At 43.5% G+C, this 57671-nt stretch carries 51 protein-coding genes and 1 pseudogene (2 of these 52 cut by a window edge); 26 read left to right on the top strand and 26 right to left on the bottom strand.

The window, feature by feature from the left end; translation table 11 throughout:
* The 3 genes from UQW94_RS01435 to UQW94_RS01425 all read right to left on the bottom strand — a co-directional run.
* On the bottom strand, positions 1 to 510 hold the 5' end (the start) of the coding sequence (locus UQW94_RS01435; RefSeq protein WP_213968395.1) for an FAD-dependent oxidoreductase. It extends 930 nt beyond the left edge of the window; the window shows 510 of its 1440 coding nt (coding positions 1-510); the start codon lies at positions 508 to 510; the stop codon falls past the left edge of the window.
* A gap of 352 nt (positions 511 to 862) precedes the next feature.
* On the bottom strand, positions 863 to 3319 hold the full coding sequence (locus UQW94_RS01430; RefSeq protein WP_322141933.1) for an ABC transporter permease: 2457 nt from the start codon (positions 3317 to 3319) through the stop codon (positions 863 to 865).
* The gene (locus UQW94_RS01425; protein WP_005376323.1) at positions 3319 to 4011 is read right to left on the bottom strand and encodes an ABC transporter ATP-binding protein; all 693 of its coding nucleotides are present in this window, start codon (positions 4009 to 4011) and stop codon (positions 3319 to 3321) included. Before UQW94_RS01425 ends, UQW94_RS01430 begins: the two co-directional genes overlap by 1 nt.
* Between UQW94_RS01425 and tesA the strand changes: the two genes are divergently transcribed.
* From tesA to UQW94_RS01405, 4 genes are all read left to right on the top strand, one after another.
* A complete protein-coding gene (tesA, locus tag UQW94_RS01420) occupies positions 4010 to 4612 on the top strand; it encodes a multifunctional acyl-CoA thioesterase I/protease I/lysophospholipase L1 (RefSeq protein ID WP_005376324.1) in 603 nt (200 codons plus the stop codon). The two genes, UQW94_RS01425 and tesA, sit on opposite strands and share 2 nt — an antisense overlap.
* Before the next feature lie 82 nt (positions 4613 to 4694).
* Complete coding sequence (gene fabV, locus UQW94_RS01415) at positions 4695 to 5894, top strand: enoyl-ACP reductase FabV (protein WP_137282643.1); 1200 nt, start codon at positions 4695 to 4697, stop codon at positions 5892 to 5894.
* A 180-nt stretch (positions 5895 to 6074) separates the two neighbouring features.
* Entirely contained in the window at positions 6075 to 7985 is a 1911-nt protein-coding gene (locus UQW94_RS01410; protein WP_322141932.1) for an EAL domain-containing protein, read from the top strand.
* 71 nt (positions 7986 to 8056) lie between these two features.
* A complete protein-coding gene (locus tag UQW94_RS01405) occupies positions 8057 to 9712 on the top strand; it encodes an ABC-ATPase domain-containing protein (RefSeq protein WP_213962462.1) in 1656 nt (551 codons plus the stop codon).
* A 79-nt stretch (positions 9713 to 9791) separates the two neighbouring features.
* Here UQW94_RS01405 and UQW94_RS01400 read toward each other — a convergent pair whose 3' ends face one another.
* Together UQW94_RS01400 and UQW94_RS01395 are read right to left on the bottom strand one after the other, a co-directional pair.
* Complete coding sequence (locus UQW94_RS01400; RefSeq protein ID WP_322141931.1) at positions 9792 to 10412, bottom strand: DNA-J related domain-containing protein; 621 nt, start codon at positions 10410 to 10412, stop codon at positions 9792 to 9794.
* A gap of 128 nt (positions 10413 to 10540) precedes the next feature.
* Positions 10541 to 11380, bottom strand: coding sequence for an isopenicillin N synthase family dioxygenase (locus UQW94_RS01395; RefSeq protein WP_005386285.1), 840 nt, complete (start codon positions 11378 to 11380; stop codon positions 10541 to 10543).
* Positions 11381 to 11622: 242 nt separating this feature from the next.
* Between UQW94_RS01395 and UQW94_RS01390 the strand changes: the two genes are divergently transcribed.
* Entirely contained in the window at positions 11623 to 12219 is a 597-nt protein-coding gene (locus tag UQW94_RS01390) for a DUF2238 domain-containing protein (protein ID WP_005376330.1), read from the top strand.
* On the opposite strand, the gene cutA is transcribed toward UQW94_RS01390, so the two are convergent.
* From cutA to UQW94_RS01365, 5 genes are all read right to left on the bottom strand, one after another.
* Positions 12181 to 12513 (bottom strand): divalent-cation tolerance protein CutA, encoded by a 333-nt coding sequence (gene cutA / locus UQW94_RS01385; RefSeq protein ID WP_017634166.1) that lies wholly within the window; start codon positions 12511 to 12513, stop codon positions 12181 to 12183. The genes UQW94_RS01390 and cutA overlap by 39 nt on opposite strands.
* Before the next feature lie 14 nt (positions 12514 to 12527).
* Positions 12528 to 12779: a hypothetical protein gene (locus UQW94_RS01380; protein WP_005376334.1), complete on the bottom strand. Its 252-nt coding sequence runs from the start codon at positions 12777 to 12779 to the stop codon at positions 12528 to 12530.
* Positions 12763 to 14472, bottom strand: coding sequence for an SgrR family transcriptional regulator (locus UQW94_RS01375; RefSeq protein ID WP_005386283.1), 1710 nt, complete (start codon positions 14470 to 14472; stop codon positions 12763 to 12765). The genes UQW94_RS01380 and UQW94_RS01375 overlap by 17 nt, the downstream gene beginning before the upstream one ends.
* 79 nt (positions 14473 to 14551) lie before the next feature.
* Positions 14552 to 14785, bottom strand: a complete 234-nt coding sequence (locus tag UQW94_RS01370) for a DUF3389 domain-containing protein (protein WP_005386281.1) — start codon at positions 14783 to 14785, stop codon at positions 14552 to 14554.
* A gap of 6 nt (positions 14786 to 14791) precedes the next feature.
* Positions 14792 to 15226: a hotdog fold thioesterase gene (locus tag UQW94_RS01365; RefSeq protein ID WP_322141930.1), complete on the bottom strand. Its 435-nt coding sequence runs from the start codon at positions 15224 to 15226 to the stop codon at positions 14792 to 14794.
* A 201-nt stretch (positions 15227 to 15427) separates the two neighbouring features.
* On the opposite strand from UQW94_RS01365, the gene UQW94_RS01360 reads away from it, so the two are divergent.
* Positions 15428 to 16216, top strand: a complete 789-nt coding sequence (locus tag UQW94_RS01360; RefSeq protein ID WP_017634168.1) for a M48 family metallopeptidase — start codon at positions 15428 to 15430, stop codon at positions 16214 to 16216.
* Positions 16217 to 16293: 77 nt separating this feature from the next.
* Here UQW94_RS01360 and UQW94_RS01355 read toward each other — a convergent pair whose 3' ends face one another.
* Complete coding sequence (locus UQW94_RS01355; RefSeq protein WP_054575173.1) at positions 16294 to 17322, bottom strand: site-2 protease family protein; 1029 nt, start codon at positions 17320 to 17322, stop codon at positions 16294 to 16296.
* Between the two features lie 422 nt (positions 17323 to 17744).
* On the opposite strand from UQW94_RS01355, the gene UQW94_RS01350 reads away from it, so the two are divergent.
* The 4 genes and pseudogenes from UQW94_RS01350 (at position 17745) to UQW94_RS01335 (ending at position 22603) form a co-directional block, all read left to right on the top strand.
* A complete protein-coding gene (locus tag UQW94_RS01350; protein WP_005376347.1) occupies positions 17745 to 18980 on the top strand; it encodes an outer membrane protein transport protein in 1236 nt (411 codons plus the stop codon).
* A 20-nt stretch (positions 18981 to 19000) separates the two neighbouring features.
* Positions 19001 to 21409, top strand: a complete 2409-nt coding sequence (locus UQW94_RS01345) for a VolA/Pla-1 family phospholipase (protein WP_322141929.1) — start codon at positions 19001 to 19003, stop codon at positions 21407 to 21409.
* 136 nt (positions 21410 to 21545) lie between these two features.
* Positions 21546 to 21756 (top strand): annotated as a pseudogene (locus UQW94_RS01340) (YgdI/YgdR family lipoprotein).
* A 289-nt stretch (positions 21757 to 22045) separates the two neighbouring features.
* Positions 22046 to 22603, top strand: coding sequence for a PhnA domain-containing protein (locus tag UQW94_RS01335; protein ID WP_005376350.1), 558 nt, complete (start codon positions 22046 to 22048; stop codon positions 22601 to 22603).
* 185 nt (positions 22604 to 22788) lie between these two features.
* Here the strand turns inward: UQW94_RS01335 and UQW94_RS01330 are convergent, their stop codons facing one another.
* The 3 genes from UQW94_RS01330 to UQW94_RS01320 all read right to left on the bottom strand — a co-directional run bounded on the left by UQW94_RS01330 (position 22789) and on the right by UQW94_RS01320 (position 26644).
* Positions 22789 to 22980 carry a hypothetical protein gene (locus UQW94_RS01330; protein WP_005376351.1) on the bottom strand — a complete coding sequence of 64 codons (192 nt, stop codon included), beginning with the start codon at positions 22978 to 22980 and terminating at the stop codon, positions 22789 to 22791.
* A 279-nt stretch (positions 22981 to 23259) separates the two neighbouring features.
* Positions 23260 to 24279 (bottom strand): TerC family protein, encoded by a 1020-nt coding sequence (locus UQW94_RS01325; protein WP_322141928.1) that lies wholly within the window; start codon positions 24277 to 24279, stop codon positions 23260 to 23262.
* A gap of 622 nt (positions 24280 to 24901) precedes the next feature.
* Positions 24902 to 26644, bottom strand: a complete 1743-nt coding sequence (locus UQW94_RS01320; RefSeq protein ID WP_005376363.1) for a bifunctional metallophosphatase/5'-nucleotidase — start codon at positions 26642 to 26644, stop codon at positions 24902 to 24904.
* A gap of 268 nt (positions 26645 to 26912) precedes the next feature.
* On the opposite strand from UQW94_RS01320, the gene UQW94_RS01315 reads away from it, so the two are divergent.
* On the top strand, positions 26913 to 28547 hold the full coding sequence (locus UQW94_RS01315; RefSeq protein WP_042520844.1) for an ATP-dependent endonuclease: 1635 nt from the start codon (positions 26913 to 26915) through the stop codon (positions 28545 to 28547).
* A gap of 153 nt (positions 28548 to 28700) precedes the next feature.
* On the opposite strand, the gene UQW94_RS01310 is transcribed toward UQW94_RS01315, so the two are convergent.
* Positions 28701 to 29183, bottom strand: coding sequence for a DUF1097 domain-containing protein (locus UQW94_RS01310; RefSeq protein ID WP_238952665.1), 483 nt, complete (start codon positions 29181 to 29183; stop codon positions 28701 to 28703).
* Positions 29184 to 29410: 227 nt separating this feature from the next.
* On the bottom strand, positions 29411 to 30316 hold the full coding sequence (locus UQW94_RS01305) for a LysR substrate-binding domain-containing protein (RefSeq protein WP_005376369.1): 906 nt from the start codon (positions 30314 to 30316) through the stop codon (positions 29411 to 29413).
* 301 nt (positions 30317 to 30617) lie between these two features.
* Here UQW94_RS01305 and focA point away from each other — a divergent pair, with 301 nt between their 5' ends.
* Complete coding sequence (gene focA, locus UQW94_RS01300; protein WP_322141927.1) at positions 30618 to 32069, top strand: formate transporter FocA; 1452 nt, start codon at positions 30618 to 30620, stop codon at positions 32067 to 32069.
* Positions 32070 to 32206: 137 nt separating this feature from the next.
* Here focA and UQW94_RS01295 read toward each other — a convergent pair whose 3' ends face one another.
* The 3 genes from UQW94_RS01295 to UQW94_RS01285 all read right to left on the bottom strand — a co-directional run bounded on the left by UQW94_RS01295 (position 32207) and on the right by UQW94_RS01285 (position 33729).
* Positions 32207 to 32776: a YceI family protein gene (locus UQW94_RS01295; protein WP_017634178.1), complete on the bottom strand. Its 570-nt coding sequence runs from the start codon at positions 32774 to 32776 to the stop codon at positions 32207 to 32209.
* A complete protein-coding gene (locus UQW94_RS01290; protein WP_005390157.1) occupies positions 32773 to 33312 on the bottom strand; it encodes a cytochrome b in 540 nt (179 codons plus the stop codon). Before UQW94_RS01290 ends, UQW94_RS01295 begins: the two co-directional genes overlap by 4 nt.
* A gap of 174 nt (positions 33313 to 33486) precedes the next feature.
* Positions 33487 to 33729: a DUF2164 domain-containing protein gene (locus tag UQW94_RS01285; RefSeq protein WP_042520836.1), complete on the bottom strand. Its 243-nt coding sequence runs from the start codon at positions 33727 to 33729 to the stop codon at positions 33487 to 33489.
* Between the two features lie 183 nt (positions 33730 to 33912).
* Between UQW94_RS01285 and UQW94_RS01280 the strand changes: the two genes are divergently transcribed.
* Complete coding sequence (locus UQW94_RS01280) at positions 33913 to 34545, top strand: hypothetical protein (protein ID WP_005376385.1); 633 nt, start codon at positions 33913 to 33915, stop codon at positions 34543 to 34545.
* Between the two features lie 187 nt (positions 34546 to 34732).
* A complete protein-coding gene (locus UQW94_RS01275) occupies positions 34733 to 35521 on the top strand; it encodes an EAL domain-containing protein (protein ID WP_017634180.1) in 789 nt (262 codons plus the stop codon).
* A 27-nt stretch (positions 35522 to 35548) separates the two neighbouring features.
* On the opposite strand, the gene UQW94_RS01270 is transcribed toward UQW94_RS01275, so the two are convergent.
* From UQW94_RS01270 to UQW94_RS01260, 3 genes are all read right to left on the bottom strand, one after another.
* Positions 35549 to 36808 (bottom strand): DEAD/DEAH box helicase, encoded by a 1260-nt coding sequence (locus UQW94_RS01270; RefSeq protein ID WP_005376383.1) that lies wholly within the window; start codon positions 36806 to 36808, stop codon positions 35549 to 35551.
* 67 nt (positions 36809 to 36875) lie between these two features.
* The gene (locus UQW94_RS01265; RefSeq protein WP_017634181.1) at positions 36876 to 37478 is read right to left on the bottom strand and encodes an ACP phosphodiesterase; all 603 of its coding nucleotides are present in this window, start codon (positions 37476 to 37478) and stop codon (positions 36876 to 36878) included.
* Positions 37479 to 37559: 81 nt separating this feature from the next.
* Entirely contained in the window at positions 37560 to 37733 is a 174-nt protein-coding gene (locus UQW94_RS01260; protein ID WP_005376381.1) for a hypothetical protein, read from the bottom strand.
* 314 nt (positions 37734 to 38047) lie between these two features.
* Here UQW94_RS01260 and UQW94_RS01255 point away from each other — a divergent pair, with 314 nt between their 5' ends.
* Entirely contained in the window at positions 38048 to 39478 is a 1431-nt protein-coding gene (locus UQW94_RS01255; protein WP_005376380.1) for a methyl-accepting chemotaxis protein, read from the top strand.
* 430 nt (positions 39479 to 39908) lie between these two features.
* Here UQW94_RS01255 and UQW94_RS01250 read toward each other — a convergent pair whose 3' ends face one another.
* Together UQW94_RS01250 and UQW94_RS01245 are read right to left on the bottom strand one after the other, a co-directional pair.
* Complete coding sequence (locus tag UQW94_RS01250; RefSeq protein WP_017634183.1) at positions 39909 to 40577, bottom strand: HAD-IA family hydrolase; 669 nt, start codon at positions 40575 to 40577, stop codon at positions 39909 to 39911.
* 195 nt (positions 40578 to 40772) lie between these two features.
* On the bottom strand, positions 40773 to 41282 hold the full coding sequence (locus UQW94_RS01245) for a hypothetical protein (RefSeq protein WP_017634184.1): 510 nt from the start codon (positions 41280 to 41282) through the stop codon (positions 40773 to 40775).
* Positions 41283 to 41427: 145 nt separating this feature from the next.
* Here UQW94_RS01245 and UQW94_RS01240 point away from each other — a divergent pair, with 145 nt between their 5' ends.
* The 4 genes from UQW94_RS01240 (at position 41428) to glgC (ending at position 47176) form a co-directional block, all read left to right on the top strand.
* Positions 41428 to 41898 carry a CreA family protein gene (locus tag UQW94_RS01240; protein WP_005397614.1) on the top strand — a complete coding sequence of 157 codons (471 nt, stop codon included), beginning with the start codon at positions 41428 to 41430 and terminating at the stop codon, positions 41896 to 41898.
* A 233-nt stretch (positions 41899 to 42131) separates the two neighbouring features.
* On the top strand, positions 42132 to 43436 hold the full coding sequence (locus tag UQW94_RS01235) for an inosine/guanosine kinase (RefSeq protein ID WP_005376376.1): 1305 nt from the start codon (positions 42132 to 42134) through the stop codon (positions 43434 to 43436).
* Positions 43437 to 43672: 236 nt separating this feature from the next.
* The gene (locus UQW94_RS01230; RefSeq protein ID WP_042520819.1) at positions 43673 to 45421 is read left to right on the top strand and encodes a formate--tetrahydrofolate ligase; all 1749 of its coding nucleotides are present in this window, start codon (positions 43673 to 43675) and stop codon (positions 45419 to 45421) included.
* A 537-nt stretch (positions 45422 to 45958) separates the two neighbouring features.
* Positions 45959 to 47176 carry a glucose-1-phosphate adenylyltransferase gene (gene glgC / locus UQW94_RS01225; protein WP_033906540.1) on the top strand — a complete coding sequence of 406 codons (1218 nt, stop codon included), beginning with the start codon at positions 45959 to 45961 and terminating at the stop codon, positions 47174 to 47176.
* 97 nt (positions 47177 to 47273) lie between these two features.
* Here glgC and UQW94_RS01220 read toward each other — a convergent pair whose 3' ends face one another.
* Together UQW94_RS01220 and UQW94_RS01215 are read right to left on the bottom strand one after the other, a co-directional pair.
* On the bottom strand, positions 47274 to 50435 hold the full coding sequence (locus tag UQW94_RS01220; RefSeq protein WP_322141926.1) for a chitinase C-terminal domain-containing protein: 3162 nt from the start codon (positions 50433 to 50435) through the stop codon (positions 47274 to 47276).
* A gap of 277 nt (positions 50436 to 50712) precedes the next feature.
* Positions 50713 to 51594, bottom strand: a complete 882-nt coding sequence (locus UQW94_RS01215) for an AraC family transcriptional regulator (RefSeq protein WP_322141925.1) — start codon at positions 51592 to 51594, stop codon at positions 50713 to 50715.
* Between the two features lie 206 nt (positions 51595 to 51800).
* Here UQW94_RS01215 and UQW94_RS01210 point away from each other — a divergent pair, with 206 nt between their 5' ends.
* The 7 genes from UQW94_RS01210 to UQW94_RS01180 form a co-directional block, all read left to right on the top strand.
* Complete coding sequence (locus tag UQW94_RS01210) at positions 51801 to 52949, top strand: iron-containing alcohol dehydrogenase (RefSeq protein WP_005386076.1); 1149 nt, start codon at positions 51801 to 51803, stop codon at positions 52947 to 52949.
* A 294-nt stretch (positions 52950 to 53243) separates the two neighbouring features.
* On the top strand, positions 53244 to 53900 hold the full coding sequence (locus tag UQW94_RS01205; protein ID WP_005376394.1) for a lysoplasmalogenase: 657 nt from the start codon (positions 53244 to 53246) through the stop codon (positions 53898 to 53900).
* A 162-nt stretch (positions 53901 to 54062) separates the two neighbouring features.
* Positions 54063 to 54797: an amino acid ABC transporter ATP-binding protein gene (locus UQW94_RS01200; RefSeq protein ID WP_005386072.1), complete on the top strand. Its 735-nt coding sequence runs from the start codon at positions 54063 to 54065 to the stop codon at positions 54795 to 54797.
* Entirely contained in the window at positions 54797 to 55594 is a 798-nt protein-coding gene (locus UQW94_RS01195) for an amino acid ABC transporter permease (RefSeq protein WP_005376396.1), read from the top strand. Before UQW94_RS01200 ends, UQW94_RS01195 begins: the two co-directional genes overlap by 1 nt.
* A 9-nt stretch (positions 55595 to 55603) precedes the next feature.
* Positions 55604 to 56422 (top strand): transporter substrate-binding domain-containing protein, encoded by an 819-nt coding sequence (locus tag UQW94_RS01190; RefSeq protein ID WP_005386070.1) that lies wholly within the window; start codon positions 55604 to 55606, stop codon positions 56420 to 56422.
* Between the two features lie 81 nt (positions 56423 to 56503).
* A complete protein-coding gene (locus tag UQW94_RS01185; protein ID WP_005386069.1) occupies positions 56504 to 57424 on the top strand; it encodes an amino acid ABC transporter permease in 921 nt (306 codons plus the stop codon).
* Between the two features lie 92 nt (positions 57425 to 57516).
* Positions 57517 to 57671: the 5' portion of an EAL domain-containing protein gene (locus tag UQW94_RS01180; RefSeq protein WP_005386068.1), read on the top strand. The gene runs 664 nt beyond the window's last position; 155 of the gene's 819 nt are visible here — the first part of the coding sequence; the start codon lies at positions 57517 to 57519; its stop codon lies beyond the right edge, outside the window.

The following is a 57671-nucleotide window of genomic DNA, read 5'->3' as shown; positions in this document are numbered from 1 at the left end:
TTGAGCAAAAGGAATGCACCACTCATCGAAGTCTGTAGGATGACTTGGTTGAGTACGTTGCGCGAGAGCTTCTAGCTCCGCTTTTGAATACAGTTTGTAGTATTCGCTTGGCTCGCCGAGCACTTTATTACTCTCATCTTTATCAACGAGCGTCTGATAAGCACTTTTCACAACCTCTAATCGCGGAATTAGTGTGGATGGGTCTCCACCATCGGAATGAGGAACCGCGATGATTGTCGGACGAATATTCAGTGAAAGCGGATACAGGCGAACAGTATCAATAGATTGTGCTAACAAGTCTAAGCATTGTTGCTCGGAAATCTCTCGATATAAATTACCACCAGCATGCAAATGACAAATGGGTGGACCATTTACTAGTGATACGCCCTTCTCTATTACGGAAACTTTAAAACCCAGCTCCGCAAAATGAATTGCTGCTGTTGCACCTGCTACACCGCCACCAACAACAGCGATATGCTTATCTTTATAACTTGGAAACTCAGACTTCATTGCTTCACTAAAAATTTTATAAGGAAAATTCTTTACTAACGGTGGATTCTACTCGTGTTTGAACTTGATTAAAATCACAAAAAGTTCATGGGTTTGCGAAATATCCAACAGCGCCTGTAAAGTGCATTAAAGTAGAAAAAATTTGCGAAAAAGTACTTGACTACATGGTTAAGAAGACACTTTTTTGTGTCTATGTGAATAAGAATTTCACTGTAAGACCCATGGCGCAAAGCCTGCAGAAACACCCCACTTTTTACCCCATTTAGTTATCCCAAAAGTTATCCACTGTTTTTGTGGATAACTAAAATAAAAGTGTCATGGAGTGTTCCAAACTTGATAACACTCGCTGCGATTAAGTGTTTACTGGCGTTAACAATCTTTTCAACAAACTCATCACTACAAGTGCCAACGTAACAAATGTTGCAAGCGGTAAAGCTATCCACAATTCGGGGTGAATTTGTGCATTGAGATCGAATCCATATGTCATGACTGCGGCCACACAAACTTCCGCAGCGAATACCGCAACACCACTAGCAATCAACGCCATAATTCCGTACTCGGCCCACAGGGTTGTGTTGATCCGTTTCTTACTTGAACCTAATGTGCGATACAAACGAATCTCTTGTTGACGTTGGGACAAGCTTAACCTCAGTAAAGTAAAGATGAGCAGCAGACCAGCAACAACGCCTAAAAGAGCAAGGATGGTGATTGCTGATACGATTTGCTGAATCAAAGCCTGAATTTTCTCGCCCATAGTTCGGATATCTAAAACAGAGACCGTTGGGTGAGCACGTGACATTGATGTCAACAACGCTTCATTTCCTTCTTCAATCCTATAACTGATGAGGTAAGAACCAGGTAAATTAGCCATCACGTCAGATGAGAAAATAAAATAAAAGTTAGGCTTCATATCACGCCATTCGACATAACGGATGGTATCTACTACTGCATCGTAATTCTGACTGTTTATTACAAAGCGCAGCGTATCACCGAGTTTGATGCCTAAGTCATTTGCTACATCCGCTTCTACAGATACACTCCCTTTGTTTGTCCATTCACCCGAAAGCACATCATTATATTCTGGTAGGCTATCTCCCCATGTCAGGTTTAGCTCTCGACGTATCGCGTCAGAACCTTCTCCTTCGTAATCAATCTCTTTGACGTTTTGACCGTTGATCTCTGTTAGTCGTCCACGAATTATTGGATAAGCTTGTGACCGCGTAACTCCATTTTTATCTAGGGTTTCTAGGTAGCTATCGAGCTCATAATCACCAATGTTTAAAGCGAACACATTTGGCGCGTCTGCAGGTAAGGTTCTCTCCCAATCAGCGAGAATATCGCTGCGCACAAGCCAAATGATAGACAGCAACATCAAAGATAATGCCAAAGCACCAAACTGTAGACCGCTGGTTACTGGCGTCCGGTTGATACGACTCAACGCAAGCTTCATTGCAGGATGGGTTGACACACGTGCAAACAGCTTTGTGAGTGCGACGCTAACTGCTGCGAGTACCACAAACAGTACCGCTATACCAGTGAGCACGATCCAAACTAAGGTGTTATCTGCATACAGTAAAAGCAATGGAACAACGGGAACTAGAACAAGTAACATTCGCTTCCAAGAACGTTGCGCTTTGCCCTGCTGTAGCACTTCTAACGCGGGAGTTTTAATCAAGCCTAACAATGGTATACCGAGAGCGGGAACAGTAATCAAGACTGCAGAGATAAATGCCACCAAAAATGGTGTGACACCGTAACTAGGGAGTGGATCGGGTAATAAGTCTTTGAGTGGAATGCGTAATAAATACTCCAGCCCACTCCCTAGCAGTAGGCCGACGACACTGGCACTAATGAGAAGGATTGTGACTTGAATAAATAACCACTTTTCAATCCATCGGCGGCTCGCACCAAGACTTTTCAACATCGCAATAGTTTGTGTCCGGCTGTTCACGTAGTTTTGACAAGTAAGAACCAATGTTGTCGCCGCCATAATGATGACAATCGCTACGGTCAAAGACAGATACTGCGTCGTGCGTTCAAAAACCTCATTACTACGACTGGCAGTATCTTGCGTGCGCCAGCGATCGCTCGGAGAAAGCTGCGTATCATCTTGTAAGCTATTTAGTGTTTTATCATCGGCTTGTAAAAACAGACGGTATTGAACTCGGCTCCCAACTTGAATTGCTCCTGTTTTATCTACGTCACTTTGATGAATGTATGCAGAAGGCATTTGTTGAAATGGATTAAAGCTCAAGCCTGGTTCCATCAATACTGCGCCTGATACAGTAAACTCGGCATCGCCTATCGTGACACTGTCACCTGACTTTACGCTTAGTTGAGTCATAATCCGCTCATCAAGCCAGAGTTGGTTCTCTTTAACGCGACCGGCTGGATTATTTTCAAGAACGAGCTCTCCCATTAAAGGGTAATTATCATCCACCGCCCTTACAGAAATAAGCTGCATACCATTATCGCTAAATGCCATAGTGGCAAAGCGTGTCATCGTCGAACGGTCAAGGCTTTCAGTCGAGGCTAACAACGTGTCCGGAATGGGATTAGCAGACACAAACACCGCATCTGCCGTTAATGCGTCCTTCCCCTGCTTGACGATCACCTGCTCCATTCGTTCTGCTAATGCAGAAAGCGCAAAGATACTCGCAATCACGAGAATAAGAGCAACGCTAATAGGCCAAAGATTCCCCTGCCTTATTTCGCCGAAACTCCAGCGTATCAAACTTTTATTCGACGAGTGCTGTGTTGTACTGTTTTGCTCTGTGGATGTTGCTTCACTTGATGATACTGCAGACATTATATCTCCTCCTTAAGCTCACCCGCCTCCATACGATAGATACGGTCACATCGGCTTGCTAGATGACCATCGTGTGTTACTAAAATCAGAGTTGTCCCGTGCTGTTCATTAAGATCGAATAGCAGCTCAATCACTTTGTCTGCGGTTTGATGGTCAAGATTGCCGGTAGGCTCGTCTGCGAACAACAGCTCAGGCTGTGTCATAAATGCACGCGCTAGCGCAACTCGCTGTTGTTCACCACCAGATAACTGGCTTGGTAAATGGTCGACACGTTTTTCCAATCCAACAGCAGCTAATAATTCCGCTGCTCTTGCTTCATCTTCGGCTTCACCACGTAAAAGACAAGGAAGCGTGACATTACGTAATGCACTCAAACTCGGGATTAACAGGAAACTTTGGAAAACGAAACCTAAAGAGTCAGCCCGGATTTTCGCACGAGCTTCATCGTCCAGTTTTGATAATTCATGACCTAATAAAGTAATTTCGCCTGATGTCGGCGTATCAAGACCAGCTAGCAACGTCATCAATGTTGACTTACCTGCACCGGAAGTTCCGACGATGGCGATTTTTTCTCCTTTTCGGATGTCAACATTTACGTCTTTGAGGATTGTTAATTGTTCTTGATTAGTAGAGACTTGTTTAGAAACCAAATTGGCTTGAACAATAGGTGCATTAAGTACAGGTGTTTGCATGATTCGTATACTTTCCTTAGTTCTATTTTTTTGTTTTTCCGCTACTGCACATGCGAGCGAAAAGCTACTTGTCTTGGGTGATAGCTTGAGTGCAGGCTATCAGATGCCGATTGAAGAGAGTTGGCCTAGCTTACTCCCTGATGCGTTGTCAGAACATGGTCAAGATGTAACAGTTATTAATGCTAGCATTTCTGGCGATACCACTGGCAATGGCTTAGCACGGTTACCTCAGTTGCTAACTCAGCATAGCCCTGACATGGTACTTATTGAGTTAGGTGCCAACGATGGCCTAAGAGGTTTCCCTCCTAAACTTATTACGTCAAATCTTTCAAAAATGATTACCATGATAAAAGATTCTGGTGCGGACGTTGTCATGATGCAAATTCGGGTTCCGCCTAATTATGGTAAGCGCTATAGCGATATGTTTTACGATATCTACCCTAAGCTTGCACAGCATCAACAAGTTGCCTTGATGCCATTCTTCTTAGAGCATGTTGTCACCAAACCAGAATGGATGATGGATGATGGCCTTCACCCAAAACCAGATGCACAACCTTGGATCGCTGATTTCGTTGCTCAAGAATTAATTAAACATCTCTAATTTTAATGGTCTAGCTCAATAAGTTTTACGTAACTTTACGTTAATCTATTTTCAATTCCACTCATCGAGGATAGATAACAACATGCGAATAGAACCGTTAATTCAAGGTGTTGTTGCTCGCTCTGCGCACCCCAAAGGGTGTCATGCATCTATTAAAGAGCAAATTGAATACGTAAAGCACGCCCCACAGATCAAAAAAGGCCCAAAACGGGTTTTGATTATTGGTGCCTCCTCTGGTTTCGGCCTAGCGGCACGAATAGCCCTAACGTTCGGTGGCGCTAACGCCGATACCATTGGCGTCTCATTTGAGCGTGGCCCTTCAGAGAAAGGGGTTGGGAGTGCGGGTTGGTATAACAACGTCTTTTTTAAGCAAGAAGCAAATCAAGCCGGGCGTACCGCAATAAATATTGTTGGCGATGCATTCTCTGGTTCGGTGCGCAATCAAGTGATTGAAGCCATTGAAACGTACTTTGAGGGTGAAGTTGACTTAGTCATCTATAGCTTGGCAACCGGTGTTCGACCTAAACCTGAATCTGATGAGTTTTGGCGCAGTGTCATTAAACCTATTGGTGAACCTGTCACTGGCGCTTCTATCATGCTGGAGAACGATAAGTGGATAGAAACCACCTTAACGCCTGCAACAGAAGAGGAAGCCAATGCCACCATTAAAGTAATGGGCGGCGAAGACTGGGAAAGCTGGATTGACACACTCATCAATAACGACTCTATCGCAAACGGCTGCAAAACCATCGCCTTTTCTTACATGGGCCCTGACATTACGCACCCAATTTATCTCGATGGTACGTTAGGTCGAGCGAAAATCGATTTACACCAAACCAGTCATTCATTAAACCTCAAACTCGCCAACTTTGACGGCGGTGCTTACGCAACCGTGTGTAAGGCGTTGGTGACGAAAGCCAGTGTATTCATCCCTGCTCTAAGCCCTTACCTGTTAGCGCTTTATCGAGTGATGAAGGAAAAAGGTACTCACGAACGCTGTATTGAACAAATGCAGCGGCTGTTTACTACGAAGTTATACGATCAAGAGAAAGTGCCAGTTGACGGTGAACGCTTGATTCGAATAGATGACTTGGAACTTGAACCGCAAGTTCAACAAGAAGTCCACGCTCTTTTAGAACAAATGAATGCTGATAACTTTAAAGAGATTGGTGATTACCAAGGTTTTAAAGATGAGTTTATGAAGCTCAATGGCTTTAACTTTGAGGATGTCGACTATTCGCAAGACATTTCTATTGAATCGTTAATGTCGCTTAAGCCTTGATGCTTGTTATCTGTTTCAAGGATGAGATATGTGACAACTATTCCTAGTCCTGAACACTTTTCAGGACTTTTTTTTGTTTCGAGCCCTAGCCACCCTATACTTAATTAAAAAGCGAGAACAAAATAGAGCAGTCTGCATTTTTAATTCACAGGAAGTGAAACCACGTAAAGGATGACCTATATGGGGAGATTGCAAACATTAGACTACGAAATCCCTGAGTCTATGCGAAGAAGTTGGCAGGAAATCGTCAACTTACTGGCTCAAATAACGCACGTACCCACCACATTAATTATGCGTATCCATCCAGATCGCATAGAAGTAAATACATCCAGCGAAACTATAGGTAATCCTTATCGTACTGGCGATACTGAGTTGCTTGGCAACGGTTTGTATTGTGAGCATGTCATAAAACACAAAAGTGAACTTATTGTCCCAAACGCGCTTGAAGATGAAGAGTGGCAAAATAACCCTGATATCAAACTAGGTATGATCTCTTATTGCGGCTTACCGCTACTCTGGCCAAATGGAGAGACGTTTGGAACTATTTGCATGCTTGATTCTAAGGAGAATGAATACTGCGACACTTACCGGCAATTGCTTGGGACTTTTAAAGATTCAATCGAAGCGCAGCTTTCCATCGTGCATCAGCAACACAAACTTCAGCGTCTTAACAACGAACTCAAAAATAGAGTTGAGAATCGCACTACAGATTTGGCGCAGTTAAGTTATTCCCTAACGCAAGAGATTGATCGTCGCAGAGCCGCTGAAAAGCAGGTGAGCTACCAAAAAACACACGATCAAGGAACTGGATTCCTAAACCGAGCAGCACTCGAAAATATAGTCAGTGACACACTCAGAACGTTAGATCACAGTCAGCAATCATTAATCGTAATAAACATTGGTTTTAGCAATGCACGCAGTATCCAAACCCGTTATGGCTTTGAAGCTTTCGACGAAATATTGAAAGAGTTTCGGTATCGTCTTGGTAAGCGGGAGTCCAGACATTTTGTTACGGGGAGGCCTAGCTCCAATGATCTCGTATTGCTCGTTTGGGGCACAGACATCGATATAAAATTGCATCAGCTACTGAATGATATTACCGATATTGGTATGGGAAGTTTTTATGTAAAAGACACAGAGGTTCACCTAAACTCTTACATTGGTGTTGTACAAGCTCACCGAACCAGCAATGCTAAACAACTACTCCAGAACGCATGTTATGCCATGCTTTTGTGTAAAGAATCTGGCGAAGCGTATGGTTATTTCTGTGAAAGCCATTCAAATGAACTCAACAACCACAATCAACTGGAAAGCTACTTATTGCAAGCGGTAAGAAACGACGACCTAATGCTCTACTTTCAGCCCAAAGTACACCCTCAAACCCACAAATGGATTGGCGCAGAAGCATTACTACGCTGGAGGCATCCAATACTAGGCGACGTATCCAACGAAGCCTTAATACATATGGCTGAACAAAACGGGCTTATCTTTGAAGTTGGCTCTTTTGTTCTTCGAACCGCGATAGACAAAGCAAAACAATGGTCTGAGTTAATTGATAACTTCAAAATGGCCGTCAACGTTTCTCCCATTCAATTACAAAACGTAAATTTTGCGGAACAAGTGCAACACTTACTCGAGTCTTTTCACTTGCCAGCGCACTTTCTCGAGCTCGAGGTGACCGAGAGCGCTTTAATTGCCGATGAGGTCGTAGCACGCACTACATTAAATAAACTGCACAAACTAGGCGTGACACTGTCACTTGACGATTTTGGTACAGGATATGCCTCGTTCAGCTATTTAAAGAAATATCCATTTGATGCCATCAAAATTGATAAAAGCTTCGTCCAGCAAATGGAAAAGTCGGACGATGACCGCGCGATAATTTGTTCTATCATACACATTGCGAAAAAACTGGAACTCCAAGTCGTGATCGAAGGCATTGAATCTCCCCAACAAGAACAGTTTCTCATTGGTGAGGGCTGTGATATCGGACAAGGTTTTCTTTATGGTAAACCTATGCCTTGTAATGAATTTGAGCAAAGTTTGTTTAATCAGCGCCTTTCTGGCGGGCAATACGCCTACTCTTCCTAAGCATTCTCTTTACTATGAGGGCGGTGGTTTCTATAATCGCCGCCCGCTTCTATTAAAAGGCTAATATCTTCATGGATCAGTTGACTGCCACGCTTAAGAAAATTGAAAAGCAGAACTACCGAGCTTATCAGCAAATCAAAGGTCAATACGACTTCACTGATTTCACTTTGTTTATCGATCATGTACAGGGTGACCCTTATGCATCGGCGTCACGTTTTCGTGCGACTCGCTCATGGTCTTTGACTGGTCTTGAGTGGCTAAGAGACGAGTCTCCTGCATTTCAAAGAGCTGCACGTGATTTTATTGCGCGTAGTTTTGAGCAGTTTGCTAAACAAGAAAACTCAGTATCAATTTCACTGACAGGCCAAACAGTACTGGATAGCACCGCGGTGTTGTTTACTGAAGAAGGTATTGAACTGCGTTTTCGAGTTAACTTACCAGCCGAAGGTCGTTCAGTATTGGGGAAAAAAGCCAACAACATACTGACTTTCCACCTGCCTAAGTTTATCCGTCGAGCAACTTTAGAGCGTGAACTCGACAAAGCCGCTTTAATTAAGCACTGCCAAGTTGTTGAAGACCAAGATGCCCTGCGAGAACAGTTGGAGGCCAATAACTTAGTCGCGTTTGTCGCAAACGGCAGTATTCTTCCTCGAATTGCAGGTAATTGCGACCTTCCTATGAAAGAAGCCGTTGAGTTTAAAGCCCCTGAATCTCTACAAGTCACTTTACATGCGCCAAACAAGGGCCATGTCACAGGATTAGGAATTCCAAAAGGTATCACACTGATCGTAGGTGGCGGCTTCCACGGTAAATCTACCTTATTAAATGCAATAGAGCGTTCAATTTACGATCATATTCCAGGAGATGGTCGCGAATACATTGTTGCCGATAACAAGGCTATGAAGATTCGTGCCGAAGATGGCCGATGCGTACACCACTTGAACCTCTCGAACTACATCAACCATTTACCGATGGGTAAAGATACGGCGGACTTTTCTACTCAAGACGCATCAGGCTCAACGTCGCAAGCCGCTTGGCTTCAAGAGTCTATTGAAGCGGGTGCAAGCACATTATTGATTGATGAAGATACTTCTGCTACCAACTTCATGATTAGAGATGAGCGTATGCAGGCATTGGTGGCAAAAGGTGATGAGCCAATTACTCCTCTCGTCGACCGCATTGGTCAATTACGAGATGATCTTGATATCTCTACCATTATCGTTATGGGTGGGTCGGGCGACTACTTAGACGTTGCCGATACCGTCATTCAAATGCACGACTACCAAGCCGTTGATGTAACTGAAAAAGCGAAAGAAGTTATCGCTCAGCACCCTACTCAACGCCATAACGAGTCAGAAGAACGTTTACAGACCTTCCCACCTCGAGCACTGAACCGCGTTGCGTTGATGAATATTCTCACTGACGGCAAGTTCCGTGTGAATGCGAAAGGCAAAGAGTCACTTCGATTTGGTAAAGAGTTTACTGATCTCAGCGCTTTGGAACAGATAGAGTCAGCCGATGAAGTCAACACAATTGGCTGGTTATGGTTCCAAATTGCTCAACTTCCAGGTTGGTGTAATCATCCGGCGAAGGAGATTGAAGAAATGCTGTCTGGTGAGTGGCATGCCGTTCTTCCTAAGCAAGGCGACTTAGCCAAACCACGCACACTAGACGTTATGGCTGCCCTCAACCGCATGCGAAAATCTCAGTTTAAGTCATCATGCTAGTTTTGATACGCTGACAGAGACAGTTCAATCAAAAGGCAGCTATAGTTAGCTGCCTTCCTTTATCTTTATTCTTAGCGAATCATTCGTTTCTCAGTACATTCCACGCTTCACAAAGAACTCTAAATCTTTCTGCATCGCCATTTTCTCGATCAGGATGCCAACGAAGCGCGAGTTTTCGCCATTGTTTTCTAATTTCCGCAGGCGTAGCGTCAGTGTTAAGTTCAAATAGTGACAGTGCCTTTGTCTTATCTACGCTGGCTACTGACGAACCACCTATGAACTTTTGATAAGTTGTCCAAAATTCATTCAACAATCGACGCACTTCACCTTCGTCCGCTTCGTAATTGCGCCAATCTAAGTAATAATCACGCAAAGGATCATGAATATCGATCTTATGCCTCAAAGCTTCCATCGAAGACATGAGCTGAATATCCATGGCTTCGACTTGAAGCCAGCTATCCGGATACAGAGTGTCTTGCAGTTGATATAATGCATTCATGATCAGGAAATTTCTTTTGAATAAATCCTTATCGGGAGAGTCGTCCAGCTTTGAAATATAACCTTGTTCACCCAACCAGCTTGCCAAGGTGTGCACTTTCCAATTAGAGGGCTGTTTTCTCAGAATTTCTAGCATTGGCCAAAGCAGCGGATTTTCTATTGCATGAGGCTCAATACTACTGACAGTACGTTGTCCTTCCATTCATCCTCTCTGACACGAGTTTAGGGCCCCATTCACGGCACAAAAAACATAGTTTCCACTTTGTAGCATAAATGCAAAAAGGCCGATAGTCATTCACCATCGGCCTTTGTAAGGAGATCACGTAAAGGTTAAATAACCCCTAGCTCACGTAAACGTTCCATAAGGTAGCTATGTGCAGTATAGCGCTCAGATAACACCACTTCCGGCTTTGGATGCAGGAACAACGGTAATGAGATACGTGACTTTTCTTGACGGCCACCCGTAGGGTTGATTACACGGTGAGTCGTTGAAGGGAAATAACCACCTGACGCTTCTTGAAGCATATCACCAATGTTGATGATTAAGTTCCCGAAGTCACATGGTACATCGATCCAATCACCCTCTTTACTCTTTACTTGCAGTCCAGGTTCATTAGCAGCAGGCAAAACCGTTAACAGGTTAATGTCTTCATGCGCAGCAGCACGAATAGCGCCTGGCTCTTCTTCGCCTGTCATCGGTGGGTAGTGAAGCACGCGTAGTAATGTTTTGTCACTGTTATTGATCATTTCTGACAACGCGATAGAGAACTTCTCTTGAACGTCCTTAGGTGCGTACGCTTCAACCCAGCCTAATAGCTCTTGAGCAAATGCATTGGCACGCTCGTAGTACTCTAAGATTTCAGCTTTAAGCTGCTCTGGGATCTGACCCCAAGGGTAAACATGAAAGTACTCTTTGATGTCTTTCACTTTGTGCCCTTTTGCCACTTCAGACACAGAAGGTGGGAAGTAGCCATCTTGGGTGTCTACGTTAAAGTGAAAATCATTCTTTTGTTCTGAACAGAAAAACTCATGCCAGTTTTTGTAAATTGACTCTACAAGCTCTTGTGGAATCGGGTGGTTTTTCAACACACCGAACCCCGTTTCGCGTAAAGAGGTAACGAACTGTTGAGCAGCATCGTCAGCAAGATAATCGACAGTTTCCAGTTTCATGGCTTTACTTCTTTTTTATTAGACTGAATCATGGATTCTATGGATGGGCATGTTGTAAATCAAACTTTAATGAAAAGTGCACGCGCAAACGTTTTAATGTTGAGCAGTTTGCCAATAAATCAACATTTTCAGTGATCAAAAAACCCATTAAAATATCAATTGCACACCGTTCAATTAAGTGTAATCATTAACACAATCTATGGAGTCCCACTGTAAGATAAATTGAAGGATCAAATAACTCTATGAAAAGCACCTCGACACTCTTAGGATTAACGATTTTTTATGCCATCGTGTTTTTATTTTCTGCGTTGGAACCTAACTCACGTGCAGTTTGGTTTGCGGAGATTATCCCGGCGATTGGTATTCTTGTTGCTATTTGGGCGATTTCGATTCGCTATCAGTTCAGTAATACGGCTTACTTTTTAATGTTCATCTGGCTCTGTTTGCACACTATCGGTGCGAAATATACGTTCTCCGAAGTGCCGTTTGACTGGTTTAACGACATGATTGGTTCAGAGCGAAATAATTTTGATCGCGTTGCGCACTTTTCAATTGGCCTTTACGCATATCCGATCGCTGAATACTTGATAAACAAAAAACGGTTCAACAAAGCGTTCTCTTGCTGGTTTGCTTTGTTTGCTATCATGTCACTTGCTGCTGGCTATGAGATTATCGAATGGTGGTATGCGGAGTTGGCTGGTGGCGATGAGGGAATTGCCTTTCTGGGCTCGCAAGGTGACATATGGGACGCCCAGAAAGATATGTTGTGCGATACCGTTGGTGCAGTGTTGTCGTTATTCTTAATGTCGGCTCAACGTCGATTCTCTCAACCATTCTAAATAAGGGTTAAACCCATCAACAATTGGAACCTGTACGATTTGAGCGACCTCGTATTCGTGCAGGTTTTCTATTTTCTCTTCCACCAATTCATAAAGTTCTCGACGAGTTTTGATGACTAGCAACCATTCGTTGTCAGTACAAACCTCCCCTTTCCAAACGTAGTGGCTTTCAATAGGCATTGTTTGAATACACGCGGCTAATTGGGCATCTAGCAAACCTTTAATGATCTGATCTCGATTTTTTTCATTACTGGTTGTACTTAAAACCATGCAATAGTCATGTTTCATACTCATTTTCTAGCCCTTTATTATTTCATCGTCACTTTGCCGCCAATCATTTTGTAAGCGGGGGTTCCTCTTACTAGGGTATCTCTTGCAAACTCTTGTCCGCAAGCGGGGCAAATACATGGGGTTTGTGTGAAATCGTCAACAATGCGCTCTTTGAAGCATTTAACCAGTGCTCCTTTCCCGCCTTTACGGTACTTAAATAGTTGAGTTTTACATTTAGAGCAAAAGATATCGACGGTTTTCGTCGGTTGTTTTTTATTCGGTTTCGCCATGGTTACTTTCTATATCCGGTTTGACCCATACATTATTAAAATCAAACCAACCTAAGGCATTACACTTTGCATTTTGTAACGCACCGCTGTGGTCTTTATTCACGCCTAGCCAGCAGTGAAACATAGGAATCACCTGACAGCTTTTTACTAACTGTCGTCCTAGCTCACGCGCAGGAAAGTCTGTGTGCATGCCGGCACGCCATTGATCGACAAGTTTAGCCCATTCACTAAAATCGTAACCTGAACTGAACTTCTCAATATCACTGTAATCCAGGAGCCAGCCCGCCAACGCGTCATTTCGGTTCGTTGCAATGCCCATAGCTTTCACCCAGATATCCACTTCCTCCGGTGCGGGCGGTTGAGAATCATAACGAATAAACTCAACCTCTATACCGTGCGGTTTTAAGAGTGTCTTGATGGCCTTGGCAACTACTGGAAACATCGGATGCTTTTTCTGATACGCTACGGAAATTACCTTATTAGCCTGTGGTACGCTGCCCGCTTCCGCTGGCCTGAGATCAATCCAACCGGGCTTAAGGCCAAAGGCTTGCAATACTCCCAGTTCCATCACTTTATCTTGTGGAACATGCGCGTAAATCTGGTGACTGTTGAGGGTTTGCGAGAGGAACTCTGCCCAACGTGGATCTTTTGCAATCCCGGTGTTTTTGTTTAGTAATAGGAATGTACATCCAGGGTCCAGCTCTACTTCATCGGATGAACCTTGTTTATCCATCTTCGGCTTTGACAGGCTTGGATAAACCATTGAAGAATAGGCTTCATCGATTACCCACACCTCCACCTGGTCAAGTAAAGGGCGAAAACCAAAGTAGCCATCAAAAGCAGTCAAAATAAGACGCTTATCATCATTCATTTTAACTTGGAACGGCCCTGTCCCTATCGGTTGCCTATCGAAGCTTTCAGAACGCAAAGCACTCGGTAGCAAAATTTTTGCTTGCGACTCACTCAGAGCCAGAGGAAGGTAGCGATCAGGACGGACGAGCTCAATATCAACGGTCCACTCTTGTGGTGAAGACACCCGCTTTATGTGAGAAAACAAGTTCAAGCCATTTAACGCAAGCACACTCTCAAGAACACAACTGGTTGTTAACGGTTCACCATTATGAAAGCGTACTCCACGACGAAGATAAAAACGCCAATGTGTATCAGAAATTGCTTCCCACGTGTGGGCTAAATCTGGTTGAAGTTGTTCATTTTCATCAAGGCGAGTGAGTCCGCTAAAAATTTGTCTGGCGATGTGCTGTTCAGAACGCCGCATCGGTTTCTGCGGGTTTAACATCGACAATGGTCGATAATAAGGCAAACGCACGACCTGCTCGCCCTGTCGATGCTGAAGCCCTAAATAACCTTGGATAACCTGCGTCAATCGTGCCGCATCGTTATCAAGCGCATCTAGAGCCTGACCGATTTTCCCTTCATCGAGATAACGCCTGGCGAGGTTTTCGCTGACGTCGCTTCGATTACGTTTAAAAACGAGTTTCGAAAGTTTTCCTCGACCCGCTGCCGGATGCCACTCAATCCAGCCCTCTTCTTCAAGTTTATTTAGAACAATACGAGCATTACGACGTGTACAAAACAACGCTTCGGTGATGTCTTCGAGCTGAACGTCCGTATCGTGACCGGAAAATTTTTCAAACAGTGTTTCGAACTGAACACGTAAACGAGGGCTACTCATAAAGAGGAAATTCTTATCTTGTTGTCGATAAGCTAAGTTTCCTCATTTTTTCCAAAAAGTGCAAACATCACACTATAAATTATTGAATATCGATACCAATTTCTCGCGAAAGTTCAGCCAGTTGTACCTCGTTGTCCAGCTTGATAGACCATTTGCACTCTGCTCCATGAGATAAAACAACGTTCGCTCCTCTACCCAGCAACTGAATTGCATCGGTTTGCGCTTGCAAGGTTACCATTGCACTGCCGGAGAGCTTAATCACTATTTCACGCTGGGTTGCAATGATTTTTCCTAATGAAAACTCAATCACCATCTTAGTTTATACCGACTTTGTTTTGTGTTGTTTCACAGCGATGGTCAAGCGACTGGTACACACTAAACGGCCTCGCTCATCAGTGATATCGATTTGCCACACTTGCGTTGAAATACCCAGATGAAGCGGTGTTGCCGTACCAATCACATGACCACTTCGCACGGCTCGCACATGGTTCGCGTTAATATCTAAACCGACGCAGTAGCTGCCCTCATCGACAGAGAAGTTTGCAGCCAATGAGCCTAATGTTTCTGCGAGCACGACTGATGCACCACCGTGAAGCATTCCTAAAGGTTGATGAGTAAAGCTGCATACGGGCATGGTTGCTGTAAGGGAGTCGTCAGTGAAATCTGTATATTTAATTTGTAGGTGCTCGATCAGGGTATTTTTTGACGTGGCATTCAGAATCTCTATGCTTACGGGCTTTTTCCATATACTCATTGTTTTACTCTTAGTTTCACAAACTGGTTTGTTAGGTTGTAACGATGTGCTAGGAAGCTAGCATAGACGCTACTTGGGCATAACTTCAAGACGTAACATCTCACCTTCTTTATTAATCAGATGAATAACTTGATCCATGCATCATGTTACTATTTGGGTATATACTATTGCTTCAAAACAAAAAATTAAATGGAGCCTGTTATGAAGGTATGGATGAAAGCCTCTGCTCTTTTAACTATCGCGGGTTTAACAGCGTGTAGCGCATCACCGACGGGTCGCAACCAGATCCTGATGTTTTCAGATCAGGAAATGTCATCGCTTGGCGCTAAATCTTTCGAACAAATGAAGAAAGATATCCCAATCAGCAAAGATCGCAAAACGAATGCCTACGTTCAATGCGTTGCCAAACACATCACTGACACCATTCCCGCTCAATCTGGATTTAAAGACTGGGAAGTCGTTGTTTTTGATAGTGAACAAGTCAATGCGTTTGCTCTACCAGGTGGGAAGATCGGCGTGTATACCGGGCTTTTAGATGTCGCGAAAAACCAAGATCAGTTGGCAACAGTTATTGGTCACGAAGTCGCTCACGTCCTCGCTGACCACAGTAATGAACGTCTTTCACAAAGTCAGTTAGCAAATGCTGGGTTGTCTCTAGCAAACGTTGCCATTGGCGCTTCCGAGTACAAACAGTATCAACAAATGACGATGGCGGCACTTGGTGTCGGTGTTCAATACGGTGTTATCTTGCCATACGGTCGTACTCAGGAATCCGAGGCTGATATTGTCGGGCTGGAATTCATGGCAAAAGCAGGTTTCGACCCACGTCAAAGTGTCGATTTATGGAAAAATATGAGTGCTGCATCAGGTGGTTCTCAACCACCTGAATTCTTCTCAACCCACCCATCGCACAGTACGCGCATTAAAGATTTACAAGCAACCATAAATAAGCTGCCTGCGTATAACGCGAAAGCACCAAGATGTGGCTAATTCATTGCTACTATCGTCTACTACTTAAGCTTGCCAAATAAAAAAAAAGCTCCCTAGGGAGCTTTTAATGATTCTAATCAAGTGCCCAATATCTGTAGCGGCAAACTTAACAAACTATCTCCGAGAGTGGCAAAATACCAGATGATAGAAACAAAACCTCCGACAGAGACCAAGTACCAAGCCAGTGAAAATAGTTGCCCATAACGGGTTAATGGCAATAAATGGCTTTGATGTCGAGCTCTCCATTCCATCACCACTTCCAACATTCCCATTAACAATAAAAACCCTAGCAACGTCAGACCGAAATAGTAACTGATAAAAATGCCTAATAAAGCGGTCGCAATACTGCCAACTAACCCGACCCAAGTATTCATTGAGAAGGTAATACTTTTGAGCACATGGCCACCATCTAATGGTAAAATAGGCAGCAGATTAAATAGGTTTAGCAAGGCGTTAAACACAGCAAGCCCAGCGAAGATCACCTCACCAGTCATCCAATAAAGCAAAGTAAAAACAATACTAAGTACTAAACCGAAAAATGGTCCCATGATTGAGATAACCACATCCTGCCAGCGCGTGTTTATCTTTTCGTCACTTAGCGCCAAACCACCTAGGAATGGAATCAAATAGATTCCTTTGGTCTTCATTCCAAAATACTTCATCGCTCTAATGTGACCATATTCATGAAAAACCAAACAAGCGATCAACGCTAGCGCGAACTCGATGGAAAATAGCCAAGAATATGCAGCGAGACTTGCAGACGCTAACGCCACTTTAATAACTTTCGCACTTTTAAGTGCTTTCATCCCAAGAGATACGAGGCCTATTACACTTAAACGCTTTTCGGATGGTGGCGTAACTTCTGGCACTTGGCGCTCGATGTCTTTTTCATTTCGACAACCTTCATTGATGAGCTCACCGTTAATTGTGACCTTGTAACTCAATTCAAACGGTTGCCATGTTAAAGAACACTCTAAATGACAGTTCAGGATTTCCTCACCCGCAGAGAGCCTAAACTGGTGTAGACAAGTCTCTGCGGTATTGTCACTGGCATCGATTTGAGACACCAACGTATTATCCCAATATAACTGCTGCCACCCAGCCATCGATCCTTCGAGCCTTAGCGAACGACCTAAAAATTCAACATTCAGTAATTCCAATGCGGTTCCTATTGCGTCTATTGAATAACTACATAGCGAGCGCGAATTATGCCTGTGAAGTGAAGAAACAGCAAAGCGAGCTATCTCTTGATTTGATCGTTATTTAACTATAAAGCTCGCAAAACAATTCTGGTCGTACCATTCTCTTCAAAAATATAACGATAATACATGCCCTTACAAGCCATCGTTTGACCTATGCATCATATTTAAAACGCAAAATACGCTCAAACTTTGACAAGTTATTAAACATACAATTAACATTACATTTACATCACCGTTGTATTTCGCGTATTAACAATTGGTGTAAGTACCACACAACAATTACAAGGACTTCGGTCCAGCATTATGACACCCTAGGAGGGTCAAGGATGAACAAGAAGCACTGCTCTCTGCTTACAATTTCAATATTGTTTGCGTGTAATGCCCACTCAGCGGGCTTCCAGGTAGCTGAACATTCGGCATCTGGTCTTGGTCGAGCATTTTCAGGTGAAGGGGCTGTCGCAGATAATGCCAGCGTCCTTGCCCGTAACCCTGCAGCAATGACACTTTTCAAAGAAGCTCAATTTTCGGGCGCGTTATCTATCATCGACCCTGAAGTCGATGTGTACGACACTGTAAACAATGAACACGCGAAAGATGTCGCTCCTTTACAGATCGTGCCAGCAGGTTATTACATCAGCCCTATCAATGATAACTGGGCTTGGGGTATCGGTATGTTCACAACATACGGTGTTGCTACCGACTATCCAAATGATATTTCCGCAGGTGATATGGCGGGTGACACTTCCCTACTTTCAGTAAACATCAACCCTAATGTCGCTTACCGTATCAACGAGTCTTTCAGTGTCGGTGGTGGTATCAACCTCGTATACGCTGAAGCGGAGCTGACTCGTCACAAAGGCGCACTCGCCGGTATTTTAGGTGGTAATAAGTCCGATAACCTTGTCGGCATGGAAGGCGAAACTTTCGCTTGGGGTTGGAATGTCGGCGCTTTATTTGAGCTAAATGAAAACAACCGTTTTGGCTTTGGCTACCGCTCTAAGGTTGATCTAGATTTTGATGACGGTGAGTTTAGTAGTTACGACTCTGGTCGAGCTTCATCACCAAAAGTTGATGGCCGTTTAAAAATCTCTCTCCCTTCAATTATCGAATTATCGGCTTTCCATCAACTGAATGAACAATGGGCTGTACATTACGGCTGGCAACAAACCGACTGGAGCACATTTAAAGAACTAAAAGCGACCAGTAACGAATGTAATGACGGAGTATGTTTCTTTAAACCTGAGAAATATGAAGACAACAATCGCTACTCCATTGGTGCAACTTACATACTTAATACAGACTGGACATTCCGTGCAGGCTTTGCGTACGACGAACAAGCAGGTGAAGCGACATTGAGTATCCCTGACAGTGACCGTTTTTGGTACAGCGCGGGCCTAACTTACGCAATGAGTGAGAATTTAACTTTCGATGCAGGCTTTGCACTTGTTAAGAGTAAATCAGGCTCTTTCACTGAGACAAATGCTCTGGGTGAAGAGATTAAGTTTGACTCAGAAGGTACTGCTTACATCAGCGCGGTACAGATGAACTACACCTTCAAATAATGGGATTACGGAGTAAACCAATGAAACACACGTTTAAATTATCAATGCTTTGTTCTGCAATCCTTCTTGCTGGTTGTGGTGATGATACCTCCAGCTCTGGTACTTCCGACAAAGTTCAATTTGAAGATGAAGTCCAAGCATTGCTTGATCGCGAAACATCCATCAGTTTTACGCTTCAAGGAGCGAACGCAGATGTACCGGCACCGTCTTACTTATTAATGGACACAAGCGATGGTACGCTTGGTCTGCCAACTGATGGCGATGATGCTTTAACCAACCCTAGAGCCTCGATGAATACGATGGATGGATGGTCAACGTCTATGCCAATCGTTCTTAACTTCAACGGCGACGGTTTTGCAGCGGGCATGCTGTCGTCTGGTGTTAAAGTCATCAAGATTAACCAACGCTTAACCGAGTGGGACGGTAAATCTAACCCAATCGAAGAGGTACTCGTTCAGAATCAGGACTACGTAGTTCAAGCAAAAGGTAACTCTCTATACATCCAGTTCTTGGCTGCACTTGATGAGTCAAGCGAGTACATTTTTGCGGTCACACAAGATGTTACTGACGTAAATGGTGAGCCAATTGGTACATCTGCAAGCTATGCAACTGGTAAATCGAAAGAGATCGTTTATGAAACTGGCGACCTTGCTTCTGTTCAAGCAGTCACTCAGGCGGTTGAAGGAATTTTTGGTATTGCCAAAGTAAACCCTGCAGACATCGTTTATTCTTCATGGTTCAGCACCCAGTCAGTAGGTGATACGTTAGCGGCAGTCAAAGGAGTAACCGCTACTGGTTTTTCTACTGGCGCAAACACACTAAATACCGTTTACAAAAATGACTCAAACGAAGGTTCAGTTGACTTATCAACGGCCTACACAATAACGCTCGGTGAAACCCAAGACTTTAGCACTGCGCTAGACTCTGACGATGACTTTAGTAAATACATTAGCGATCTAGACGCAGCTAAAACGGCAATTAAAGGCCTTTACATGCAATCAGGTGCCGATGTAAGCGTGACACAAGGTGTGGTAAGACTGCCTCATTACCTGGAAAAAGGCGCAAGCTGGAACATGCAACCAATGGTATCTGCGATGCCAAGCCTAGCGAAGCTAATCGCAGCATTAGCGGATCCGAACGAGCAAGCAAACATGGTTCAGCAGCTATCAACAGGCGTTTTTGCAAATGATCCTGTTGATGTGACAAAGCTTGCTACAGATCCTACAGAGCAGCTAAAACTTGTTGGAGCTAAGCTTACTCTTACCGATGGTACCCAGCTTGATAGTGAGCGTATTATTACTCGCTACTCGCCTGTTCCCGTAGTGAAATCGGTTGAAGATGTCGAAGTACTGGTCTTCACACCTAAATCTGGCGTCGCGACAGACGTTGTGATTTATCAACACGGCATCACCTCAGCGAAAGAGAATGCGTACGCGTTCGCGTTCAATATGGTAAAAGCAGGTGTGGCAGTTATCGCTATTGACTTACCTATTCATGGTACGCGCAGCTTAGATGAACAACGTTCCGCAAATGCGAATGTACTGGCTTATCTAAATCTTTCCAACTTAGCCGTTGCGCGTGACAACCTACGTCAGAGTGTTCTGGATGTGTTAGGTTTGCGCGCTAGCTTGGTAGTATCTGCTCAAGGCGGTCTTTTAGCTGGAGGTCCTCTGCAAGGCTTCAACCCAATGACGGGTTCAAAAGTCAAAATGTTAGGTCATTCACTTGGCGGTATTGTAGCGACATCTGCCGTCGCAGCAGCAAACAATACATTGGGCAGCCCTACTGCGGATGCGCTGTACACCTTTAGTTCTGCATCAGTACAGAACTCTGGTGGACAAATTGGTAATTTGTTACTGGGTTCAGACAATTACGGCCCTCAGATCAAACATAACCTCGCTTATGCAGCATCAAAAGACTATGCGAATTACGCTGATGCATCATGTGCGGATCTAGAAGATAAAACATGTTACGAAGCATTTGAGGCTGCGGCAACGGAAGCTCAAGTAGCAGCGCTAGAAGCAGGTTTCTCACAATTTATCTATGCAGCACAGACTACACTAGACACTGTCGATCCGTTCACAAACGCTTCAGATTTAGTGGCATCTGGTTCGCTAACGACACCATTCTTTATGACAGAAGTGGATGGCGATAGCACGGTACCAAACAGCGTTCCAAATGCACCATTCGCGGGTACTGAACCGCTTGCTAATAAGCTAGGGTTGAAGACTGTGAACAGTACGGACACTACTGTGAATGCAACTGCGAGCTTTGTACAGTTTAATGCTACTGCATCGCACAGTACTTTTGCTTCGCCAAATGGCACTTTGTCTGATATTGATCATCATGTAGAGATGCAGATGGAAAACACTGACTTCTTAATGGATGACGCACTAACAGGTGTCACTAACACTTCTGTTTTGAAGTAATCGCAACACCCTTCCTACCAAAGCCCAGTTTCTACTGGGCTTTTTCATTTCAATTCTATTCAAACCCACTCATATTTCCTCTGCTATAGTTAAATCGATGTCTTTGCCTAACTCACTTGTTTAAAAGGAAAACTCTATGCGCGTATTGACTGTTATTGCCACTGTATTACTTCTTGCTGCATGCGGAAGTAGCCAATATCTGATGTCGACAAATGAAGGGAAAATTATTACCTCTTACGGTAAACCAGAATCTGAACGAGGAAACGGGTATGTACGAGTATGAAGACATGGATGGTAAAGAAATGAGTATTTCAAAAGAGCAAATTGTCCAGATTGTCGAACGTTAACGACAGGCCCTCTGTAAATTAGAGGGCTATGTTCTAGCCACCCTCTCTCTACATTTCCCTCTTTTAGGCTTGTAATCGTTGTAGAAATTGACACAACCAATTCATAATCCAAAACAATTAATAGTGTCTATTATACTTCCGTATTATTTATTTAGCGAATATTTTACATCTTCACCTTAATCAGGTTGGAGTATTGTAAAATCTATTCTTTAATTCGCTAACACCCTTTTATTTCTCAGGATAAAGTGGATAATACCGCCACAAAATAACATTACTAAGGTGAGTCCTTATGTCTATTGAAGCTACTCTGCTTGCGCGCTGCGAGTCAAAATGTGAACTGTGTTCTTCTGAATCTCAACTAACTGCATACGCTGTCCCACCTCACGGTAATGTGACGGTTGATACTGCCATCATGGTTTGTGATAAGTGTCTGGGTGAGATCGATGAGCCAAAAGACATTAACCACTGGCGTTGTCTAAACGAAAGCATGTGGAGCCAGGTTCCTGCTGTACAAGTGACTGCATGGCGCCAACTCACTCGCCTAAACACAGAAAGCTGGGCTCAAGATGCTCTTGACATGATGTACATGGAAGAAGAGCAAATGAACTGGGCAATGAAAGGGATGTCTGCTGACGATAAAACGGTTGACTGTAACGGCACTGAACTTAAGAAAGGTGACGATGTAACAGTAATTAAAGACCTACCAGTAAAAGGCACTAACCAAGTAATCAAACAAGGTACAGTGATTCGTGGTATTAGCCTTGGCGATGATCCAAAGCTAGTTTCGGGTAAGGCAAATGGTGGTCAGTCGATGTACGTGATCGCAGAATACTGCCGCAAGAAGTAATATCGCACTTCAGTCATGTCAAAACGGGGCACCAATGGTGCCCCGTTTTTCTATACAACACTTAATCTACTATCATGTCTACCCCCTCTAGAGTGTTTCTTTTCTAGGGCGTAGGTTGAGTAGGCATGTTTTACAAATAAAAAAATACCGGCTCATAGGCCGGTATTTCTTACACTATTTCAATATTAACGGTACATACCGATGTCTTTTTGAATATGTGCTGACAAGTCTTCTGCGTAGTAACTGCGTGGCGCAGTGTTATCTACAAATAGAATGTCCAGTAAGTGAGCAATCAGTCCTTTGAAGTTAACCGCGTAGGTTTTCTTATCCATAGAGGTTGGTAAAGCTACATTTGTCATTTGCATTGCTTGTGCCATGATTGCCTCTCTTTAAAAGCAGTAGTCTGTTTAGTTGGTTGTATATTAGTCAGTTTCTTATTGTTTAAGAAATGACAAATTTTACCCATTCAAATTAGAATTTCTAATAAAACAAACTCATTACAAAACTCAAAAATACAAATGAATAATAACGGCATAAATAATCACAATTGCTGTAATTACATTGAATAACTGAACATCACCTGCATAATCGCCCCTTAAGCAACAACATATATTTAACAATATTTTTCGTTATTTCTTTTGATTTTAGTGCTTACTTTATATTTTTTGATTAGTAATATTAACGCTAGTTTGACGCTTCGCTTTATTTTTTAGGAGTGATGCAACCACTGCCGATGTCATCACAACAACTAAAAATGTGAGAGACCATGCTGTCGGAATCTCATATTCTGTTCCAACCAATAGCATTTTTACCCCGATAAACATCATGATTACTGATAATGCTGGTTTTAAGTATACAAACTTGTCTAACATTGCTTGAAGAACAAAGTACAGCGATCGCAAACCCAATAATGCAAATACGTTCGCGGCTAAGACTAAAAATGGCTCTCGCGTTACCGCGAATATAGCTGGTATAGAATCCAACGCAAACATAACGTCCATTACTGCAATGACACCAACAACGATCAGCATCGGTGTTGCCACCCACTTACCAGCTTGCTTTAAGATTAAGTGATTTCCTTGGTAGTCATCTGTAACTGGCAATACCTTTCGAATCAACTGCTCCGGATATGGATTAACTTCTTCTGCTTCGTCTTTGTCACGAGCTAGCTTAACACCTGTCCAAATAAGGAAAGCAGCAAATAAGTACAATACCCAGTGATACTGTGCAAGTAACTGAGCACCAACCGCAATCATGACAGCGCGTAAAACTAGCGCACCTATCACCCCCCAAAGCAATGCTCTCGGACGCAAATGCTCCGGCACACTGTATTGTGCAAAGATGATGGCAAACACAAACAAGTTATCAACGCTTAACGACTTCTCTAGTAAGTAACCAGTTAAGAATGAAATCGTTGCTTTGTCGTTCGTATAAGCGCTATGTGGCGCGTAATAGTCCCAGAATAAATAAATAGAACCTGCAAAAACAAAGGCAAGCAAGAACCAAAAAACACTCCAAACGATGGCTTTTTTCATCGTGATAGCGCCACCACGTGTTTGATAGATATCAAGCGTAACAAGAACAAGGGTAAATAAACCAAAAGCACCATACATCGCTAATGATTCTTGAAGAGGCACCGATTGGCTCAATTGGGTGGTATTTTCGATAAGAGACATATTTCCTCCCATGGCGGAAGGACTTCGTTTGGTGACCTTCCGCATACAATAACAACCAACAGCCACATAACGATTATGTGCTGCTAGTCAATGAATGCGTTGGTCTCGTTGAAGTGTTGATGTGAATAAACCACGTAACACCTTTACTTACCGGATAAGCTGATGCTTAACGAGATGACGATAAGTAAACTTGCGCTAACTACTCCCCAAACGTCGACATAATAACGCCGAGCGTCAGGCTTTCCAACAAAAAAACCTTGTCTTATCGAAATAAAATTCTTATTAAAAATCAAGAAGCACTATAAAAAGAAAGAAATGGATTCAACCACCGCAACTATAGTAAACAGACAAAAAGCAGCAAATGGCTCAAGACAAACTCTTCATTGGTTAGAACCCTAACGGGGAAGATAGATACAAAAAAGGAGCATTACTGCTCCCTTTTGTAACATCCACATTCTTAGCAATTCAAAAGCCGCTTAGAGGCACAAAGTAGACCAGTGTTGACCAAATTGCGATCCAGGCAACCACGACTGCCGTATCTGCCCAATCTTTATTCCACATACTGCCATCCTCATCAACCCATGTAGTAAGTGGAGAGCAGCAAAATCAATACCAGTATCTATTATCGACGTCGCTTTGTGTAAAGTTTGTGACTTTGATTCAAACAGTTTGGCTCATCGGTCAGGAGTTCAATAAAACAATCAGCCATGGACAAACTGGTCACACGCCCTTCTCCTTTCATCTCCTGCAATGCGTCATATCCCTCTTTCCCTTTCATCGTATAGGCAGAAGAAGTCCCTCGATACCAAACATCATCTTGAACACCTACCCATTGTTTGCCATCAAAAATCACTAATGATTGAACTCTTTCACCTTTTGGGGCATCTGCGTGGTACTCGAAGTTTAAATTGTAAGTGTACGGATAACTGCCAGATCCAGTGCCTTCTACGCCATTGTTGAGTGCATTATTTATCGCGCCTTCAAGTGCACGGCGAATAGCGCTGCCTTTTACATCGTAAAAGCCGATAGGAACGGCAAAAGGCAACAGTCGTCCGGCAATGTCTGCCACTGTGATGTTGCCAGGGTTCAAAGAGGTTCGCACGCCACCCGCATTATGAATTGCAAATTGAACGTCATATCCACGTTTGTTTAAACAGTGCAGAAATGAGCGGGCAACGGAGGAAGCCAACTCACTCTCACCAAATTCATCGGGAATTCTCACATGACGCTTTTTGGTGTCAACACTAGCAATGACTTGTGACTGTAACTGCCTGACCTGAGGAATATACTTATCGCTCAGGATCGCTTGAGTTTCCGGGTGTTTCTTACAAACCACGACATTCGGTTGACCATGGATGAAGTCGCACGCGGTTTCGAATACACCTTGGTCGAGCTGTTGGTTTAGCGTCGAGTCCCAAAAAATACGTCGACCAAGCAACAGTTCATTTTGTCCACTCAACATCGTTGCTTTACCGTGTTCATCAAACTCAATGACGCAGTGCCCCATTGTCAAAGCATGGAAACCCGCTTGCACCACATAGGTATCATTAATTTTGATACCGTAGGGATCGTCTTGTCCTAACCCTATTGATGAAAAATCACCTTGCAACCGGTGGCTGTGTCCACCAACAATTATACCAATACCTGCGACTTGCTCAGCTAACTCTAAATCACCTTCATAACCTAAGTGGCTCAGAAGAATAATATTTTTTATACCTGATGAATGGATTTGTTTTACGGTCGCCTTGGCGGTTTCAATTGCTGAGTGAAAAGGCGTGTCTGCATCAGGGTTTGCGATGTCGCTCATTTTATCTATGGATAATCCGAAAATCGCGACCCGCTCACCATGGAATTCTTTAACAATGTATTGTGCGCTCTGTGTATCCGGTTGGTAACTATATACATCCTTGCAATCACTGATACGGTGAGGTTTTTTAAGTGATTCATTGGATAAATCCCAGTTGCCAGCAAGCAATGGGAACTGAGTACGTTGGCAAAACAATGCAACTGGCTCATTCCCCATATCTAATTCATGGTTACCTAACGCCATTGCATCAATCTTTAATGCGTTCAATAAGTCGGCATTGGCTTTGCCTTTAAATAGTGAGAAATACAGCGTGCCTTGGAAGCAATCTCCGGCGTGGAGGAACAACATCCCATGACCTTGGCGCTGAGCATCATCTCTTAACTGCTCGACTCTGGTTGCGATACGAGAAAAGCCGCCAGCACTGACATAGGGCTCTAGCGTGAGTTCATTGTTTATCTTAAGCTTTAACTGTAATGACGTTGGTTCAAAGTAGGAATGTGTGTCATTGATGTGTGCCAGTTTGATTCTCACTGGCTTATGATTGTTATTCATCTTCATCTTCTCTTTTTTCATTCCTTATAATAATAAGAAGTGAATCATGACAGAATCATGAATTTTATGAAACTGCGATTTAGGATTTCATGTTTAAGTGATCACGATGCTGTCCCCCGGCTTTGAAAGCAAGCTTCGCTTGTAACGGTCTCTATTCAGTAAGAGGCTCTCGTAATTTTGTGAACTGAGCTTAACTCAAAAATTCCGAATTCATATATGCTTAGGAGTAGCAAAATAACTCTCGATAATTCAAATAATTGCAAGGAGGATTGAGATGAGACTAGAACGCATCGAAATCTCCGGGTTTAGAGGCATCAAACGCCTTTCACTCTCTTTTGACGAACTCACCACGCTTATCGGTGAAAACACGTGGGGCAAATCATCATTACTCGATGCCCTTTCCATCGCATTACCTGCCAATGGCTCATTGTATCAATTCAAACTGAAAGATTTTCACGTTGACTACTCAATTTCTCATCCACAAACACAACACTTACAGATCATTGTTTGTTTTAAAGCACAGGATAAAAACGAAGTAAAAGCGGGACGCTACAGACGCATAAAGCCTACATGGTGCACCAACGAAGATGGTGAGCAAGTCATTTACTATCGTATTAGTGCGTCTCGCGATGAGCACGGCATTAATACAGAGTACGCGTTTTTGGGTCATAACGGCAAACCCAAAAAACTTCACCACTCAGAGAAACTCGCTATTGAGTTAATGACACTTCATCCTGTAATCCGACTACGTGACTCCCGACGCTTCCCAGATTTAAACCATGTCAACGGCGATGGTAAAAATGCTCGGATTGAAAAACGAATCAACAACACCTGTCGACGCTTATTGGCTATGCCTGGCCATGTGAATAAAGGTGAGATTCGTAGTAGCCTCGACTCAATGCAAACGCTTGTTGAACACTATTTCGCGTTCAGAAGTGTCAGTAAAGGCAACCCACGCAAACCTCGTGATGGTCTTTTCTATACAAGCCCTTCCTCTGATAAAGGCTTGAGTCAGTTCTTGAAAGAAACCAATGACAAACAAAGCCGCTTGCTTTTAATGGGGTTACTCAATGCCTATCTTCAAGCTAAGGGTCCCACCGATTTAAGGCGCTGTGCGAGACCAATACTGATCATTGAAGATCCAGAAGGACGACTGCATCCAACTCATCTAGCGAGAGCGTGGTCCTTATTGCAATTGTTGCCAATGCAAAAGATATTAACCACCAACAGTGGCACGTTACTCGGTTCTGTTCCACTGTATTCAATTCGACGTTTAATTCGGCTATCAGACAGAACCATCGCTAAGAGTTTAAACTCAACAAAGTTTGGTCGAGATGAGTTGCGCCGAATTGGTTTCCATATTCGTTTTCATCGTTCAGGAGCATTATTTGCACGGTGCTGGTTACTTGTTGAGGGCGAAACCGAAGTTTGGCTTTTTCATGAACTGGCTCGTCAATGCGGGTATGACTTGGCTGCCGAAGGGGTTCAAATCGTTGAGTTTGCTCAATCAGGTCTAAAATCACTCATCAAAGTAGCAAAAGAGTTTGGTATTGATTGGCATGTCGTTACCGATGGCGACCCAGCAGGGAAAAAGTACGCGCATGCAGTACGAGCACAGCTCGACCATGATCAGGAAAGGCATCGACTTACGGAGTTACCCGACCGAGACATCGAGCACTTTCTGTACAACAATGGTTTTGAACTTTTCTTTAAGGACATCATCAAAGTTCCTCATGACCACCCTATCCCTGCTAAAAAAGTCGTAAATCGTGTTTTGAAAAAACATGCAAAACCGGACTTAGCTTTGGCTATTGTTTCTCATTGTGAAGAGAAAGGCATGGAGTGTATTCCTGTTCTTCTGCGCTGGACACTTAAACGCGTTGTTACCATGGCCAACGGCAATACATGAGTTAGGCGTATTTTACACTCAGCGTATTGTCTTGTAATACAAAAAAAGCACACCAATTTGGTGTGCTTGTATCAAACATCATTAATTTTGATTAAGGGTATTGAGAGGGATAAAACTCAATACACAGTGGATACCAATAAGATCGGGGGTTCACTACTGTGCTTGCTCAGCAAGCGAAGAAGAAGTAGCGGTTGATTTCGTATGCAACCATAGCCCTGTCGCTTTCATTAGATAGCCAAACACACCACCTAGCAACAACGATGGAATGACAAGTTGCCAGTTTCCGTCAGCCGCAAATGTTGCGCATGAACCAATAAAAGTACCAGGGATGTACGCGAGCCAAGACTGTTTAGCTTGAATACACATGAAGAATGCCACAATAGCGGTAATCACATAGCCAATAATTTCCAACCCCACGTAAGTGGAACCGTGAATAATTACCATTGCCCAGAATACGCCTGTCATATTGGTGATTAAGCTGATGCCTAGTCCTTTCAATCCGCTCGTTGGCGCTGCAAAGTAGCTCGTGCAACCTAAAAAACCAGCCCAAGAAAGCAAACCTAAAGAGATGGCGATCCAACCCCATACGCCAGATAAAATTCCAGTAGTGATAGAAATAGCTAAAAGTGTCGTCATGGTAGTCATACCTACTCGGCTATTATCGTACCTATATGGTTCAATAACTGCCTTCATACATTGAAATCAAGGACACATGTTAGATACATCAGCTCAGCTTATCGGTGATATTGATCACAATAAGATATTATTATTTTCACAATTTACATTAAAAGTTTGACGCAACCGATAAATCAACAGATTTAGGGAATAAACCAACTCATCTCGTAGGCATATTTAATCAACCTTTAAAGAACTGAAGGCTTCCCTTTCATCATTCGCAGTCCCTCTCTTTTAATGCAGTCGACTAATGGGTTTTCTGCCATATCTGAACGCCATATAAATGAAAGTGTCCTTTCCATTTTTAACTCAGGTACATTTAATGCCACAAGGTGACCTGCTTCTATATATCGCTCTACATCTAAATACGGTAAGCAAGTAAGGTACTGGCCATTAGCAACTAAACTACGTAACACCGGAACGTGTTCGTACTCGCGCCACACATCCAAATCTTCAATAAGGTGGTGAATAGAACTATCAAATGTTTTTCGTGTGCCAGAGCCATGCTCTCTTAGTACCCACTTCGCTTGCTCTAACTGCGCAAGGCTAACAGACTGATTACGCGCAAAAGGATGATGAGAAGCTGCGACAACAGTAAGATGATCACGACACCATACTTCTTGGTGTAAACGGTTATCATCACAGCGCCCTTCAATAATCCCTAAGTCATACTTGTAATCTAATACCCCATCAATCACCCCTTTTGTACTTTGTACACCGAGGGAAATACGCATTTCTGGAAAGTCATTATCAATGATACTGATAAGGTCGGGAACTAAGTGCTCTGCTGGAGTTTGACTCGCTCCCATACGAATCTCACCACTCAATAAATGTTGCTCATAGAAGCCCATTTCAATCTGCAATGCATCTTGTAGCAAGCGTTTTGCTTTTGGTCGTAACCACATCCCCCAATGGGTTAACGCCATTTGCTTGCCTTGCCTCTCAAACAACGGCCTGCCAAGCATCTTCTCTAATTGCGCAAGCGACATGCTTGTCGCTGATTGTGTCAAAGCCAATTTTTCTGCGGCTTGGCTTACACTGCCGGTATCTGCAACTGCGTCGAAAACCGCTAATTGCTTAAGTGAGTAGCGCAAAGTGTCCTCCATTATTAGTGGGTATTTCCCAATCCCCACAATTGTTAAAGCATGCCCCAATAAGCAATAGAGTTCATTTTACCTGGCCCCGTAAAGTTATCAATTAATTTGATGAGGTTTCTAAATATTATCAATTTTACCTTACTAACCGTTCTCCCTATTCTGAGTACGCGGTTCGGGAACACCGCAAGCCTCAATGGTTTTGAAACCGAAGTCATTGAGGCTCTTAATAAAAACAACAATTTCATTTTTGAGTTAATAACTAAGGATTTTTTATGCGATTACAAATTAAGGAGTCAATATGGCGGTGACCAGTTCTCAAAATCACCAGTATTTTTCTCCAAAAGAGATGATGGTTGAAGCGGAAAAATTTGCGTTAAGTAAGGCAAACAAAACCAGCAGTATGACATTAAGCCTCGCCATTATGGCCGGCGCGTTCATCGGGTTAGCATTCTTGTTTTACATCACGGTGACCACCGGTAGTACGGGCGCTGGTTGGGGCTTGAGCCGCCTAGCTGGTGGACTCGCATTTAGCATGGGATTGATCCTCATAGTGATCTGCGGTGGTGAATTATTTACCAGCTCCGTCCTATCCAGTATTTCTTGGGCCAATAAGCAAATCTCGTTCGGTAAGATGCTTTCGATCTGGGGCAAAGTTTACGTTGGTAACTTTATTGGCGCGATGTTCCTACTTGCGCTGGTTACTGCTGCTGGTCTTTATCAGATGGATGGCGGTCAATGGGGATTAAATGCGCTTAACATCGCACAACACAAACTTCACCACACTCTCATTCAAGCGTTTGCACTCGGCATTCTCTGTAACCTATTGGTCTGCCTAGCGATTTGGCTAACATTTAGTTCTGCAAATGCAATGACAAAAGCAGCAATGACAATTTTGCCTGTGGCAATGTTTGTCAGCAGCGGTTTTGAGCACTGTGTTGCGAACATGTTTATGGTTCCACTTGGTATTGTTATCGCGAATTTTGCACCTGAATCTTTTTGGGCATCTGTCGGTGTGCCCGCGTCACAATACACAGACCTAAACATTAGCCACTTTATTACCGCTAACTTAATTCCTGTCACGCTTGGCAACATCGTCGGCGGAGCGGTATTAGTTGGCCTTTCAAACTGGTGTATTTTTCGCCGACCAGAACTAAAAGCAGCGAATATTTCTTCTATCACTACAACTACAACACTGTCGTCAGTTAAGGATTTCACCATGAAAAATGCCTCTTTTGTTAAAGACATTATGAACCAAAAACCAGTCACCATTCGTGCAGAAACGCCAATTGCAGCCGCGCTGGATGTGTTACTTGATAACAACGTAACTAGCGCACCTGTTGTAGACGTACAAAATCGATTAGTTGGCTTCTTCTCTGCTCACGATGTGATGGTAGAACTATGGTGTGAGGACTACATTCCGGTGAAAGACCAAAAAGTCGTCGACATCATGAGCCGAGATGTGGTCGCAATTGACGCTGATGATCGCCTCGTTGATGTTGTGGAATTCCTATGTATCGATAAAGAGCAGTTGTACCCAGCGAGCAGTATGGGTATTGCCACTCGCTTGACGTCTTTGTCTCTCGAAGAACGCGCTAAAAGTATCAAAGTAAGTAAGCCACAAGTGCTTCCTGTGCTTGAAAATGGGCAGATGGTCGGGGTGGTTACTCGTACTGAAGTATTAAAAGCACTACGCCCGATTTTTGGTGAGCGTTTAAACCTAGTGGAAAAAAGCGAGTTAGAAACAGCGTAATTCGCTAAACATTTACAACGTCTATTGGCTTTCAATCGCTATCACTGACTGGTTTATCGATGTTAGTGATGTGATTAAGATAATAAAAAAGCGCTCTTCAAGTGAAGAGCGCTTTTAGTGTATCTAAAAGGAACTAATTACTTCTTAATACCTTCGATATGAAGTTCCATATCGACGTAGCTTGAAGCACCCATTACTGGGATGTCAAAGTCAGCAAGCTCTAGGCGAGTGTTGCCAACAAAGCCAGCGCGCTCGCCGCCCCATGGGTCACTGCCAGCACCAACGAATTCAGCCTCAATAGTAATAGGCTTAGTAACACCGTGTAGCGTTAGATCACCAGTTACATCTAGTTTGCCATTGCCTTTATCAACCACTTTTGTGCTCGTAAAGGTTGCTTCACTGTATTTACCAGCATCGATGAAGTCACCACTACGAATGTGTTTGTCACGTTCAGCATGGTTTGAATCTAGGCTGGTTGTATCAACAACAACATTTACTTTTGAGTCAGCAATGTTGTTTTCATCAAAAGAAAAGTCACCAGAAAATGTATTGAAACGACCTTTGATGAAACTGTAACCCAAGTGGCTAACTTTAAAGTTGATTGAAGCGTGAGCACCTTTGGTATCGATGACATAATCTGCAGCTTGCGCACCAAATGGCAGTGCCATAGCGATAGCTAATCCTGTAGCGAAAAGTGACTTTTTCATTTTGAAGCTCCTAACATTTTTCTTAATGTGTTGTCTTTATCGATAAAGTGGTGTTTTAGTGCAGCAATAGCATGTAAGCCTGCAATCAGGATGACTGCCCAAGCTGCATAGAAGTGAATCTCACCTGCAATATCTGATTGGCCTGGGAATAACTCTCCCGCTCCTGGCACGGTGAACCAATTAAACACTTCGATGCCGCGTCCATCAGACGTTGAAATGAGGTAACCTGAAACAAAGATGGTGACCAATAGTAGGTACATGACACCATGCGCTGCTTTAGCAGCAAGCACTTCGTAACGTTTGCCTTCTACCTTTGGTGACGCCGTCACATGTTTCCATACGATGCGTGCCAAAGTTAAAATAGCGAGTAAAATACCGACAGAGCGATGGTAATGCGGCGCAGTTCGATACCATTCGCTGTAATAGCTAAGGTCGACCATCCACAAACCCACTGCAAATAGACCAATAATGCACAGCGCTGATAACCAATGCATCACGCGTGCAGTAAGGTTGTAATTCTTTACCAGTGTATCCATCTCAAGTTCCTAGATATATTCCTAAGTTAATGCTGAGCAAGAAACACTACATTAACCTATTTACGTCATATGAAACAGATTATTTACCATCATTTACATCCAGCCAATGGTACCGTATCTATCAAGTTGTTCGAATTTTTTGAAGGAACTTTAAATCGTTTGTAAAACTGAAACTTACAGCTTAATTTCTTGTTCTATCTCATACAGCTCTTCGGAAACTTCTAACATTCTGCGTTCAACCAGTAACTTAGCATCTTCAACACCCTTGTTATAATAAATCGGTCCTAGTTTTTCTGTAATAAAATCAATTAGAAACTCACTATCGAACTGGCCAATTTCAACATCTAGCTCGTCTTGCATGTAATCTTGAATGGCGGTGGCCAACGCCTCTTTTTGTGCGCGTTCTAGCTTTATCATTTTTTCCCTTTCAAATTTTTGTTCAACTTCTGCTTCTTTCGTGTTGCTCTATTAAAGATTAGACACGGTCATTTGTGAGAAATTTGGTGTTTAGATCAAGAAGTTGCCGAAGTAAATTAGTCTATTCTCAAAAGACTATGCTAACCTTTTGCAGTTCGTTTTGTAATTATTAAGGGATATTCTTTGCTACTCGACCTAGTTATTCAAAGTGTTAATGATTTTCAAGACGACTGTCTTAAGCTGTGTGAAAAGCATTACCCTGCGGTGCATAACCAAGGCATGAGTGAGCATCATCTTGGTCTCGCGTTTTCAAGAAGGATGGAACATACTTTTCGTCACTTTGGATACAACTGCGTGATAAAGCCAATCGAAGTGTTGGATTCTCCAGACCTTCCCCATCACTATCGAATTTCATCCGACATTGGCACTGTCTGGGTTCTGAGTCACCATATGGTCAGTGCCGGAAAATCTTGCCGGGAAAACTTACTCTCATCAATTACGGAATGGCAGAGTGAATATGGCTATGCCTTACAGCCTAATGACCTACTCTTTTTGGTTTGCGATCATTGGATAAGTCGCAGCAAAACGAGCCGAGAATTGCTTCATTGGTGGATGGGTGAACTACCCGATCAGATCAACGAATACACAGAACAAGGAATCACACTGTACACCAGCGAGTCGCAACTCACGCAATCTTTGGACACTCGATTCGGTATTAGCCCTTGTTACATTAAGTTTGGGCATCCTTTACGGCGTTCGAACAAACAGCAGTTAGTCAGAAAATATTTGCAGTTGTATGCCGTACTGCAATGGTAGCATCAAATTGAAGTGCTGAGATTATCAATTATTTCATCAATTTGTTTGATATCACTCGACAAACCTACCCATCCATTACCATCGTTCTTGCTTGAGTTAATGAGCACACTTAGATTCATTGCCAATGAAATAGAAAAATTAGCGCGATAACGCTGATGTTGAGACATTGATTTAGGTTGTGGTAACAATGATGAGCATCTCGCAACTACTTAGTTGCATCCGGAAACAAGCCGACGGGCAGTATATTGCGAAATACGCGAACTTCACTCTCCGCAGTGTCTTTCAACCCATATATAAGAACGATATTTCCATCGTTGGCCTTGAAGCACTGGTAAGAATTAGCAATGCCAATGGCAACATGGTTAGGCCAGATCAGTTTTTCCAATCCAAAGCGACTCCCACTCAAGATTTGCTCAATGTTGAACGCTTAAGTCGCCTAATCCATATCAAAAATTTCTCTCAGTCTCGTTTTCACACAAAACAATTGTTTCTCAATGTATTACCGGTAGCGGCAGAGATACTAGTCAAAGACATCACGTATAACCGACTGCTAAAACAAACCATTTATGAATCGCATTTGATGAATGAACAAATCGTCATGGAGTTACTTGAATTGAAGGTGGAGGATGAACTCTCTTTGTCTCAAGCTGCTCGGGAGTTAAGTCTTGAAGGATTTAAATTAGCGATTGACGATTATGGCGTCAATGCATCGACAACTGAGCGAGTGAGAAGCGTTTGCCCAGATATAATCAAGATGGATCGCTCTTTATTGCTAAGGTATGAAAACGGTGATTTTAAAGCGCTTAACGATGCATTATCACTCGCAAAAGCGTTATGCTCTAAAACCGTTATCGAAGGAATTGAAACCGAGCATCAACTTCGCTTAATGAAAAAGCTCGGTTTCGATATGTATCAAGGGTACCTACTTGCTATCCCCCAAACGTTAGACGCCTATGAAGAGGCAAAAACAGCCTGACTATGTAAGAGCAAAAGTTTGCGCGGTTTAGCGAGAGCTACGTGATTTACCACGATTCTTATGAATCGCCAATTTTGCTTTTAGCTTACGCTTCTCAGATGAACGACTACGACGACGCCCACCCCCATTTTGTTCAGGCTCAACTTCTTCTACAAGACTTGGTTCGAAACCTGCCAGCCATTCTTGGGGTAAGCGTTGATCAAGCAGATTCTCGATAGCTTGCAACAAGTACTCCTCATCTCTACTCATCAGAGAAACCGCCAAACCTGACTTTCCTGCTCTTCCAGTGCGGCCAATTCGATGGACATAATCTTCTGCTTTGAATGGCATATCAAAGTTCACGACTTGTTCTAGCTCTTGAATATCTAACCCTCGTGCTGCCACATCGGTTGCAATCAAAGCACGTACCTTACCTTGTTTAAATTCATCCAAAGCTCTTTGGCGGGCACCTTGTGATTTATCGCCGTTGATAGAAACCGCTTTGATGCCATCTAACTTGAGCTCTTTCGCTAACTCATCACTGCCTTGCTTCGTTTTTGTAAATACCAGCACTTGCTGCCAATTCCGCGAGCCAATTAAGTACGCTAGCAATTCACGTTTCCGTTTTTTATCCACTGGATAAACCATTTGTGTTACCGTTTCAGCAGTCGTATTTGCTGGTGAAACTTCGACTTCAACTGGCGATTCCATGAGTTTATACGCAATAGTTTTGATTCGCTTCTCAAATGTCGCAGAGAACAATAGGATCTGTTTCTCTGCAGGTAAACGTCGGAAGATGCGCTGCAAGTCAGGCCAAAATCCCATATCTAACATACGGTCGGCTTCGTCTAACACGAGCATACCGGTTTTAGAGATGTTTACGTTACCATTAAACAGGTGATCCAAAAGGCGGCCTGGCGTGGCAATCAAAATATCAGCGCCCTCTTCTAACTTTCTCTTTTGTACGCCAATGCTTGTACCACCATAAACACACACAATGCGAAGTTCTGTTTCTGCCGAGTACTGATTCAAATTATCAAATACCTGCTGTGCAAGCTCGCGTGTTGGAACCAAAATCAATGCTTGAGGTGTGCCGTTAAGTTTCTTTTGCTGAACGGTTTGTATGATAGGTAAACCAAACGCAGCCGTTTTTCCCGTACCAGTTTGTGCAGCAGCAAGTAAGTTTTTTCCTGCAAGGACGTGTGGAATTGACTTTTCTTGCACTGGTGTTGGCGTCACGATATTTAGATTGCCTAGCGTCTCGATTAGCTTTTGTTCGATGCCTAAATCAGCAAAATTAACAGACATGTGTAACCTCATTATTTTTGGAGCGCAGAGTTTACCAGAGCCCCTAAAGCCATACTACTTTTCTATCTCATTGAGTTGAGTCATTAAGCTGTTGCTGAAAATCATACGACTGGCGCAAAACATCTCGATAAAGTGACGAGAACTTCTCCTCTAATTCGGTGTAATCACTTTCAATCACTTTAAATGTTGTGGTTAAGTCTGCCATTCTAGGGCTTCTTTGCGAAATCCGATGTAGTGCAAATTCTATATTGTCTAGATCTTGATAGGATTGAAGCCATCGGCCATGCCACATTCTGCTGTGGAGCACCAAAAAACGTGGCGGCAAATGTTCATGAACCTCTCGGTTTACTCTCTCGTATGCCGTTTTTACAAAGTGTTCGAGAGACACGGAGTGAAAGTCGTTCCAGTGTTTTGCGAGGCAATGATCCCAAAACATATCTAAAGCGATAGGCGCAAAACGTCTCGCAACACCAGTGAAATGAGGCTTACATTCGTTGACGATTGGATGATGGTCAGTAATACGGTCAACAAATCTATGTAATCTGATGCCATTTGAGATATCGCGATCATACAGCTTGCTTGGATCTCCTTTTACGAAGTCTCCAAGCAAGTTTCCCAATAAATGGCTGTTACTGTGTTCTGCGATATGCAGGTGGGCTAGAAAGTTCATTCGACGCCAGTTTTGGCCTCTAGGGCTTGGTGTGACATGAACCTAGTATAACGTCAATTACGACGAGATGAGAGTGTTCCGCTATTCGGCTTCGTTGTCTGAGCCAACGTATTCCGACAAGATAATGCCAATTTCAAGCGCATCTAGCAGCTCTAGGCTCTCATCGTTTTGGTATTGGTCGCTCATTGTGACCTCCTTTATTTTAAGCTCTCTTGCTTTTACTTGCTGACGGCCTGACTCTTGCCATATCCACATCAGCAACTCCTTTTTATAGTCTTTATATGACACATTCATGACAGCGAGAAGTAAAGATTTAAAAACCTATGAGCATAATCAAAAGTAAACGATTGCAATTAGGTTTCATATCCGCTTAACACTTTAGAAAAATGACTCTTTTATCAACATTCATGTCAATTTAAAGATATAACATACTGTTATAGGCGTCCTTAGATCTCATTTCTTAAACTAAATTTAGTCTTCGTTACATATTTTGCTGATTAACTTCGCATATTTTGTTTCGATATAGCAATAGATTTGGTCAATATCTTTTATCTCTAATGGAGCTTTAAATGAGAGAAGTTGAGTTTAGAACGATAGACAGGCTGTTTATCAAGATGTCTATCAACGACAAAATGTGGGTTATATTCCTACTGTTTTTAGTAGCCCTCACTTCAGTGGCTGGAAGCCGCTACTTCAATGAAATACAACAATTTGAGCAGCAAGCCATCTCGGCGAGCGAAGCGAAGCTTTCTGGTATCGTTGATGCTCAATCAAACCGCGCTACAGAAATTGACGGCGTATCGAAATCGAACCGCGTAAGCGAGAGTTCTTTTGTCGATGGGTCTGTCACCGCTTATGCCAAGTTGCATTCTGGAGAAGTGATTAAGCTGACTCAAAATGTGTCCACACAATACGAATCGTTAAAATCATCAGCTCTATCGTCACTATTACTCAGCTTCTTATGGGTTATTCCTTTTGCCCTATTCTCTTACTGGGTGGCAACGTTTATCGGAGGAGCTCTGTGGGTTTTATATACAACAACCGAAAAAATTGGTGACGGTGACTTAACCTCTCGTCTTGGTTTCCATCCTGGTCGAGATGAATTCGGTACCATCGGCTGTGCGCTAGACAAGTCTATGGATACCTTAAGTGAACTGGTTAATAGTGTTAAAAATAATGCAACGATGTTGAGTGAGACATCTTCTGCATTCGAAAAAGATATGCAGTTGAGTGAAACCCAGATATCTCATCAATATCAAACGCTTGATTCAGTCGCGACGGCAATGGAAGAAATGACAGCCTCTGCAAAGGAGGTATCAAGTATTTCTCAACAAGCAACGACGCAGTCAGACCAAGATGCCCAGAAGATCGAACTAAGCAGAAGCCGTGTACAAAACGTGATTGGCGAGATAGAGACGTTATCTAGCTATATTGAACAAGCCTCTACGTCAGTAACCAATTTAAACGAGAATACGACGCAGATTAATGACGTGATCACAACGATTAACGCCATTTCAGAACAAACTAATCTGTTGGCGCTAAACGCAGCAATCGAAGCAGCCCGTGCTGGTGAACAAGGTCGTGGATTTGCAGTGGTTGCCGATGAAGTACGTACATTAGCAAGCAGAACTCAACAGGCAACAGTAGAGATCCAAGCCATGATTGAGAAGCTTCAAATTGAGAGCCAGAACATTGCTTCAATCACCAACCGAACCGTTCAGCAAGCTCAAACCAGCAGCCAGCTTATTGATGAAATCGGCCATGATGTTACCTCTATTGCCGAGTCAGCACGCTCATTAATGGACATGAGCATTCAGATTTCCACATCTGCTGAAGAACAAAGCGCAGTTGCTAACGATATTGCATCGGAACTTTCAGAAATTCGTAGTCAATCAAGCACAATCAGAGAAGTGGCGGAGCAATCTACCGCTGGCGTCGCTAATCTCACGCAAGCCTCCGTTTCTCTTGGTGAGATATTACAACGCTACCGCACCGCATAACGTTGTGGAACTTATGATCAACAAGGGCTCCTTAAGGAGCCCTTTTCTTTAAGCCGTGTTCAACTATTACCTTCGATATTTTCTACGACATCCAAGTGGATATTTGAAGTGAATCTCAAGTTCTCGCTGTACCGGATGAAATAATGTTCTTAAACAAAGCGTTCCGCTATGCTTGATCTTGCCAATTCCAATTTGCTGCTGGAAAACAATATGAATAATTACAAAGACACAAAAGACATAGAGAACCTGAATTGCCCACTCTGCCAAGGAGATGAATATCTCATTTCATCGGATGGCGAGAAATTCACATGCGCTGCTTGCGGATTTCATACAAAAAACTTCTCATCTATCCAATGTCTACATCAAACGCCTTACCTACAGTCTAAACTTAAGCACATCCACAGCTTAAGTCCGGTTTGCCATTAATAGGTCAAACAGAGCAGCCACACAGCTGCTCTTTTAATTCATCTAAATGATGGATGCGAATTACACGCTCGTCATCAACACGATTGATAGCTTCACCATTAAATAACTGCACCGTTTTGATACCGGCGTTTAGTCCCGCCTCAACTCCTTTAGGAGTGTCATCAATATAAAGACAGTCACTTGGTAAAAAGCCCATGCTCATAGCACTGTACATGATTAAATCGGGCTCAGGCTTCCAACTATTCGCATCGAATGCCGAGAACACTTTCCCTCGGAAAGCATCGAGTAAACCGGTTAACTCCAAAGCGTATTCAATTTTATCTTTAGGTCCATTAGACGCCACACAATATTCGATATTATGCGAATCCAAAAACTGAATTAATCGTTTTGCGCCATCCATCGGCTGTAAGTGACGCACAAAAAGAGACTGGACTTCTTCTCGGTATTGCGGCTCTAAAACATCAATTGGGACTTTGATATCTTTCAATTCTTTAGTATCTAAAAGGATGTCAGCGAGCTTTCCTCCTTTAAAGTGAGAAACGCACTCTTCCATCGTTAACGCAGCCCCATGCTGGTTAAATACATTGACGAGCGCTTGGCAACACAGTCTTTCGCTGTCGACCAACGTACCATCACAGTCAAATATCACGCACTTAATATTGGTAATTGCCATAGCCATCTCCAGACGTCTTAAAGGCTCAAGCCCAAGCTGATTTTAAGAATGTTTGGATTAATCTTATTTGAGTTTGGGATTGTTGAAACGACGAGCTTGGCATTTCATGGAAATAGAAGGGAGCAATTACAGTTTTTCTAAGCAAGATCACCCAACGTCATCTTGCTTTACTTTTTATGCACATTGATGTGTAAGTTAGTCTTCGATAACCACTGAGTCTAACAGTTTTTGCTCGGTGCTTAGTCTTTTAGCCAGATCAGCCACAAACGAGCTTTTGTATTTTGATTCAGAAACAGCAACATCAGAGATGAGTGTATTTCCTTCGAGATGGCTAACAATAGCAGCACCAATTGGGACTCCTGATTTAAAACCAACATATAATTCAAAATCTGGCGTGAGGATAATCTGTGTCAGATATTCAATGATCATATCTTTATCATGCTGCTGTTCCCAGCGCTGAGATTGCAAGATAGAGAACATAATGGTCAGTCGATGAAAATCGACCAGAAAAATGTCGTCGGGGTTAAATTCAGAGTCACTTTCCAGTAGTGTGTCTTTGTCGACTACTTGATACGTTGCTTTTTCTAGCGTTTTGAAATAGACATCGCGCCCTTTCAAACTCTCTGGTGTCGGAAATTCAACTTCGACCAGATCATACAGCCATGTATTTTTACGCTCGATACTGGCTAACTGTTGTTCATTCATCTTGATACCTTCGTTTAGAGCAGTACATTAGCATGAAGCCCGCAACAAACCTAGCGCACATAGACCTTTCCGTGGCTAAATTTTGTTTTAGGTGCAAACCTCTGATAGATTTCATCAATATCTTTCCTAGTTAAGGACAAAAATAATGAAAAAGATGCTGTTAAGTGCATTGCTTGCTACTACTCTAGTTGGTTGTTCAGATAACGATGTTGCTGACGTGGGGCTCGGTTGGTTTACTTTGAAAGACATCAAAGTCGGTGAGTTGAAAGACGAGGTGGTAACAGGTGTCACATGTCACATCGCCTCTATCGAAGCGGATTTCAGCTTAGCAGATCCAAGTGATAGCTCAATATCATGTCGTCAGACTGGCGAAATCACACCGGAAATGATTGCAAAAATAGATAAGAGTAAGTCCGGTGAAATTGTATTTAAGAAGTCAAAAAGCATTTTCTTCAAAACAATGAAGGTTCGCCGTATTTATGATGCCGATAACCAAACCTTACTCTACTTGTCTTATACAACAAAAGAGACCGATGGTAGTTTTAAACATAGCCTTTCGACAGTCCCACTTTGGGGTACCAAGGCTTACGTTGAGCCAACTGAAGTGAAAAAGTAACGCGGGTAAATTTAGTTAGCGCGGAGCAGGCTCTTTCCGGGCGCTGCTGAGCAACAAGTTTAAAAAACAACCCATTGCAATACGACAAGCGTCATAAATTGCAGCTGCTTTGGTTGCTATTTACTCAGCTCGCTGATTTTTTCAGCGAGCAGACTTCTTTGTAATAAATCGCCACGATTTTCATTTTTTTGTGATACAATCCCGCCTCTTTTTTTTCTCACTCAAGAACAAGCATGAAGTTTCCTGGTCAGCGTAAATCTAAACACTACTTCCCAACTCACGCTCGAGATCCATTAGTAAACCAAATCCGACAGGCACCTAAGCTATATCGCCCAACTATTGTTGGTGTCGGTCAAACCATTGTAGATATCGAAGCACGTGTAGATGACGCGTTTTTAGAGAAATACAACCTGAGTAAAGGACATTCGCTCGTTCTTGAAGAAAGCAAAGCAGATGCTCTTTACGAAGAACTGGTTGAGCAAGGCCTGATCACACACCAATACCCAGGTGACACGATTGGCAATACTCTTCACAACTACTCAGTTTTAGCCGATAGCAAATCCGTTTTGCTCGGTGTGATGTCTAAGAACATTCAAGTCGGTTCTTTTGCTTACCGCTACCTTTGCCGTACGTCTTCACGCATGAACCTTAACCATTTACAAACGGTAGATGGCCCTATTGGTCGCTGCTACACCCTAATTTCTCAAGACGGTGAGCGTACATTTGCTATCAACGAAGGTCATATGAATCAACTACTTCCGGAAAGCATTCCTGAAGAGATCTTTGAGAAAGCATCAGCCCTGGTTGTTTCTTCTTACCTAATGCGTGGTAAAGAAGAAGATCCAATGCCTAAAGCGGTACAAAGAGCGATCGACTTTGCTAAGAAGCACGATGTCCCTGTTGTACTTACGTTAGGGACGAAGTACGTTATCGAAGGCAACGCACAGTGGTGGCAAGAATACATTCGCGAAAACATTTCTGTTGTCGCTATGAATGAAGAAGAAGGTGCGGCGCTAACAGGTGAAACAGAGCCGCTAGCTGCTGCTGATAAAGCACTTGAATGGGTTGATCTCGTACTGTGTACGGCAGGACCAAATGGTCTGTACATGGCTGGTTACACCGACGAGAAAGTAAAACGAGAAACCACACACGACATCCTTGAAAGCTCCCTCGAAGCCTTTAACCAGTACGAGTTTAGTCGTGCGATGCGTAAAGAAGACTGTCAAAACCCAATGAAGGTCTACTCTCACATCGGCCCTTACCTTGGTGGACCATTAGAGATTAAGAACACTAATGGTGCAGGTGATGCAGCCCTTTCAGCCTTACTGCATGACATGGCAGCAAACTCTTTCCACCAAAAAGAAGTGCCTAACTCAGAAAAGCACGAAGTACGATGCTTAACCTACTCCTCGCTTTCTCAGATCTGTAAATACGCAAACCGAGTAAGCTATGAAGTGTTGACGCAGCACTCTCCTCGCCTATCGCGAGCGCTTCCTGAACGAGAAGATAGCTTAGAAGAGACTTATTGGGATCGTTAAAACGACAGCTTTAAAGCTGAAAATATATCAAGGCCACCATTTGGTGGCCTTTTTGTTTTTATCTAGCACTGTAACGAGTAGATTTTGTTAGTATGTCGCACAATACGAAGCAGTAAACTCTTTACAAGCCTAACCGAAACAGTACCATCACCAAGCAGACCTTTGCCTCACAATAATACTCGTTATAACTCAGGTAGTTTTTCAACGCTACCTGTGTGCCACTTTGGGGATTCTCCATGCAGTCAGATATCGAAATTTGCCGAAACACACCACTTTCTTCTATTGATGTTATCGCGGAAAAAGTAGGACTATTGCCCGAAGAGTATGACACTCACGGGAAGCACAAAGCCAAAGTCCACCCAAAATGTTTGGAACGACTCAAAGCAAATGATGACGGTAAACTTGTACTCGTCACTGCGATCACGCCGACTCCTCTTGGCGAAGGAAAAACCGTTACGACGATAGGATTGGCGCAAGGTTTAGCAAAGCTTAATCAATCTGTTATTGCATGTATAAGGCAACCTTCGATGGGACCCGTCTTCGGTATTAAAGGTGGCGCAGCGGGCGGTGGTTATTCTCAAGTAGCTCCAATGGAAGAGTTAAACTTACACCTTACTGGTGACATTCACGCAGTGACAGCGGCGCACAACCTTGCTTCAGCCGCTCTTGACGCTCGCTTGTTCCATGAGCAACGCGAAGGTTATGATGCCTTTGAAGCACGTACCGGGTTAAGAGCACTTAAAATCGACACGGCCAGTATTACTTGGAAACGAGTGATGGACCATAATGATCGTGCACTACGTAAAGTCAAAATTGGCCTCAATGATGCAGGAAAAACCATCAATGGTTTCGAGCGTGACGAAGGGTTCGATATTTCAGCCGCTTCCGAGTTAATGGCTATCATTGCACTAGCCAAAGATTTAAAAGATTTACGTCAACGTATCGGGAAAATTGTCGTAGCGTACGATTTGAACGGAAACCCCGTCACTACGGAAGATCTACAAGTTGCAGGAGCAATGGCAGTAACACTAAAAGAGGCGATTGCACCAACACTGATGCAAACTCTAGAAGGTGTTCCTACGTTGATCCATGCAGGTCCATTTGCAAACATCGCCCATGGAAATTCATCCATTATCGCGGACGATATTGCGCTAAAACTATCAGGTTACACGGTAACTGAAGCCGGTTTTGGTTCGGATATGGGATTCGAGAAAGCGTGTAACATTAAAGCTGCTGCCGCCAACAAAGCCCCGGACTGTGTAGTGATCGTAGCAACATTACGCGGCCTCAAAGCGAATTCTGGACACTACGATTTACGACCAGGTATGGCTATTCCAGATTCCATTTTTAATCCGGACCAAGCAGCATTGGAGGCTGGGTTTGAAAATTTAAAATGGCACATAAATAACGTTCATAAATACGGTTTACCTGCTGTCGTTGCCATTAATCAGTTTCCACAAGATTGTGTGAAAGAGCTTAAAGCTCTTGAAGATCTGATTCACCAATTTAATCCCGAAGTTAAAGTAGCCATCAGCACCGCTTTTTCGCAAGGCGGACAAGGCGCAACGGAACTAGCTCAACATGTTATTGATGCGTGTACCACGCCTGTAGAGTTTTGTCCGTTATACAACAAAGAGCAATCATTACTCGAAAAGCTCATGGCAGTATGTGAAGGGGGCTATGGCGCAACCAATATAGAAATGACTCCTATCGCGACTGAACAGCTCAACCATTTTGAAAATCTAGGTTTTAACAACTTAGCGGTTTGCATCGCGAAGACACCATTATCGATAACCACAGACTCCGCAGTCAAAGGCGCACCAACTGGTTTTACCGTCCCAATCCGCGAGCTGCGCTTGTGTGCGGGCGCAGGATTCGTTTATGCATTATCTGGTACCGTGATGACGATGCCAGGCTTACCTGATAAACCCGCATTTATGAACTTAGATCTTGATGATGGAGGAAATATCGTCGGTCTCTCTTAGTGCAGTGATAACGTATCGCTATCAGTGAAGTGAGCATATTCATTGAGTGAGTGGTCTACTTACCTATCCACTCACTCTCAACAACTGTGAAAAGAGTTGTCTCAGGCCTTCTACTCTTGAATCGTTGATACAAAGCTCTCCTGCCTTACATCAACGCGCCTGTTTTAGACCTTTAGAGTTAAGACGCTAACCCTAAGCCTTGTTTGGCCATAGTTATTAAGCTAGAAAACCCTATTTATCTTCTTGTTTTGTCGCCACTTTACATTGTAAATCCATACTTGTTGACTTCTCCTTTCTACAATTTTGCGCCAATTTGATGCACGGGCTATTTAGCGTTTCACTAATATGGTGCAGTTGTCTTACAGTGAAATTTTAACCTCCTTGATTTTTAAGGAGATATTCTATGGCTCGATTCTTGTAGTAGACTTTTCACTAATAAGCACATTAGCACATGCTTTTCAAAACCTCTGCGTTGCATACCACCTCCTTCAGGTTAGCACCGTTTTGATGCATGTCAGAAAAGGGAAAGGGAATACTATGGAAGACGCACTCGCCGTAATTTTAGCAGGAGGGATGGGGTCTAGACTCAGCCCACTCACCGATGACAGAACCAAGCCAGCCGTACCTTTTGGCGGAAAATATAGAATTATAGATTTCACACTAACCAATTGTTTACATTCGGGTTTACGCAAGATCCTTGTTTTAACCCAATATAAATCTCATTCACTTCAAAAACACTTACGAGACGGCTGGTCGATATTCAATCCAGAGCTAGGCGAGTACATTACTGCTGTTCCACCACAAATGCGCAAAGGTGGTGCATGGTATGAAGGAACCGCCGATGCGATTTATCACAACATGTGGTTGCTATCGCGAAATGATGCAAAGTATGTGGTTGTGTTATCCGGCGATCATATCTATCGAATGGACTACGCTGCAATGCTTGAAGAGCATAAAGAGAAAGGTGCTAAGCTCACCGTTGCCTGTATGGATGTTCCCGTAGAGGATGCTTCAGCATTCGGTGTAATGGGCACCGCAGAAAACGGGCTCGTTACTTCGTTTATAGAGAAACCTGAAACCCCACCTACCCTTCCTGGAAGCGCGACCAGAAGCCTTGTTTCTATGGGAATATATATCTTTGATATGGATGTTTTGAAAGAAGCGCTTGAAGAAGACTCAAAACTCGATTCATCAAGCCATGACTTCGGAAAAGACATCATACCTAAGCTGATTGATACGGAATCCGTTTACGCTTATCAATTCTGTGGTAGTAAAGGGCGCGTCGATAAAGATTGCTATTGGCGCGACGTAGGTACCATTGATTCCTTCTATGAAGCGAATATGGATCTACTAGAACCTGTGCCGCCAATGAACCTTTATCAGTCTAATTGGGCGATTCGTACTTACGAGCCGCAGTTTCCACCAGCTCGTACTGTATCGTCGGCTACGGGTAATGAAGGTATTTTTATTAACTCCATCATTGCTACCGGTGTCATCAATTCCGGCGGCTCAGTACAGCACTCCATTATTTCTTCTAATGTACGTATCCAAGACAGTGCAACGGTAGTCGATTCTATCATTTTTGATGACGTGGAAGTCGGTGAAGGAAGTCAGTTGGTCAACTGCATAGTTGATAAACATGTTCGTATTCCGCCACATACTCAAATTGGCATCAACAAACTTGAAGATGCGAAGCGATTTAAAATCTCAGACAAAGGTATTGTCGTCATACCTGAAAGTTACCAATTCGATTAAACGACAAACTATCACAACAAAAAAGCGCACGATAATCATCGTGCGCTTTTGTTTAAGTACCTGTAAACATTAGGCTATAACAAATAATCCATAATAATTAGATGTTACATACCGTTGACCAGCTACCATCTGTACCCGGTTCAGCCGCTGTCCACCAGTTCGCTTGGTAAACCACACCGTTGTGGATGATCTTATCACCTTGGTTAGCGTGGCTTGGATTACCTGCCCAATCCGTTTGTGGCAGAGCTGGGTATGTCACTAAACCTGTCGTATCACACGTACCTGGTTCAGTGGTACCACCACCCGTGCCCGCATTGAGATCACCAATTGGTAGAGCTGGCTGTTCAAACTTAAACGCAAACTCTTTACCACCAGAAATCACTGAGTAGTTAGCCGGACCAGAGATTGGTAGGTAGTAAACCATATCAAGCTCGTAAGTGCCGCCCGCCGGCAAGTCTTTCCATGCTGGTAGAGAGAACGACACACGGTGCATTACGCCATCTAAGCCACCAATGTTGTTTGCTCGAGTATGTCCAGAAGCAATTACTTTCAAACCACCACCTGATTGGTCTTTCGCGTTGTCCGGCGCAGATACTGGGATATCGAATTGGAATTCAGTACCGCCAGGGATCGCTTGACCAGTGTTGTTCGTAAACGTGATTTTCGGGTTAATTGGGTAGTTTTGATCGCCAACTTTGAAGCCGCCAACACTAACAGTAATGTCTACTGCTTCAGTTGGTGTTGGACCAGTCGCTACTTTATTACCGTAAGGCGTCGCAGACTTAAACTTGTCGTAGATAGCTTTGGTCATAGTGTTACCCATGTGGTATTCACCATTACCTGCCGCACAAGCTTGTTCAGTGGCATCTACTGCCGTACGATTACCATTTGCATCCAGTACGTAACAGTTGTAATCACCGGCTAGTTCCCAGAACATGATACCGCCGATCTCTTTATCGATAACGTAATCGGCTTTCACCTCGATAGAAGCTTTATCTTCCGTAGATAGGAATACGCTCTTCTCTGCGTTCCACAACCAAGGTGCCACAGCAACGCTATCGTAATGACGGGTATAAGTACCAACAAACTTATCTGAAGGATCGTTGACAGGGTCGAGACCGTAAGCAGCTGCGTAAGAGCCCCAAATACCGTTTTCTAGGTTCTTAGCATGCCACATTGGGTTAGAACCAGCGCCCATTTCGTTTCCTTTAGGGTCGGTATCATGCCACATGTTGTCGATACCAATAGCGCCGTGACCACAGTTGTTCTTCTCACCTTCACCTGTGCCCGGTTGGCACTCTGCTTGGTTTGGTAGTGCCGCTCGGCCCCAAAGGCCATTGTCGCCACCAGTAACACCTTGCCAACCACGGGTGTAGTAAGGAACACCAATGTTGATACGACCTGCTGGCATAGAGCCACGGAAGTAATGGTAAGCCCAGTCTGTGTTCAAGTAACCGATACCACCGTATGCAGCAGTGCCGTATACGTTCCACTGCGCTAGCTCAGAGTCTTTACCTGTATCGAATAAAGCCGCGTTATGACCAACGTGATCATTCCAAGCCCCATGCAAGTCGTAAGACATGATGTTTACGTAGTCTAGGTACTTAGTTACATCGAAGGTTTCCATCCCACGTAGCAAGTAGCCTGAAGATGGTGCTGCGATAGTCAGCATATAATGAATACCATCTTGCGCGGATGCCGCATCAAGTTTCTCACGCAATACTTTCATCAGCTCTTGGTAAGACGCCCATAAATACTGACGACGTGGTTCCATGAAGTCTTTGTCGTAAGGGTTACCAGCACCAGCCATTGACGTCGGGTATTCATAGTCAATATCCAGGCCATCGAACTTGTACTGACGCATCATTTCAACGGCAGAAGTTGCGAACTTCTCAATACCAGCATGATTAATAGAACCGTCCGCATTCGTCGTCATGGTGTAGAAGCCACCATCAGCTACACGATCGCCGTTCGTATCGAAGTGACCGCCCGTTTCAGCCCAACCACCAATCGAGATTAGCGTTTTAACATCATGTTTTTGCTTGTAAGTTGCTAGTGCACCAAAATGACCTTTAAAACCAAGAGCAGGATCTACCTCAACGCCTGGCCAAGTTTTACCTGTAGCAGGGTTGTTAGGATCATTAACGTCGCCAACGTTTACTTTGCCGTCAGAACCAATGCTCACAAACGCGTAGTTAATGTGAGTAAGTTGTTCCCAAGGAATGTCTTTAACAAGGTAAGTCGCTTGTGGGTCGTCACCTGATCGCCAACTGGTGAAGTAGCCGATTACACGACGTGGGTGATCAGCCCCCATTTTCTCACGACCTTCTTCATCATAAATAGAACAGTAAGGAACATCTACACCCGTTGTTTGATAAAGACCATCAGGACGACAATTAGATGTCACTGCGCCGCCGTTTACTGTTAACGTCGCAAGTGCAGAATCTGCTGTTGCTCCAGCGTCATCGGTTGCTCTCGCATAAACACTTAATGAGCCAGCTTGTGAAGGGGTTACATCCAGCGTGTATGGCGCTGTTGTAGCAGTGCCAGCAAGCACACCTGCAACATAAAAATCAACTTTAGCAACGGTACCATCCGCATCCGTAGCATTTGCAGTCAGTGTTACGGAACCACCCAGGTCAATAGAGCTCGCAGAAAGCGCGACATCCACTGTCGGCGCTTCGTTACCAGGTTGCGCTGATGCCACAGTTAACGTCACAACACTTGCCGTACTAACGGCACCTGCATCGTCATAGGCCTTGGTAGAGAACTCGTGCTGTCCTTCAGTTGCTGTCCACGATGCAGCATACGGCGCAGACGTTGCCTGACCAACTAATACACCATCAACAAAGAACTCTACTTTGCTAACAGTCCCATCAGTATCTGCCGCATCTGCAGCTAGGTTAACAACATCACCCGCAGTCACAGAAGCCGACGCAGAAGGCGATGTCAGAGTAACCGTCGGGACTTCATTCTGAGGTGGATCAACCGGTCCAGTGCCATCACAAGCGCCAAGTGTTTCCCACTCGCCCCACTCACCAGATTGCGCTGGATTGTTGTTTTGCGTCCAGTAACGCGCTTTATAAGCATTACCTTCATGCTGAACTTGGTCGCCACCGTTATAAACTTTTGATGATTGCCAAGTTTCTAGAGGGGCACAGTCAACTGCTGCGTAGCTATTGAAGGCCATAAGACAAGAAGCGGTGAGTGTGCTTAGTGTGAACACGTTTTTCACTGCGTTGCCGTTTTTAAGGTGCATAATCGCTCTTCCTTAAGTTATTGTTAAAACAATACTAAATGCGCTAAACGAAGCGCATCTATACTTTTATTTCGACGTAAAATAACTTAAGTACAAGTTGGTGATTTCACACTATCTATTTACGAGTTTTCCACACCGCCTCGCAACAATCCACTAAATGATTGCAACAACGTACCTATTATTTGGCACCAGTAACTAATTTTATAACTCAAATAAATATGTCACTCGCAAATTAATAAAAAAGGTAAAAAAAGTCGCCATTTTGAAATAAAGATCACTAAGCCTTTATTGACCTTGGCGTTTCATTAAAATGCCGCTTGTACTCGCGACTAAACTGTGATGGGCTCGTGTAACCGACCATTCTCGCTGCATCATTAACACGTCTCCCCTCTAACTGGATCAATTCGCGCGCTTTGTTAAGTCGAACTTTCTTAATATATTGCAACGGAGATTCAAGCGTGACATTGCGAAATGCTTGATGGAAAGCAGACACACTCATGTTGGCTTCTTCAGCCAATGCTTGTACGTTCAACTGTTCATGATACGCTTGATGCACGCGATTTAGTGCTTTAGCGACCCTCGCGTAAGAACCTTCTTGATGTGCTAGGTCAAATAAAACATACCCCTCTTTGCTCACCAAAGTACGATACACAATTTCCTCAAGAAGCAGCTCGCCAAGCATGATGACATCAAGCTCGTTACACATTGCTTTCATTAACCGCTTGCACGCATCCAACATACCTTCATTCATACGTACCGACTTAAGGCCGCAACGGGTTGCATCCAGACACTTATTACTGAATTTCTCAGCCTCTAATTTTTTAACGAGTTTATGAAGAAGCGTTGGCGAAATATCTATCGAAATGCCAAGTAAAGGCTCATTGTTTGTCGCAAACGCTTCGCACTCTAGTGGCATGGGAACCCCGACAACAAGGTAATCTTCGGGCCCATATTGCACTGGTGTATCACCAATATGAATGTTCTTATGCCCTTGACCCAATACGATGATGCCGGACTGATAGACAAACGGCTGGCGATGATTCCCTTTGCTACTGCGATAAAACCATACGCCATCTATCGCTGTTTTCTTCATACCTTCTAGGTCATGCAGCCCCTGCTTTTCAACATATTGCTGCATGATATCTGCGAGAGTGTGCATTAGAGCGCTCCATCAATGACCAACGAGTTTGGTCTCTATTATCGTTTCGAGCACTATACTTCCTCTCGACTTTAACTTTCTAGCTCAAGAGCATTAATTTTGTAGAAATAGGCAAATTATTTGCAGAAATCGACCTGTTAACGATCGTTAATCAGGACTAATATGCATGTATTCAATCTCCTTCACTGGAAGCAAGAGGGCTAATAATGAACTTTTCTTATGTAAACCCAACCAAGATTTTCTTTGGTCAAAAACAAATCGCAGCAATCAAAGAAGCTATCCCATCCGACCAAAAAGTTTTAGTGGTATACGGTGGTGGCTCCATCAAAAAAAATGGCGTGTACGACCAAGTAGCAGAAGCTCTTGAGGGACATGAATGGCTAGAGTTTTCAGGTGTTGAACCAAACCCAACCAAAGAAACACTCGATAAAGCAGTCGCAATGGTAAAAGAGCATGGTGTTGATTTTATTCTAGCGGTAGGTGGTGGTTCAGTCATCGATGGTTCCAAATACGTAGCTGCGGCATCAAAGTATGATGGTGATGGTTGGGATATCATGATTGGTAAGCACCAAGTCACTGAAGCGACGCCTCTAGCTGCAATTTTGACATTGCCAGCAACAGGCTCAGAGTCAAACATGGGCGCAGTTATCACTAAAAAAGAAACTCAAGACAAACTTCCGTTCATGTCTCCAGCAGTGCAGCCAAAATTTGCCGTGTTAGACCCAGATGTAATGAAAACACTGCCAGAACGCCAGCTTATCAACGGCATTGTTGACGCATGGGTGCACGTATGTGAGCAATACTTGACGCTTCCTACCGGTGCAATGGTTCAAGATGGTTACGCAGAAACACTGCTGAAAACTTTAAAAACACTCGGAGAACAGTTTGCGGAACGAGACGACGATATGTGGCGCGCAAACTTAATGTGGTCTGCTAACCAAGCATTGAATGGGTTAATTGGTAGTGGCGTTCCACAAGACTGGGCGACACATATGATCGGCCATGAATTAACCGCTCTATGGGGCGTTGATCATGCGCGTTCTCTTGCAATTGTCCAACCGTCGTTACTTCGTAACCAAATGCAGTTTAAGCGCCCTAAGTTAGAACAAATGGGTCGCAACGTATTTGGTCTTGAAGCAGGTGAGGATTTAGCAGAGCGCACAATCGAATCTATCGAAGCGTTTTATCATCAACTTGATGTCGCAACTAAGCTCGAAAACTATGGTGAGAGCCGTGAACAAGCTATCGATGCCATCATTGATCAACTAAACAAACACGGCATGACTGTTTTAGGTGAAAACCAGGCGATCACACTTGAACGTAGCCGAGAAATCTTAGAGTTAGCTGTCTCATAACTGCAACAATTCTTCACTGCCCTTCCTAGGGTTTAACGGTATTGTGACTTAACAGTCACAATACCGTTTTTTTATGCTATTTTGTAAGCCACATCACGTTCAAAACGAGGAGGCTTCTAAAAACAACGATTCCCTCCAGACAAAAAATCGGCCGTGTTGGTTAGTAAAGAGACAACTGTCCAGCTTTACACAAATAAAAATAATTGAGATCAAAAAACGAGTTAACTCGTTAATTAAGTTTTGATTTGTTGTAGTGATGTACTACATAATTTTGTCTGTTCGAGAAAACACTTTATGTGGCTAGTTGTTGTCGTATTAGCATTCATACATATCATCAGTATCCGTAAAGGCTCTAAATGGCTCTTTTACGTTTCTAAACCATTACCAGTGCTCTGTATGCTTGGTATTTTAATTCAGTCCCCGGCTTACCCAATGCCATATGCGCATTGGATTTTGATTGGCTTATCGCTCTCGTTGCTTGGTGACGTGTTATTAATGCTCCCTAGAGACAAGTTCATTACAGGATTAGTGCTCTTTTGCTCTGCCCATCTCTCCTATAGTTATGGTTTTGCCATCATGTCAGCGTGGCATTTTACACCTTGGCTCCCAATTGCCTTGTTCGGACTCGGTATATGCGTCTACTGGTTGTTCCGACCGGATCTCGGTAAAGAGAAACGGCCAGTTGCCAGTTATATATTGGTACTGATGACTATGTGCTGGGCTTCGATCGAGTATTATTTGAGTGGGAAAACACAATCCTCCTCTTTTGCAGTGCTCGGAAGCTTTATCTTTATTATCTCTGGCATCGTATTGGCTTTCGAACGCTTTGGAGGACGGTCAATATTTTCACGACAAGTTGTCATGGTGACCTACTATTCTGCACAGACATTAATGGTTATGTCTGTTGTTGCGATTGTTGTTCGTTATCCGTATCTCGTTGAACTGAGTTAGTCATACTCTAGACTGCACCAACATTAAAGAAACATGGATGTATCTTGTAAGCGATCTGAATAGAGTCTTAAAATCATCGCCTAAACATTAGCTTATTCTTAATGAAATTACGCGCACAACTTGCTATTGTAAAAGGATATTTTTCCGTTATAGCGTGCCCCTTTGAAAGAGAATACTCCCGTCGTTGAGTTTAGCGACGTAAATAAGTGGTATGGCGATTACCACGCTCTAAAAGACATCAACTTCTCCGTGCATTCTGGCGAGATCGTCGTGGTGTGTGGCCCTTCAGGTTCCGGAAAATCAACGCTCATTCGTTGCATCAACCATCTTGAATCGATTCAAGGAGGCCAGCTTCATGTGTTCGACCAGCCTTCTCACGCAAAATCTCTCAAGCCCGGTAAAATCGGCATGGTGTTCCAACACTTTCACCTTTTTCCTCACTTGACTGTACTGGAAAACCTCACCTTAGCGCCGATTCGCACACAAAAATTGTCAAAACAAGAAGCTGAAAAACGCGCAAAACATTACCTAAAGCGAGTCAATATTGAAGAGCAAGCGAGTAAGTATCCTATCCAGCTTTCTGGCGGTCAGCAGCAACGCGTCGCGATTGCCCGCTCCTTGTGTATGGAACCGGATTTACTCCTGTTTGACGAGCCAACTTCGGCGCTTGATCCGGAAATGATCAACGAAGTGTTGGATGTCATGGTTGAGCTGGCTCAAAGCGGAATGACGATGATTTGCGTCACGCATGAAATGGGATTTGCCAAAAAAGTAGCGAACCGCGTGGTATTTATGGATGAAGGCCAAATCGTGGAAATGAACTCTCCAGTCGCCTTATTTGAGACACCACAGCATCCACGAACCCAAGCATTTTTGAACCAAATTTTAAGTTACTGATGATAGTTCGCGTAATCAAACCAGTCCTTCAAGCTTTACTGCAAATGACGCTCCTCTTCATCGCGATTGTGTGGGTGTTGGACTCTGGTGCCGACGCTATGGGCTATCAATGGCAATGGGAGCGCGTACCTGATTACATCGCTTTTTATGAAGATGGCGAATGGTGGCCGGCAGAACTTATTGATGGGCTATTGGTCACGCTTAACATCTCGGCTATTAGTCTATTTTTTACCTTAGTATTAGGGTTGGTTACCGCGTTACTAAGGCTTAGCGATTCGAAAGTCGGCAATGTTATTGGTACCACTTATGTCGAAGTAATACGTAACACGCCGTTGTTGGTGCAAATCTATTTACTCTACTTCGTGTTTGGCCCCGTGATTGGTTTAGACCGATTCAGCACCGCCGTTTTGGCATTATCCCTTTTCCAAGGTGCCTACACCGCGGAAATATTCCGTGCAGGTTTAAACAGTATTCCTAAAGGGCAATTCGAAGCAGCACAAACTCTCGGGCTATCACCGTTTTACACCTACAAAGACGTAATTTTGCCTCAGGTTTTACAGCGCACATTACCGCCATTAACCAATGAAGTGGTTTCTTTGATCAAAAACTCTTCCATTGTAAGCGTGATGGCGATTTTTGATCTAACAACACAGGCACGCAACATCGTCTCAGAGACGGCGATGCCGTTCGAAATTTGGTTTACCGTGGCAGCAATTTATCTTGCTCTCACTCTGTCACTTTCTGGCTTGTCTGCATGGCTAGAACACAAACTCGGAGCCAGTTGGCGCAAATTATAAGGAGATAACATGAAGTTATTCAAAGCGACCATTACTGCATTATTAGGGCTAGCCATCGCTATGCCTACAATCGCGAAAGAAGATGTCGCCACAACCAATGTAGATCAAATCAAAGAACGAGGCACTTTGCGCGTTGGTATGTCAACATTTGTACCTTGGGCAATGCGTAACAAGCAAGGTGAGTTAATCGGTTTTGAAATCGATGTTGCCAAACGCTTAGCACAAGATTCAGGTTTGAAAGTGGAATTCGTACCGACTGCGTGGGATGGCATTATTCCCGCACTACTGGCGAAAAAGTTCGACGTGATCATCGGTGGCATGTCGGTTACGCCTGAACGTTCCAAAAGCGTGTTGTTTACTGAGGCCTACTCGCACTCAGGCGTTCAAGTAGCAGCAAACAAAGAACTCGCCTCTGGTTTTAGCGAATTTTCGGATTTTGACTCACGACGCGTAAAAATTGCGGCTCGTCGCGGCGCATTCACCGTTCAAGTAGCCAGAGAAACCTTCCCGAAAGCGAAGATCCTGCAATTTGATGACGACGTGCAAGCGTTCCAAGAGGTGCTGAATGGTAACGCCCACGCGGTCATTGCTTCTAGCCCAAAACCAGAACATGAGACAGTGAAACACAGCGACAAACTATTCCTTCCATTCTCTGAGCGACTATCACAAGGTAACGAAGCCTTTGCAGTTCGCTTGGGGGAAGAAGATAAAAAGGCCTTTTTCAATAAATGGATTGAAGCAAGAACCCAAGATGGATGGTTAAAACAACGTTATGAATACTGGTTCTCGACATTAGATTGGCAAGATCAAGTCGCGCAAGGCCAGTAATCTAAATGGCTCGTGGACGCCGCGAGCCTATACTCTCCAATCATCCATTTTACTTTTCCATAACTTATCGGAGTCAAATTTTTGGGCGAACACACTACCACTCGCACAGCACCCGCGAAATCCAGCACAGGCTACCTTTTACCGCAATTAAACACACTAGACTGGGTACTACTTGTTATGTGCGGTATCGGTGGTGTTTGGCTGTACCATCGGTCCGCTGTTGGTGTGCATTATTTGTGGCAGTGGAAAGAGGCGCTTGAATTACTTTTCACGCCTAGAGCAGATGGTGGTTTGCCCTACTTCTTCCAAGGTTTGATTTCGACGTTAAGGCTCAGTATTTGGGGCATCAGCTTCGCATTAGCGTTTGGCACTTTGTTAGGCTTAGCACGCTTCTCTCGTTCCGTTTGGTTGCGCACACCTGCCAATGCATTTATCCAGTTAGTGAGAAACATCCCTCCGTTGGTGTTTGTTTTTATTTTCTACTTTTTCATATCTAACCAATTGATCCCGTTACTCGGTTTGGAAGATCTTCTACGAAACTACAACGGCGAACCAAATACGCTACAGCACTTTCTGTTTGGGCCTTCTAACCTTTGGGAAAACCTTGCCTCTGGCGTGTTATGCGTCGGCTTACTCTCTTCTGCCTACATTGCAGAAGTTGTGCGCGGTGGTTTACAAAGTATCGACCAAGGTCAGTGGGAAGCGTCTGACTCATTGGGCTTGTCTCGATGGGTGAAATACCGATTTGTTATCGCGCCACAGGTGCTTAAATCAATAACACCTGCACTTGCCGGTCAAACCATCTCTTTGGTGAAAGACACCTCTATTGTTTCACTGATTTCGATACAAGAAATGACGTTTGTTGGGACAGAGATGGCAAATTCATCAGGGTATATATTTGAAATTTGGTTGATTGTCGGCCTCGCTTACTTCTTAATTTGTTTTGGTCTGTCACTTATTTTTCGCCATATTGAAGCAAAATCGGAAGCCATTTCAAATTAACTCAACCGCATATGTAATTAGGCACATTTGATTCTTCAAATCAGAATTGCACCCTGTTACATTGGCAAGATGCTAAATTTTCGGCGTTTTTCATGGAGTTAAAGAATCAATCCGACTACGAGCGATACATAAAACAAGATAATCTTGGTGAATATTACGTAGTTCTCAATCAATTCACTTTTCACAGTGTTTATCAGCCAATTTTTGATAGACGCCAACGTATTATTGGTATGGAAGCCTTACTGCG

This window comes from Vibrio sp. PBL-C16, assembly GCF_034321865.1.
Lineage (GTDB): Bacteria > Pseudomonadota > Gammaproteobacteria > Enterobacterales > Vibrionaceae > Vibrio > Vibrio alginolyticus.
Note: the sequence above shows the minus strand (reverse complement) of the source record. Positions and strands in the feature narration are given on the sequence as shown.

Excerpts from the sequence above, each read along its gene's own strand:
- UQW94_RS01365 (WP_322141930.1), bottom strand. The coding sequence starts at position 15,226 with ATGAGTATATGGAAAAAGCCCGTAAGCATAGAGATTCTGAATGCCACG.
- UQW94_RS01345 (WP_322141929.1), top strand. The coding sequence starts at position 19,001 with ATGAAACACACGTTTAAATTATCAATGCTTTGTTCTGCAATCCTTCTT.
- UQW94_RS01270 (WP_005376383.1), bottom strand. The coding sequence starts at position 36,808 with ATGTCTGTTAATTTTGCTGATTTAGGCATCGAACAAAAGCTAATCGAG.
- UQW94_RS01350 (WP_005376347.1), top strand. The coding sequence starts at position 17,745 with ATGAACAAGAAGCACTGCTCTCTGCTTACAATTTCAATATTGTTTGCG.
- UQW94_RS01315 (WP_042520844.1), top strand. The coding sequence starts at position 26,913 with ATGAGACTAGAACGCATCGAAATCTCCGGGTTTAGAGGCATCAAACGC.
- UQW94_RS01355 (WP_054575173.1), bottom strand. The coding sequence starts at position 17,322 with ATGGCTGGGTGGCAGCAGTTATATTGGGATAATACGTTGGTGTCTCAA.
- UQW94_RS01360 (WP_017634168.1), top strand. The coding sequence starts at position 15,428 with ATGAAGGTATGGATGAAAGCCTCTGCTCTTTTAACTATCGCGGGTTTA.
- UQW94_RS01425 (WP_005376323.1), bottom strand. The coding sequence starts at position 4,011 with ATGCAAACACCTGTACTTAATGCACCTATTGTTCAAGCCAATTTGGTT.
- UQW94_RS01410 (WP_322141932.1), top strand. The coding sequence starts at position 6,075 with ATGGGGAGATTGCAAACATTAGACTACGAAATCCCTGAGTCTATGCGA.
- UQW94_RS01405 (WP_213962462.1), top strand. The coding sequence starts at position 8,057 with ATGGATCAGTTGACTGCCACGCTTAAGAAAATTGAAAAGCAGAACTAC.
- UQW94_RS01265 (WP_017634181.1), bottom strand. The coding sequence starts at position 37,478 with ATGAACTTTCTAGCCCACCTGCATATCGCAGAACACAGTAACAGCCAT.
- UQW94_RS01235 (WP_005376376.1), top strand. The coding sequence starts at position 42,132 with ATGAAGTTTCCTGGTCAGCGTAAATCTAAACACTACTTCCCAACTCAC.
- UQW94_RS01205 (WP_005376394.1), top strand. The coding sequence starts at position 53,244 with ATGTGGCTAGTTGTTGTCGTATTAGCATTCATACATATCATCAGTATC.
- fabV (WP_137282643.1), top strand. The coding sequence starts at position 4,695 with ATGCGAATAGAACCGTTAATTCAAGGTGTTGTTGCTCGCTCTGCGCAC.
- UQW94_RS01290 (WP_005390157.1), bottom strand. The coding sequence starts at position 33,312 with ATGGATACACTGGTAAAGAATTACAACCTTACTGCACGCGTGATGCAT.
- UQW94_RS01335 (WP_005376350.1), top strand. The coding sequence starts at position 22,046 with ATGTCTATTGAAGCTACTCTGCTTGCGCGCTGCGAGTCAAAATGTGAA.
- UQW94_RS01240 (WP_005397614.1), top strand. The coding sequence starts at position 41,428 with ATGAAAAAGATGCTGTTAAGTGCATTGCTTGCTACTACTCTAGTTGGT.
- UQW94_RS01395 (WP_005386285.1), bottom strand. The coding sequence starts at position 11,380 with ATGAAACTGGAAACTGTCGATTATCTTGCTGACGATGCTGCTCAACAG.
- UQW94_RS01330 (WP_005376351.1), bottom strand. The coding sequence starts at position 22,980 with ATGGCACAAGCAATGCAAATGACAAATGTAGCTTTACCAACCTCTATG.
- glgC (WP_033906540.1), top strand. The coding sequence starts at position 45,959 with ATGGAAGACGCACTCGCCGTAATTTTAGCAGGAGGGATGGGGTCTAGA.
- UQW94_RS01400 (WP_322141931.1), bottom strand. The coding sequence starts at position 10,412 with ATGGAAGGACAACGTACTGTCAGTAGTATTGAGCCTCATGCAATAGAA.
- UQW94_RS01370 (WP_005386281.1), bottom strand. The coding sequence starts at position 14,785 with ATGGTGATTGAGTTTTCATTAGGAAAAATCATTGCAACCCAGCGTGAA.
- UQW94_RS01375 (WP_005386283.1), bottom strand. The coding sequence starts at position 14,472 with ATGAGTAGCCCTCGTTTACGTGTTCAGTTCGAAACACTGTTTGAAAAA.
- UQW94_RS01245 (WP_017634184.1), bottom strand. The coding sequence starts at position 41,282 with ATGAATGAACAACAGTTAGCCAGTATCGAGCGTAAAAATACATGGCTG.
- UQW94_RS01220 (WP_322141926.1), bottom strand. The coding sequence starts at position 50,435 with ATGCACCTTAAAAACGGCAACGCAGTGAAAAACGTGTTCACACTAAGC.
- UQW94_RS01210 (WP_005386076.1), top strand. The coding sequence starts at position 51,801 with ATGAACTTTTCTTATGTAAACCCAACCAAGATTTTCTTTGGTCAAAAA.
- UQW94_RS01285 (WP_042520836.1), bottom strand. The coding sequence starts at position 33,729 with ATGATAAAGCTAGAACGCGCACAAAAAGAGGCGTTGGCCACCGCCATT.
- UQW94_RS01250 (WP_017634183.1), bottom strand. The coding sequence starts at position 40,577 with ATGGCAATTACCAATATTAAGTGCGTGATATTTGACTGTGATGGTACG.
- UQW94_RS01390 (WP_005376330.1), top strand. The coding sequence starts at position 11,623 with ATGAAAAGCACCTCGACACTCTTAGGATTAACGATTTTTTATGCCATC.
- UQW94_RS01295 (WP_017634178.1), bottom strand. The coding sequence starts at position 32,776 with ATGAAAAAGTCACTTTTCGCTACAGGATTAGCTATCGCTATGGCACTG.
- tesA (WP_005376324.1), top strand. The coding sequence starts at position 4,010 with ATGATTCGTATACTTTCCTTAGTTCTATTTTTTTGTTTTTCCGCTACT.
- focA (WP_322141927.1), top strand. The coding sequence starts at position 30,618 with ATGGCGGTGACCAGTTCTCAAAATCACCAGTATTTTTCTCCAAAAGAG.
- UQW94_RS01320 (WP_005376363.1), bottom strand. The coding sequence starts at position 26,644 with ATGAAGATGAATAACAATCATAAGCCAGTGAGAATCAAACTGGCACAC.
- UQW94_RS01310 (WP_238952665.1), bottom strand. The coding sequence starts at position 29,183 with ATGACGACACTTTTAGCTATTTCTATCACTACTGGAATTTTATCTGGC.
- UQW94_RS01195 (WP_005376396.1), top strand. The coding sequence starts at position 54,797 with ATGATAGTTCGCGTAATCAAACCAGTCCTTCAAGCTTTACTGCAAATG.
- UQW94_RS01430 (WP_322141933.1), bottom strand. The coding sequence starts at position 3,319 with ATGTCTGCAGTATCATCAAGTGAAGCAACATCCACAGAGCAAAACAGT.
- cutA (WP_017634166.1), bottom strand. The coding sequence starts at position 12,513 with ATGAGTATGAAACATGACTATTGCATGGTTTTAAGTACAACCAGTAAT.
- UQW94_RS01215 (WP_322141925.1), bottom strand. The coding sequence starts at position 51,594 with ATGCACACTCTCGCAGATATCATGCAGCAATATGTTGAAAAGCAGGGG.
- UQW94_RS01190 (WP_005386070.1), top strand. The coding sequence starts at position 55,604 with ATGAAGTTATTCAAAGCGACCATTACTGCATTATTAGGGCTAGCCATC.
- UQW94_RS01275 (WP_017634180.1), top strand. The coding sequence starts at position 34,733 with ATGATGAGCATCTCGCAACTACTTAGTTGCATCCGGAAACAAGCCGAC.
- UQW94_RS01260 (WP_005376381.1), bottom strand. The coding sequence starts at position 37,733 with ATGTGGATATGGCAAGAGTCAGGCCGTCAGCAAGTAAAAGCAAGAGAG.
- UQW94_RS01380 (WP_005376334.1), bottom strand. The coding sequence starts at position 12,779 with ATGGCGAAACCGAATAAAAAACAACCGACGAAAACCGTCGATATCTTT.
- UQW94_RS01230 (WP_042520819.1), top strand. The coding sequence starts at position 43,673 with ATGCAGTCAGATATCGAAATTTGCCGAAACACACCACTTTCTTCTATT.
- UQW94_RS01325 (WP_322141928.1), bottom strand. The coding sequence starts at position 24,279 with ATGTCTCTTATCGAAAATACCACCCAATTGAGCCAATCGGTGCCTCTT.
- UQW94_RS01255 (WP_005376380.1), top strand. The coding sequence starts at position 38,048 with ATGAGAGAAGTTGAGTTTAGAACGATAGACAGGCTGTTTATCAAGATG.